Here is a 57,671-nt window from a genome sequence, read left to right as displayed (position 1 = left end):
TCGACTCGTACGGCATGGTCGCGACCGAGTCGTCCACCGGCGACAAGGCCAGGACCGGTGACGAGAAGTGCGTCACCACCAGCTACGCCCGTAACACCACGGCCCACATCCTCGACAAGGTCAGCCGCGTCGAGACCGTTGCCGTTCCTTGCGGCAGCACCGCCTCCCGGCCCGCCGACGTCATCGACGACGTCCGGACCTACTACGACGGCGGCGCGCTCGGCACCGTGCCCGGCCGGGGTCTGGTCACGAAGACCGACCGCATCAACGGCGCCGGCACCGGCTACGACCCGGTGTCCAGCACCCCGTCGCTCTGCGGCACCGGCGGCACGCAGCTCTGCTACGACGCGTACGGACGCACGCTGGCCGCCGCGGACTCCTACGGCCAGGTCACCAGGACGTCCTACACCCCCGCTGCGGGAGAAGTGCCGACGACCGTGGTCGTCACCAACCCCAAGGGCCACACGACGACCACGGTGACCAACCCGCTGCGTGCGCAGGCCGCCCAGGTCACCGACGCGAACGGGAAGGTCACCACCACCGCCTTCGACGCGCTCGGCCGGGTCACCAAGGTGTGGCAGCCCACTCGCTCGGCGGCCACGTATCCCGAGTCCCCGAGCTACGTCTTCGAGTACCTCGTGCGCCGCGACGGACCGATCGTCGTCACGACCAAGGCGCTGACCCACGACAACAGCTACGACGTCACCTACGCGTTCCAGGACGGTCTGCTGCGCGAGCGGCAGACGCAGGTGGAGTCGCCGGATCGGGCGGGGCGCCTCGTCACCGAGACGTTCTACGACACGCGCGGACTGGTCTGGCGCAACTCCGGCACCTTCTTCGCCACCGGGGCACCCGAGCCCGTCCTGGTCACGGGGAAGGAGCTGGAGTACCCGGCGTCCACCGACACCGAGTACGACGGGGCCGGACGTGTCACGGCCGTCATCGCCCGGCGCTTCGGCGACGAGACCAAGCGCACCACCACCACGTACACCGGCGACACCACGACGGTCGTCCCTCCGAAGGGCGGCACCGCGACCACCACGGTGAAGGACGCACTCGGCCGCACCACCGAGGTCAAGGAGTACACGGACGCCGCCCGGACCACCGGGCAGTCGACCACGTACGCCTTCGACAAGCGCGGCCGTGTGGAACGCATCACCGACCCGTCGGGCGCCGCGTGGACGTACGTCCATGACGTCCGAGGCCGCCGGACCGAGGCCGTCGACCCCGACAAGGGCACGACCAGGACGACCTACGACAAGGGCGACCGGGCGACCGACGTCACCGACGCTCGTCTGATCACGCTGCACACGGACTACGACGAGCTCGGCCGGAAGCTCTCTCTCAAGTCGGGCGCCACGACCCTCAGCACCTGGGTGTACGACACCGTCGCCAAGGGGCAGCTGTCCAAGGCCACCCGATACGTCGACGGCAACGCCTACGAGACCTCCGTCACCACCTACAACAGCCTCTACCAGCCGGTCGTCACCCAGCTGACCGTTCCGGCCGCCGAGGGCGCCCTGGCGGGCACGTACAAGTGGACGACCTCCTACAACCTCAACACCGGCCAGGTGATGTGGACCCAGCAGCCCGCCATCGGCGGACTGCCGGCGGAGAAGGTCGCCAACACCTACACGCCCGTGCACGGTCTGCTCAGCACCGTGGGCGCGGGCGCCGACCCGCTCGTGTCGGCGACCACGTACGACCACTACGGCCGCAACACCCGTCAGGAACTGGGCACGTTCGCCCAGCATGTCTGGATCAGCAACGAGTACGACGAGCACACGGGCGCTCCGCTGCGCCGCTACACGGACCGCGAGGTCGCCCCGCAGCGCGTCGACGACACCCGGTTCGGCTACGACGCCGCCGGCAACATGACGTCGGTCGCCACCGGCTACGGCCAGGACTCCGCCCGGACCACGGACACCCAGTGCTTCGCGCTGGACGCCGTGCGCCGGATCACCGAGGCCTGGACGAACACCGGTGAGCAGTGCGCGGCGGCGCCCTCGGACGCCGTGGTCGGCGGCCAGGATGCGTACTGGACCTCGTACACCTATGACGCGGTCGGCAACCGCAGGACCGAGACCAGGCACAAGACCGCCTCGGGCCCTGCCGCCGACACCGTCCGTACGTACGCCGCGCCGACGGCCGGGAAGCACGACCTGACCAAGGTGACCCAGACGGGCACCGACCCCCACGAGGAGCTCTTCGGCTACGACGACGCGGGCAACACCGAGACCCGCAAGATCGGCAGCGCCGCCCAGCAGACTCTGCGCTGGGACGACGAGGGCCACGTCGCGTCCGTGACGCAGGGGACGCAGGTCAGCTCGTACCTCTACACCACCGAGGGGCAGCGACTGCTCAGGAGGGACTCCACCGGAACGACGCTCACCCTGCCCGCGGGCAACGAGCTGAAGCTCGACAAGGCCGGCGTGGTCACGGGTACCCGCTACTACCTGGCCGACACGAAGATCGTCGCGGTGCGGACCGGCGGAAGGCTGACCTTCATGCTGTCCGACCACCACGGCACGGGCACGACGCAGATCACCGCGGACGCGGCCCAGGTCGTCACGCGCCGGAAGACCTCGCTCTTCGGCGAGGCCCGTGGCCCCCAGCCCACGGCCTGGGCCGGGGACAAGGGGTTCATCGGGGGCACGAGGGACTCCGACACGGGACTCACGCACATCGGCGCCCGTGAGTACGACCCGTCGATCGGCCGCTTCGTCTCGGTGGACCCGATCCTCGAGGCGGACAAGCCCCAGACCATGAACGGGTACGGCTACGCCGCGAACAACCCCATCACCTTCTCCGACCCGACGGGCGAGGCCCTGGAGGAGTGCGTCAACGGCATGTACCGCTGCAAGGGCGGTACGGAGGTCGTCAGCAAGGGCAGCCGCTACGACGAGATCGTGGCGCAGAACAAGGAGACCGAGCGCTACCAGCGGCAGGCCGTTGCCGAGGATCGTCGCCGACAGGAGCTGGGCCGGCGCGCCAATGCGGCGTACCGCTCCGGCGGCAACTGGAGCGGGGACACCATCCTCAATCCGGACGCCACCCAGATCGTCGCGATGTGGTTCGCCGGGATCACCCCGAGCGCCTACCACTTCGACGAGCGGGACAAGTTCACCGCCGGCGTGCAGCAGCACATCTGGATGGACCTGGTGCGCAAGAACCTGAAGATGCGCCAGGGCACCAAGGTCGGTGACACGATCACGGGTCTGGACTACAAGACCGCATACGGCGCCGGCATGAACGACATCCCGTTGAAGCTGCTCATGGCCGGCGAGCTCGCCGACTTCGCCACGTATCTCGGCGGGGACGAGAAGGCCCAGGAGGGCGCTACCCGGGCCATCCTCGGTTCGTTCAACCTCAAGGCGACCGTGAGCGAGTACCGCAGTCTGAACAAGACCGCGAAGGTCGACTTCGAGCTCACGCAGAAGATGACCGTGGAGTCGCTGACCCGCGGCGTGTCCCAGGAGGGCTACACGGAGGGCGCCAAGGAGGGGCCGGCCGTGATGCTGTCCAATGGAGCACGCATGGTGTTCCCGTCGGGCCAGCGCGAGCTGAAGTTCACCGTCACCTGGAGCGAGTCGATCAACATGCCGATCGACCAGTAGCACCATGCGGCAGGGCCTGGGGTGCCCGGGAACAGTCTCCCGGGCACCCCAGGCCCCCGTGGAAAGAGGTAGCTCTTCATGTCCATCCTGATCCGGCGGGGACTTGCGGCGGTGACGGCCGTCTCGGCCCTCGTCCTCGGGACGTCCTCCTGCGTCGACAACAGGACCGCACCACCGCCACCGCCCGCGAAGGTGGGGCTCGCGGATCTCCAGGGCACGTGGAGGGGCTGGGAGGGCAGCACGCTGACACTGGGCCCCGACGGCAAGGCGCGGGCGACCGCCCTCGACGGCCAGGAGTTCCGCTTCGACGACAACTGGCGCATGACCGGAGAAGGGACCTGGGAACTCTACGAACCGGGTCGCTACAAGGGCGGGAACACCGTGGGCCGGGGCTACGTCGTCCACGTGACGGTGAAATCGTCCGCGCCCGCGCCGTCGCCCTCCGCCGCTCCTCCGTCCGCGGCCCCACCGGACTCGGTGGCAGCCCGCACAGCGCCGCCTCCGGCCGAGGCCACCTGGTACATGGGCGTCACGAAGGACAAGGCCGGACGGCCTGCGTTGTTCTTCCTCACATCGGACCCCGACGCCCGGGACACCTACACGCTGTCCAAGGGCTGACCTACCCCTCGCCGCACGTCGGCGCCCTGGCTCGGCTCCATCCACGGCCCGGGCGCCGACCTCGTCCTCCCCGTTGCGGTGGCGCACGGCGGAAACGCAGAGATCCCGTCCGATCTTGCGATCGGACGGGATCTCGTGTGTCTGTGGACCTGTGGGGATTTGAACCCCAGACCCCCTCGATGCGAACGAGGTGCGCTACCAGACTGCGCCACAGGCCCTTGCGACGTGTGAAACATTAGCATCCCCACGGGCGATGTTGGAAATCCGCTCCCCCGCAGGTCAGCCGGGGGCCGTCGCGGGCCCCCGGCGAGGGGTCATTCGTTGGCCGCCCGGGGGCGGTCGTCGTCCGCGTACTGGTCGAAGAGCGGGGTGCGGCCGTGGTCGCGGCGCGGGCGGGGCTGGGGGGTGCGCCGGCGGGGAGCCGGGGCGGGAGCGGGGGCCGGGTCGGCCGCCGTGGAGGACCGCGCCGAGCTCCAGGTCTCCGGATCCGTGATGTCGACGCCGCTCGAGGCGCGCGGAGCGACCGGAGCGGTGACGTACGTGGGGAGCGGGACCGGGACCGGGTCCCAGCTGTCGCCGCGGGCCGGGCCGCGGTCGCGCTGCTGGTCGACCCATTCCGCGTGGTCCGTCTGCTCCACCAGCGCGCGGCGGTCCGCCTCCTGCGGTGAGACGGCCTGGGCGGGCGTCGGGGGCTGGGCGGGCTCCGGCTCGGGCGTCGGGGCCGGGCGGCGGCTTTCGCGCAGCCGGGCCGCGGCGGCCTCCGCGTTGCGGCGGTCCATCACGTAGACGAAGCGCCGCCGCTCCTGGACGCGCAGGTACACGATGTACGCGCTCAGGAGCACGGCCGGGACGGCCGGGGCCCACAGGAAGGCGAGGCCGCCGACGGCCGCGACGACCGCGCCGAGGGTGAAGGCCAGGAAGAGGATCACGGTGCTGCGCCTGCGCCGGGCCAGGACCTTGCCCCGGCGGGCCCGCTCGGCCGCCGCGCTGGGCGCGCGCCGGGCGGGTGCGGGGGCCGATGCCGGGGCCGGGGCCTTGGGTGCCGCTTCCGGCATCTCCAGGCGGGCTTCCGTCCTGGCCGCGGGCGCGCTGAAGGCCCGGACGTCGACCGAGCTCAGATGCTCCGTCTCCGCGTCCGGGTCCACGTCGGGCGCCGCGCCGTCCGCCGCTCGATCCCGTTCCTTCAGCTCCTTGGCGTAACGGCGCTCCATGCCCGCCCGTCCGGACAGCAGCCGGATGGCGGTGCTGAAGCGTTCCGTCGGACGGGCCTCGTTCAGCTCGTCCTGCCTGCGGAGCCACATCGGCACCAAGTAGGCGGCCCAGGCCCCGACGATGACTGCGTAGATGAGGCCGCTGCTGCTCACCCTTCACACGGTAGAGGGGTTCGGGTGAGGGCATCGGCCAATTGGCCCGGTGTGTCGCACGATCTGGCTGATATCACTGAACTTTTTTGTGATTGTTCAGATCGATTGCCGGTCAACTACCGATTAAATTCGAACACTTATTGGAATTATTGAGGTTGGCGACGTGCCTGGTGCCAGCGCCGCAGCAGCCCCTCCGGCACCTCCTCCGCGGTCAGCGCGAAGACCAGATGGTCACGCCAGGCACCGTCGATGTGGAGGTAACGGGGCCTCAGCCCCTCCTCCCGGAAACCCAATTTCTCCACGACCCGCCGCGAGGGGCCGTTCTCCGGACGAATGCAGACCTCCATCCGGTGCAGCCCGACCGTACGGAAACAGTGGTCCACGGCGAGCGCGACCGCCGTCGGCATCACACCCCGGCCGGCCACCCCGCTGTCCACCCAATAGCCCACATGGCCCGAGCACATCGAGCCCCAGGTGATACCCGCCACCGTCAACTGCCCGACCAGATGGCCCTGGTACTCGATCACGAACGGCAGCATCCGCCCCGCGTTCGCCTCCGCCCGCAGATGGCGCACCATCTGACGGTACGTGGGACGCTGCGCCACCGGGCCACCGGGCCCGGGCGGCGGGACGGTCGCCTCCCACGGCCGCAGCCAGTCACGGTTGCGCCGGTTCACCTCGCGCCAGGCCCGCTGGTCGCGCATCCTTATCGGGCGGAGCAGCACGTCGCCGTCCACCAGCACCACGGGCCAGGACGGGATCATGACTCCGGGCCCGCTTCCGACGCCGGTCTCGGGTGGTCGCCGCCCCGGATCTGGTCCACGGCATGGGTCAGCAGCGGCTCCAGGACCGCGAGCCCGTCCCGTACCCCGCCCGTCGAACCCGGCAGGTTCACGATCAGCGTGCCGCGCGCGACGCCCGCGAGCCCGCGCGAGAGGGCCGCGGTGGGCACCTTCTCGCGGCCGTACGCGCGGATCGCCTCCGGGATCCCCGGGATCTCTGTGTCGAGGACCCGCCGGGTGACCTCGGGGGTCTCGTCGGTGGGCGAGACGCCCGTACCGCCGGTGGTGAGGATGACGTCGTAGCCCGCTGCGACCCCGGCGCGCAGCGCCGCCTCGACCGGCGCGCCGTCCGGGACGACCTGCGGGCCGTCCACGGCGAAGCCCATGCCGCGCAGCCCCTCCGCGATCAGCGGGCCGCCCTTGTCCTCGTAGACGCCGGCCGACGCCCGGTTCGAGGCGGTCACGACGAGCGCGGAGTACGGGGCGGTGAGGGCGCCGCCGACCGCGGCGTCGAGCGCCACCGGCGCGTGCGCCTCGTGCTCGTGCGCCCCCGCGACCTTGCCCGCGCGCGTCATGACGCGCTCCGCGTCCAGTGGCCGGACTTGCCGCCGGTCTTCTCCTCGACCCGCACGTCGGAGATGACCGCGCCCTTGTCGACCGCCTTCACCATGTCGACCACGGTGAGCGCCGCCACGGACACCGCCGTCAGGGCCTCCATCTCGACGCCCGTGCGGTCCGTGGTCTTCACCGTCGCGAGGATCTCGACGGCGTCGTCCGCGACCGTCAGGTCCAGCGTCACGCCCGAGACGGCCAGCGGGTGGCACAGGGGGATCAGGTCCGGGGTCTTCTTGGCCCCCATGATCCCGGCGATCCGGGCCGTGGCCAGCGCGTCACCCTTCGGCACGCCCTCGCCGCGCAGCAGCTCGATCACGCGCGGCGAGACGAGGACGCGTCCACTCGCACGGGCGGTGCGGGCCGTGACCTCCTTCGCGGAGACGTCGACCATGCGGGCCGCCCCCGCCTCGTCGATGTGGGTGAGGCCTTGCTGCGTGCTCATCGCGGTGACACTCCCGGTCGCTGTGTGGGACGACACGGTACCCCCACCATGCCCCCCTCAGCCGAGGAGGACCACTTCCAGCTCCGTGCCCGGTTCCACCCCGGTGACCTCCTCCGGTACGACGAGCAGGGCGTCCGCGTGGGCGAGCGCCGCGATGAGATGGGAGCCGGAGCCGCCCACAGGAGTGACGGTGCCCGACTCGGCGTCGTAGCTGCCGCGCAGGAACTGGCGGCGGCCGGCCGGCGAGGACAGACCGCGGTCCGACTTCAGGGCGGCGCGGACCCTGGGCCGGTGGGCGTCGGGCCGCTCACCGAGACCCATGAGGGCACGGATCGCGGGACGGACGAACAGCTCGAAGGAGACGTACGAGGAGACCGGGTTGCCCGGCAGGGCGAGCAGCGGGGTGTGGTCGGGGCCGATCATGCCGAATCCCTGCGGCTTGCCCGGCTGCATCGCCAGCTTGCGGAAGTCGACCTCGCCGTCCGCCGTCAGCGCCTCCTTCACCACGTCGTACGCCCCGACGCTGACCCCGCCCGTGGTGACGATCAGGTCGGCCCGGATCAGCTGGTCCTCGATGGCGGCGCGCAGCGACTCGGCGTCGTCGGCGACCGCGCCGACCCGGTAGGCGAGGGCACCCGCCTCGCGCGCGGCGGCGGCGAGCGCGAAGCTGTTGGAGTCGTAGATCTGGCCTTCGCCCAAGGGCTCGCCGGGCTGGGTCAGTTCGCTGCCGGTGGAGATCACCACCACCCGCGGGCGGGGGTGCACGCGCACGGTGCCGCGGCCGATCGCCGCGAGCAGGCCGATCTGCGGGGCCCCGAGGACCGTGCCCGCCGCGAGGGCCAGCTCGCCCGCCCGGACGTCGCTGCCGCGCGCCCGGACGTGGGCGCGGGCCTCGGCGGGACGGTGGACGCGGACCTCTCCGGCGGCGCCCTCCGGGGCGGCGCTCGCCGGGCGCATGGTGCCGGCCGCGCCCTCGCCCGTGCCTCCGTCGGTCCATTCGACGGGGACGACGGCCTCGGCTCCGGGCGGCAGCGGGGCGCCGGTCATGATCCGGGCGGCCTGGCCCGGCCCGACCTCGGGCAGCCCGCCGGCGCCCGCGGCGACGTCGCCGATCACGGTCAGGACGGCGGGGAACTCCTCGCTCGCCCCGGCCACGTCGGCGACCCGCACCGCGTACCCGTCCATGGAGCTGTTGTCGAAGGGCGGCAGGGCGACCGGCACCGTGACGTCCTCGACGAGGACGCAGCCCTGGGCGTCCGGCAGCTGCAGCTCGATGGGTTCGAGCGGGGCGACCGCCGCCAGGATGTCGCCGAGGTGCTCGTCGACGGACCACAGGCCACGGGCCGGGCCCCCGCGGGGATCGGCGGAGGAGCCGCCCGCGGGCTCGTGGTCCGACGGTGCCGTGCTGCTGCTCAAGGTGCTACATCTCCTCGCTGACGTAACTGCGGAGCCAGGTCCGGAAGTCCGGTCCCAGATCTTCACGTTCGCACGCCAGTCTGACAATGGCACGCAGGTAGTCGCCTCGGTCGCCGGTGTCGTAGCGGCGCCCCTTGAAGACGACGCCGTGGACGGGGCCGCCGACCCGCTCGTCCTGCGCGAGCTTCTGCAGGGCGTCGGTCAGCTGGATCTCGCCGCCGCGGCCCGGCGCGGTCTCCCGCAGTATGGCGAAGACGGCCGGGTCCAGGACGTAGCGGCCGATGATCGCGAGGTTGCTGGGGGCCTCCGCCGGCTCCGGCTTCTCCACGAGGCCGGTCACCTTCACCACGTCCGCGTCGCCGGTCGGGCCGACGGCCGCGCAGCCGTAGAGGTGGATCTGGGAGGGCTCGACCTCCATCAGCGCGACCACGCTGCCGCCGAACCGCTCGCGCACCTCGACCATGCGGGCGAGCAGGGGGTCGCGCGGGTCGATCAGGTCGTCGCCGAGCAGCACCGCGAAGGGCTGATCGCCCACGTGCGGGGCGGCGCACAGCACGGCGTGGCCGAGGCCGCGGGGGGCGCCCTGCCGGACGTAGTGCATCGTGGCCAGGTCGCTGGACTCCTGGACCTTGGCGAGCCGTTCCTCGTCGCCCTTGCGGGTCAGCGCCTCTTCCAGCTCGTAGTTCCGGTCGAAGTGGTCCTCGAGCGGGCGCTTGTTGCGGCCGGTGATCATGAGGACGTCGGAGAGCCCGGCCGCGACGGCCTCCTCCACGACGTACTGGATCGCCGGTTTGTCCACGACCGGCAGCATCTCCTTCGGCGTCGCCTTGGTGGCCGGCAGGAACCGGGTGCCGAGGCCCGCGGCCGGGATGACAGCCTTTGTGATGGACGGCGTCTGAGTCATGCGGAGCACCCTAGCCGTTCGGTATGGGAAGAAAATGAGAAAAGCAGTGAGAAGCCTGCAATCGCCTGAGCCTTCTCGATGCTCGTACCGCTACCGCCCGATACAAGAGGAATACGAGCCGCATTGAGCACCGAACCGCGTGAGGAACCGACCGAGAAGGCCCTCTTGCGCCGGGCCCTGCTGACCGCCCGCGCCGCACTGGTCCCGGAGGATGTCACGCGCACCTCGGAACTCCTGGCGGAGCACGCCCTGGAGCTGTCCGAGCTGGCGGGCGCCGGCACCGTCGCCGCGTACGTCTCGGTGGGGCGCGAACCCGGCACCCGCGCGCTGCTGGACGCGCTGCGCGAGCGGGGCGTACGGGTCCTGCTGCCGGTCCTGCTGCCCGACAACGACCTGGACTGGGCCGCGTACGAAGGCGCGGAGCGGCTCGCGAAGGCGGGCCGGGGGCTGCTCGAACCGGTCGGCGAGCGCCTCGGCCCGGAGGCGGTGTGCGCGGCGGACGCGGTCCTCCTCCCGGGCCTCGCGGTGGACGCGCGCGGTATGCGCCTCGGGCGGGGCGGCGGCTCGTACGACCGCGTCCTGGCCCGGCTCGTACGGGCGGGGGCGGATCCGGCCCTGGTGGTGCTCCTCTACGCGAACGAGGTGGTCGCGCGGGTCCCGGAGGAACCGCACGACCACCCCGTGCACGCGGTGGTGACCCCGGAGGGGGTCCGGCGCTTCGAGCGCTGAGGAAGCCTCTGGGGCTCCGCCGCGCTGCGAGCGCCCGGAGCCTCAGGGCTCCAGCTTGAGCGTGTCCGTCGTGCCGGCCTCGACCGCGGCCTGCCCGTAGGACCAGTCGAGCAGCTCGCCCTTCGCCCACTTGTCCGTCTGGTCGGTGTAGTGGCTGCTGAAGGCGTGGCCGGAGGCACCGGTGAGGTTGATCCAGCGGGACTTGTCCCAGTCGCCGACGTTGACGACCATCCGCATCGACGGCACCCAGATCACCTCGTAGCCACCGGCCGCGTTCCAGCCGGTCGCGTCGACCGCGGCCTCGCCGCCGCCCAGGTTCCACGGGCCGCGGTTGAGCAGCGACTGCACGAAGCCGGGGCCGGCGGTGCCGAGGGTCTGGTTCTCCAGGGTCAGCTGGTGCAGCCGGCCCCAGCTCCAGGTGGAGACGTCCTTGCCGAGCTTGGCGGTCAGCTCCCAGCGGGCGTCCTTCATGGCCTGCGCGAGCAGCTGGTCACGGGTCTCGGTGGGGGCGTCGAGCCGGTCCCCCGGCGTCTTCCACCAGTCGTTCTTCTCCTGCTTGAGCAGCGGGCGGACCACCTCGTACCAGCGGTCGCCGCCGTCCGGCTGCGCGGTGTCGGCGTCGCGCTCACCGCACTCGCGGACCAGCTTGTTCTGCTCGTCGACGGGGCCGGTGGCGTCGGCGACGCGGACGTTGATGCACTCGCCCTCGACGCGCAGTTCCTTGGGCAGCTTGTCGCCGAAGGCGAGCTTGAGGACGTTGCGCCAGACGGCGTTGAAGTACGCGGCGGCGGCCGAGTCCGGCTCCTGGGTGTAGTCCCAGCCCTCGAGCAGCTTCTGCGCCTCGCGGACCTGCGGGTCAGCGATGTCGATCTTCAGCAGCAGCGGGTTGAGCAGGGTGGCGATCTCGCTGCGGTTGTCCATCTGCATCGTCTGCATGTCGTCCGGCGAGATCTTGCCGCCGTCCTTGGTCTTCGACTCGATCAGGTCGTTGATCCGCTGGCTGCGCGAGCCGTAGCCCCAGTCCCGGGTGAGGAGGTGGGGGTACTTCTTCTCGTCGATGACGGCCTGGTTCGCGGTGACGATGTAGCCGCGGTCCGGGTTGTACTCGTAGGGCAGCTCGTCGAAGGGGATGTAGCCCTTCCAGTCGTACGAGGAGTCCCAGCCGGGCACGGGCACCGTGCCGTCGTAGCTCTTGCCCTTGCTGCGGACCGGGATCTTGCCCGGGGCCTGGTAGCCGATGTTGCCCTGGGTGTCGGCGTAGATCAGGTTCTGGGACGGGACCTCGAAGTCCTTGGCGGCGGCCCGGAAGCTCGTGAAGTCCTTGGCGCGGTTGAGCTCGAAGACGGCGTCCATCGACTTGCCGGGCTGCAGGGCGGTCCAGCGCAGGGCGACGCCGTAGCCGGTGCCGCGGTCGGGGGCGGCGTTGCCGACCGGGGCGGTCTTGCCGACCTTCTCCAGCTCGGTGGAGCGGTCGGAGACCAGCGGGCCGTGCTCGGTGGAGCGGATGGTGATGGTGCGGTCTCCGCCGCCGGCGACCTTGATGATCTCGTCGCGGACGAGGAAGGGCTTGGTCCTGCCGTCCACGACGTAGCCGTCGGTGCCGATCTTCTCCAGGTAGAGGTCGGTGACGTCGGCGCCGAGGTTGGTGAAGCCCCAGGCGATGGAGTTGTTGTGGCCGATGATCACGCCGGGGGTGCCGGAGAAGGTGTAGCCGGCGACGTCGTAGCGGCAGGTCGCCGAGACGGAGCGGCAGTGCAGGCCCATCTGGTACCAGAGGGACGGCAGCATCGGCGCGAGGTGCGGGTCGTTGGCGAGCAGCGGCTTGCCGGAGGTCGTGTAGTCGCCCGAGACGACCCAGGAGTTCGAGCCGATGCCGTTGCCGTTGGGGCCGAGCAGGGCCGGGATCTCGTCGAGGGTGTCGGAGAGCGCGGCGAGCTGGGACTGGATCCCCTGGGAGCCGCTGCCGCCACCGGTCGTGCCGTCGGTGCCCTTGGCCTCGCCCTCGGGGTCGAACTTGCCGGTGATCTTGTCGACGGCACCCTTGTCGACGATCGGCTGGTGCAGCTCGTACGGGTACCCCGGGTAGAGGTCCTTGATCTGCTGCGGCTTGAGCCGGCTGGTCATCAGCGAGCGGTCGATCTCGTCCTGCATGTTGCCGCGCAGGTCCCAGGCCATGGCCTTGAGCCAGGCCACCGAGTCGACCGGGGTCCACGGCTCGATGGTGTAGTCGTTGGTGAAGGCGAGGGCCGCGTACTCGACGGACACGTCGGACGGGTCCCGGTCCTTGAGATAGGCGTTGACGCCGGCGGCGTAGGCCTGGAGGTTCTTCTTGGTCTCCGCCGACAGGACCTTGTCGTACTCCTGCTGTGCGACCTGCCGCCAGCCCAGCGTGCGCAGGAAGGCGTCGGTGTCGACCTGGCTCTTGCCGAACATCTCGGAGAGGCGACCGGCCGTCATGTGGCGACGGACGTCCATCTCGTAGAAGCGGTCCTGCGCCTGGACGTAGCCCTGGGCGCGGAAGAGGTCGGCCTCGTTGTCGGCGTAGATCTGCGGAACGCCGTAGGCGTCGCGCTTGACCTCGACCGGGCCGGAGAGCCCGTCGATCCGGATCGTGCCCGTGGTCTGCGGGAACGAGCCCCGGACGGTGCTGACGCCCCAGTACGCGCCGTACCCGATGCCCGCGACCAGAGCGAGGACCAGGACGAGAACGATCAGGCGGGCACGCCGCCCCTTCTTCTTGGCGGGGGGCGCGGTCGTGTTGGAGGGCATCGCTGTCCTTCGAGGGGCAGGGTGGTCCTGGAGTACGGGAGCAACCTTAGGCGCAGCGTCCGGAGGCCCCGGACGCGGTGTCAGGAAGAGCACCGTACCTATACGTACTGATGTACGAGGAGATACCAAAGGGACGTCAAGAAAGCGTTAAAGATTAGGTAAGGTAACGAAGTACCGGCGGCGGAGGAACGATCCCGCCCGCACGTGAGGGGAAGGAACGGCCACTGACTGTCCACCAGCTCAACGAACTCCTGCTCATCTGCTCGCTCGTGCTGCTCATCGCTGTCGCGGCGGTGCGGATCTCGTCCCGGAGCGGGCTTCCCAGCCTGCTGCTCTACCTGGGGATCGGGGTCGCCATCGGGCAGGACGGCATCGGCAACGTCGCCTTCGACAACGCCGAACTGACCCAGGTGATCGGTTATGCCGCACTTGTGGTGATCCTGGCCGAGGGCGGTCTGGGCACCAAGTGGAAGGAGATCAAACCCGCGTTGCCCGCAGCGGTCGTGCTCTCGACCCTCGGCGTCGCGGTGAGCGTGGGCATCACGGCCGCGGCCGCGCACTACCTCGTCGACCTGGAATGGCGACAGGCCCTCATCATCGGCGCCGTCGTCTCCTCCACCGACGCCGCCGCCGTGTTCTCCGTGCTGCGCAAGGTGCCGCTGCCCTCCCGGGTCACCGGCGTCCTGGAGGCCGAGTCCGGATTCAACGACGCGCCCGTCGTCATCCTCGTCGTGGCCTTCTCCACCGTCGGCCACGCCGACGCCTGGTACCTCCTCGTCGGCGAGATCGCCCTGGAGCTCGCCATCGGCGCCGCCGTCGGTCTCGCCGTCGGCTTCGTCGGCGCCTACGGACTGCGTCACGTCGCCCTGCCGGCCTCCGGTCTCTACCCGATCGCCGTCATGGCCATCGCCGTCGTCGCCTACGCGGCCGGGGCCATGGCCCACGGCTCGGGCTTCCTCGCCGTCTACCTGGCCTCGATGGTGCTCGGCAACGCCAAGCTGCCGCACGCCCCCGCCAACAGGGGCTTCGCCGAGGGCCTCGGCTGGATCGCCCAGATCGGCATGTTCGTCCTGCTCGGCCTGCTCGTCACCCCGCACGAGCTGGTCCGCGACTTCTGGCCGGCGATCGTGATCGGCCTGGTGCTCACCGTGGTCGCGCGCCCCATGGAGGTCTTCGCCAGCCTCCTTCCCTTCCGCATCCCCTGGCGGGAGCAGGCTCTGATGTCCTGGGCCGGCCTGCGCGGAGCCGTCCCGATCATCCTCGCCACGATCCCCATGGTGTCGGGGATCGAGGGCAGCGAGCGGATCTTCAACATCGTCTTCGTGCTGGTCGTCGTCTACACGCTGATCCAGGGTCCGACCCTGCCCTGGCTGGCCCGGGCCCTGGAGCTCAGGGACCCGACCGAGGCCGCCGACCTGGGCATCGAGTCGGCCCCGCTGGAGCGGCTGCGCGGCCACCTGCTGTCCGTGGCGATCCCGCAGGGGTCCAAGATGCACGGCGTCGAGGTCGCCGAGCTCCGGCTGCCCGCCGGGGCCGCCGTCACCCTGGTGGTCCGGGAGGACAAGAGCTTCGTCCCCAGCCCCGCGACCGTGCTCCGGCGCGGTGACGAACTGCTCGTCGTCGCCACCGACCCGGTACGGGACAGCGCCGAGCGCCGCCTCCGGGCCGTCGGCCAGGGCGGAAAGCTGGCCGGCTGGCTGGGCACGGGCGGAGCCACCGCCGCCGGCGCCCCGGAAGCCCACGAGGGATCCTTCCGGAACCCGTTCCGGCGAACGTCCGGTTAATCCCAGGCATTAATTCAGGTCTCCGGGCGCTTTCCCAGGCGGGAAGACGCCCTTCCCTGTACGATGAAGGCACACTTGATCGAACCAACTCTGCCTGACGCAGAGCTGGCGCGACCGTATGGCGGCCGAGGCGCCCTCCGCAGTGGGGCCCGGTATCTACCGCAGTTCCGCGCAAGAGGACAGCTCTCGGCGAAACCCGCACCACCGTGCTCGGGCGCGCTACCAGGCGGCAGAAAGGCATGGACCGTGGCGTCCACGGTCGTCACCGAGAAGCGGCCCGGTTACGGACAGCTGCTCCGCACCCCTGGTGCCCTCTCCTTCCTGCTCCCGGGCTTCGCCGCCCGGCAGCCGTTCGCGATGCTCACCATCGGCATCGTCCTGCTCGTCCAGCACACCACCGGCTCCTACGGCAACGCCGGTGCCGTCGCCGCCGTCACCGGCGTCTCCATGGCGCTGTTCGCCCCGCAGAGCGGCAGGCTCGCCGACCGCTTCGGCCAGCGGGCCGTCCTGGTCCCCGGCGTGCTCATCCACGCCGCCTCCGTCTCCCTTCTCGTCGCGCTGGCCCTGGCCGGCGCCCCGCTGTGGGCGCTGTTCCTCGCGGCCGTCCCCTCCGGCGCCTCCGTGCCGCAGGTCGGTCCGATGGTCCGGGCCCGCTGGGCCGCCAAGCTGGACGGCACGCCCCTGATGCCGACCGCCGCCGCCTTCGAATCGGTGACGGACGAGTTCACCTTCGTCGTCGGCCCGGTCCTCGCCACCGCCCTGTGCACCGGCGTCCACCCGGCCGCCGGCCTGATCGCCGAAGCCGCACTCACCCTGTTCGGCGGCCTGTTCTTCGCCGCCCAGCGCCGCACCCAGCCCGCCCACGGCCTCTCCGCCGCGGCCGCCCAGGCGGACGGCGAACCGCACCGCTCGGCCCTGTCCATCCCCGGCGTCCGCGTCCTCGCCATCGCCTTCCTCGGCATCGGCTCGGTCTTCGGCGGCATGCAGGTCTCCCTCACCGCCTTCTCCGAGGAGATCGGCAACCCCGGCGCCAACGGCCTGCTCTACGGCATCTTCGCCGCCGGCAACATGCTCGCCGGCATCGCCATGGGCGCCATCGCCTGGAAGACCGGCCCGCGCCGCCGCCTCTTCGTCGGCTACGCCGGTCTGGCCGTCGCCGCCTCCCTCCTGTGGTCCGCCCACTCGGTCCTGCTGCTCGGCGCCCTCGGCCTCGTCGTGGGTCTGTGCATCGCCCCGGCCCTGATCACCGGCTACACGATCGTCGAGACCCTGGTCCCGGCGTCCTCCCGCACCGAGGCCTTCACCTGGCTGACCGGCGCCGTGGCGCTGGGCCAGGCCGCGGCCGTCACGGTCGCCGGCCGGCTGGCCGACGCCCACGGCTCCAGCACCGGATTCCTGGTGCCGATGGCGGGCACGGTGCTCGCTCTCGCCACCCTGGTCGCCCTGCGCTCGCGACTCCACCCCCGCGCGGCGAGCCGGGTCGCGGCACGTGGTATAGGTCACCGAGTTCCCGTGCCGGTGGACTGAACCCGCGGAATACGTCACTATGGATCGTCGTTAGCACTCGATGAGTGTGAGTGCCAGGAGGAAGACAAGTGCCGACCTACCAGTACCAGTGCACCGAGTGCGGCGAGGGCCTCGAGGCGGTGCAGAAGTTCACGGATGACGCTCTGACCGAGTGCCCCAACTGCAAGGGACGCCTGAAGAAGGTGTTCTCGGCGGTCGGCATCGTGTTCAAGGGCTCCGGCTTCTACCGGAACGACAGCCGTGGTGCGTCGTCCAGCAGCTCGCCGGCCTCGTCGAAGCCCTCCTCGTCTTCGACGTCGTCCTCTTCGTCGTCGTCCTCCTCCTCGGCGTCTTCCGCGACGTCGTCGAGCACGGCCTCGACGTCGTCCAGCTCCACCTCGGCGGCCTGACCCGGGCCCCGCTCCACGTACCTGACGAATGCCCTGCCGATCCCTTCGGCGGGGCATTCGGCGTTCGTCGGGGGCGGTTAGGGTGACGGGCATGGCGACCCAGACGACTGACCTGTTCGCAGACATCGGGGTGATCGGCGGCTCCGGGTTCTACTCCTTCCTGGACGATGTGACCGAGGTGTCGGTCGACACCCCGTACGGCAGCCCCAGCGACTCCCTCTTCCTCGGCGACCTCGCCGGCCGTCGAGTCGCCTTCCTCCCCCGGCACGGCCGCGGCCACCACGTGCCGCCGCACCGGATCAACTACCGCGCCAACCTGTGGGCCCTGCGCTCCGTGGGCGTGCGCCAGGTCCTCGGGCCCTGCGCGGTCGGCGGACTGCGCGAGGAGTACGGCCCCGGCACCCTCGTCGTGCCCGACCAGCTGGTCGACCGGACGAAGGCCCGCGCGCAGACCTTCTTCGACGGTGAACCGCTGCCGGAGGCCTGGGGCGGGGCCGTGCCGAACGTGGTCCACGTGACTTTCGCCGACCCCTACTGCCCGGACGGGCGTCGGGTGGCCCTGAAGGCCGCCCGGGGGCAGGGCTGGGAGCCGGTCGACGGCGGCACGATGGTCGTCATCGAAGGGCCCCGCTTCTCCACGCGCGCCGAGTCGCGCTGGCATGCGGCCGCGGGTTGGTCGGTGGTCGGCATGACCGGCCACCCCGAGGCCGTTCTCGCCCGGGAACTGGGACTCTGCTACACCTCCCTCGCACTCGTGACGGATCTGGACGCGGGCGCGGAGACGGGGGACGGCGTCTCGCACACCGAGGTCCTGCGGGTGTTCGGACAGAACGTCGGCCGGCTGCGCGACGTGCTCTTCGACGCGGTGAGCGCGCTCCCCGCGACGGTCGACCGGGACTGCCTGTGCACCCAGGCCCACGACGGGTGGGACCTGGGGATCGAACTGCCCTGAGCGACGCGGCCGGGGGCGAACCGCGCCGCGAGGACCGAACTGCCTCAAGCGTCCTCGCCCCGCCTCGCGGCGGCAATCGCTCGCGGGGGTGAGGAAGTTGTCCACAACCGCCGGTTTGTCCACAGGCCCGAGCAGGATCGCGGCTCGTGCGGGACGGTGAGTGCGGTTCGCCGGACGGTCCGGCGAACGGCCCGACTCACGACAGGCGGTTGCGCGATGAACACGGACTCCTGCCTCCCCCACACCCGCACCTCGGTGCCCCCGCCGTGCGGGGTGCCGCAGTTCGACCCGCTGCGCGTGCGCGGCGGAAGGCTACGCCTGCGCAGGGCCCTGCGCCGCAGGCGACGGGCACCCGCCGCGGTTCTCGCGATGACGGCCGCCGCGCTCGCCGCGACCGGGGCCGCCGGGGCGGACGACCCGGTCCCGCAGCCGCCACCGCCGTCGGCCCGTGCGCCGCACCGGCCGGCCGACGTGCCGCTCGTGTCCGCTCCCGTGCGGATCGCCGACGCCGCGACGGTCCGGCTGCTGCGCCCGGGCGACCGGGTGGACGTGATCGCCGCACCCGACTCCGCCGTGGGCGCGGGCGGTGACGCCCGCGTGGTCGCCTCGGGCGCCCGAGTGGCCGAAGTACCGCGTGCGGGTGAGACTCGTTCGGACGGTGGGGCCTTGATCGTCCTGTCCGTTCCACGGTCGACGGCGACAGCGCTGGCCGGTGCGGGCATCACGTCCCAACTGGCGGTGACGCTGTGCTGATTCGCACTGACGGCCTGTCAAGTAACCGTCACGTGTGTACGGATTGGACGCTCCTGCGCCGCTCGCGGCGTAATGGCTCCGGACACAGCAGCACACGCGACGAAAGGCACCTTGGTGGCCGAGAAGAAGGAAAGCTTGCTGGGAGGCTTCAAGGCCTTCCTGATGCGTGGCAACGTGATCGACCTTGCGGTGGCCGTCGTCATCGGTGCGGCGTTCACCAACATCGTGAACTCGGTGGTCAAGGGCATCATCAACCCGCTCGTGGGTGCCTTCGGCACGAAGGACCTGGAGGGCTACTCGTCCTGTCTGAAGGCCCCCTGCCGGGTGATCGACGGGGAGATGCAGGGCATCCAGATCCAGTGGGGCCTGGTGCTCAGCGCCATCCTCAGCTTCGTGATCACGGCGGCCGTCGTCTACTTCCTCATGGTCCTGCCGATGGCGAAGATCCTCGCGAAGCGCGCCGCGCACGAGAAGGCGAAGGAAGGCGTCCAGGAGACCCTGGAGGTCAGCGAGCTGGAGGTGCTCAAGGAGATCCGCGACCACCTGGTCTCGCAGCGCGGTCCCGTGAACAACACGGGCGTGACCTCCCAGACCGGTGGCGGCACCGGGGCGCACTCCACCTCCTGACCGACGGCTCGCGTCGGCGTCAGAGGTGGTGCGGCGGCTTCTCGTCGAGGAAGCGCGCGAGGTCGGCGGCGCTGTCGCCGCCGGCGGGAGGCCGCTCGCCCCATCCACGGTCCGTATCGTCCGCGGACTGCCGGTCCAGCGGATCGTCGAAGATCAGTGCCGGCCTGGGTTCGGGGTTGGGGACTGTGTCGGACTGCTTCGCTGCGCGCGGTCCGTGGGCGGGGGCGGTGCTCATGCATCCAGGTTACGCCGGGTGCACCGCCCCGGACCCCGCTGATCTGCGAGATACCGCTCAGCGGTCCTTCGGGTCGAGCGCCCACAGGCCGAGGACGACGAGGAACGACAGGACCAGGAAGCCCGCTCCCCACCACGCTGTCCCGGTGTCCCCTGCCATCCACTCGTCGACGACGATGGTCAGCCCCCACAACTGGCCGATGACCACGGTGAGGGCGAGGGTCAGGCGGGCGGAGAGCTTGGAGGAGCGTTCGGGCTCCTGCTCGGTGCCGGCGCCCGGGCCCGGCCCGGTGTGGCGGACCCGCGGGTCGCCGTAGCCGCTGGTGGGGCGGATCTGGGGGTAGCGCTCGTGGACCGGGCGGTTGAGGCGCGGCTGCGCGCTGCCGGGGGTGTAGACGGGCCGGGGCGGCAGGTCCTGCGGGGTTCCGGCCTGGTGTCCGGGGGCGGCCGGGTCCTTGGGGAACGGGGTGTCGGTCATGTCCTGCGACTCCTCTCCACCGCACCGCGGGCGGCGGCGCCCGGACAACCGAGGCGGTCGGCGAGATCGGGGCGCTCCTCGCCGAGCTGGCGGCACAGGCCCTCCTGGACGCTCTCCCCGGAGCGGGTGGTGCCCACGGCCCAGACGCTGCCGTCGGCGTCCTCGACCAGGAGGACCTTCGGCAGCGCGCGGGGCGGCGGGCCCGCGGTGACCTCGCCGGTGCGGGCGTCGAAGACTCCCTCGTGACAGGGGCAGTACAGCTCGCCCTCGCTCCCCCGGTCCTTGCGCCAGAGCACGGCGCAGGCGAGGTGGGTACAGACGGCGGAGTAGCCGGCGAGGGTGCCGTCCTCCAGGCGGACGGCGACCGCGCGGTCCTCCTCGTCGGGGTAGCGGAAGGCGACGGAGTCGCCGGGGAGGATCTGGTCGGCGATCCTCTTGGGCTCGAGGGGCCCGTCGCCGTCGCCGTGCCGGTGCAGGATTCCGGAGGCCACGCCGACACCGCCGATGGCCAGGCCGCCGGAGACGGTGGCGACGATCCGCAGGTAGTCGCGGCGGGTGGTGAGGGAGTCGGCGGAGATCCGGTCGCGGAGCGCCGCCTGGGCGGCGTCGGGCGCTCCCGCGCGATCGGCGTCGTTGGGGTCGTCGGCGCCGGAGCCGTGGCCTGGGGGCTGTTCGGTGAGGCTCATCGGACATCCACTCCGTTGACTTCGACGATGGGCAGACCGCCGGGGACGGGCCACTGGACCTTGTCGGCGGGGACGACCATCGCCACACCGGTGGAGACGGTGGTGGAGCCGAAGGTGAACGAGTCGGCGACCTGGACGCCAGGGCGTTCCGCGCGGAGCTCGTCGAGGGTCCCGTAGAAGAGGGCGCCGGTGGGGCAGACGGTGGCGCACATGGGGGCGAGGCCGTAGGCGGTGCGGTCGTAGCAGAGGTTGCACTTCATCTGCAGCTTCGCCTGGAGGTCGATCTTCGGGACGCCGAAGGGGCAGGCGTTGACGCAGTTGGCGCAGCCGATGCAGCGGGTGGTGTCGGCCTGCTGCACCACGCCGTCGGCGGTCACCAGGATCGCGTCGGCGGGGCAGACCTCGGCGCACGGGGCGACGGGGTCCTCGCAGTGCATGCAGACAGTGGGAAGGGAGGCGACGGACTGCCCCTCGTCGGGGTAGTCGAGGTGGATCATCGACTTGCCGCGGTGCGAGTCGCATTCGCGGCACGCGGAGACGCAGGCCTGGCAGCCGATGCAGCGACCCGGGTCGATGAAGATCGTGCGGCCCATCATGTGCGGCGTCAGCTCCTCTCCGAGGTGCCACGGCCCTGTGGGGACGTGGGGGGCAGGGGGTCGTCGCGGGAGATCTGGGTCGCCGGGTAGGCGACCTGGCCGGGGGCGGTGGGCGGCGCCGGCACCTCGTCGATCCGTTCGGCGGCCTCGATGCGGGCGGCACAGACCTTGTATTCGGGGATCTTCGAGCGGGGGTCGAGCGCGTCGATGGTCAGCGCGTTCGCGGCGGTGGGCACGGGCCAGTGGTACGGGACGAAGACGGTGTCGGGGCGGATGGCCTCGGTGACCAGGGCGGGGAAGACCTCGCTGCCGCGGCGGGTGACGACGCGGACCGGGTCGCCGTTGCGGAAGCCGTGGGAGGGGTGGACCTCGACCCAGGGGCGCGGGGTCTGCTCGACGAGGGCGCCCAGGCGGCGGGTCTGGTTGCCGGAGAGGAAGTGGGCGACGGTGCGCCCGGTGGTGAGCGAGAGGGGGTACTCCTCGCTGTACGGGTCCATGGGCGGGTGCCATTCGACGACCTGCAGATGGATCTTGCCGTCGGCGTGGTAGGTCCGGCCGTCCTCGAAGAGGCGGGGGGTGCCGGGGTGCTCGGTGGTGGGGCAGGGCCAGGCGATGCCGCCGGTCTCCTCCAGCCGTTCGTAGGTGATGCCGTAGTAGTCGTTGACCGTGCCGGCCGAAGCGATGCGGAGCTCCTCGAAGACGGATCGGGAGTCGGGGAAGGCGAACTTGTCGCCGACGCCGAGCCGCCTGGCGAGTTCGCAGATGACCCAGGTGTCGGTGCGGACTCCGGCGGGAGGCTCCTGGGCCTTGTTGTGCTTGACGACCCGGGCCTCGGCGTTGGCCATGACGCCTTCGTCCTCGGCCCAGACGGTGACGGGGAAGACGACGTGCGCGTTGGCGGCGGTCTCGGAGAGGAAGAAGTCGAATTGGGCGTGGAACTCGGTGGTGTCGTATCCGTCCTTCACCGTGGCGTAGTGGGGAAGGGAGACGAAGGGGTTGTTGCAGATGCCGATGAGGCCGCGGATCTCGCGGCGCTGCATCTGCCAGACCATTTCCATCATGGAGGTGCCGGCGGGCGGGAGTTCGGACTCGTCGATGCCCCAGATCTCGCAGATCTGGCGGCGGTGTTCGGGGTTGGAAATGGAGCGTCCGCCGGGCAGCAGGTCGGACTTCTGGCCGTGCTCGCGGCCGCCCTGGCCGTTGCCCTGGCCGGTGATGGTGCCGTAGCCGGCGCCGGGACGCCCGATGTTCCCGGTGGCGACGCAGAGATTGATGATCGTCAGGCAGTTCTCGACGCCCTGGGAGTGGTGTTCGACGCCGCGGGCGTGCCAGGCCATGGCCTTGTCGGCGCCGGCGAACATGCGGGCGACCTGGACGATCTGCTCCTCGGGGACGCCGCAGATCTCGGCGGAGCGGGCGGGCGGGTAGTCGGCGACGTTCTTCTTCACCTCCTCCCAGCCGGTGGTGTGGGCGGCGAGATAGGCCTCGTCGGTGAGGCCCTCGGCGACGACGACGTGGAGGACGGCGTTGAAGAAGGCGGCGTCGGTGCCGGGTTTGAGGGCGACGTGGACGTCGGCGGTGCGGGCGACGGCCGTCTCGCGCGGGTCGACGACGATGAGGCTGGCGCCGCGGTCCCGGGCTCCCCACAGGTACTGGGTCATGACGGGGAAGCATTCGCCGACGTTGGAGCCGGCGATGAGGAGGCAGTCGGTGAGGAGGATGTCGGAGAAGGGGTTGCCGGCCCGGTCGATGCCGAAGGCGAGCTTGTTGGCCCCGGCGGCGGACACCATGCACAGGCGCCCGTTGTAGTCGACGTGCCGGGTCTTGAGGGCGACGCGGGCGAACTTGCCGACGAGGTAGGTCTTCTCGGAGTACAGGCTGGCGCCGCCGAGCAGGCCGAAGGCGTCGTTGCCGTACTCGGCCTGGATGCGACGGATCTCGGAGACGGTGAAGTCGAGGGCCTCCTCCCAGCTCGCCTCGCGGAAGGGCTCGTCGCGGTTGCGGCGGAGCAGCGGGCTGGTGAGCCGGTCGGGGTGGTTGACCTGCTGGTAGGCGTTGATTCCCTTGGGGCAGAGCCGCATCCGGTTGATGTCGTGATTGCGGGGCTCGACGCCGAAGACCTTGCCGCCGCGGTCGACGCGCAGATACATGCCGCACTGCACGCCGCAGAAGCAGCAGTGGGTGGGGACGAGGGTCTCGCCGTTCTGGTCGGCGTGCCAGCGGTCGGCGGGGATGCCGCCGGCGTCGCGGAAGTTGCGGGTGCCGGGTGGGGCGACGGAGGGGTCAAGGGGCAGTGGAGCGGGCAGCGGCGAGGTCACTTGAAGCCCTTCTTGACGTGGCTGAGGTAGGCGGTGCCCCGCAGGACGCGCTTGCAGCGCGGGCAGTACTCGGCCCACTGGTCGAAGTCGAGCTTCAGGTCGCGCATGGTGCCCTGGAGGTTCTCGACGTAGGGGGCGGTGTCGATGGGCTGACCGCAGCGGCGGCAGGCGAGGAGGCCGGTGTCGGCGCCTTCGCCGGCCGGCTGCCCGTCGCGGCGGCGGGCGGTGTACTTGAACAGCTGCATGCCGACGGCGGCGGGCCGCTGGACGATGTGGAAGAACTTCCCGAACGGGATGTAGATGAGGGTGAAGACCACCGACACCATGTGGAGGATCGCCAGGAACTCGTAGCCGCCGCCGTGCAGGAAGATCGAGGAGAAGGTGAGCAGCAGGCCGGTGACGGAGATGACGATGAGGGCGATCAGCGGGACCAGGTCGTAGGCGAAGCGCTGTCCGGTGATGGCACCGCGGTCCTTCATACGGCGCCACAGGAAGTAGGAGGCGCCGGGGATGACGAGGACGGCAGCGATGTCGAGGCCGTGGAACATCAGCCAGCCGACGACGTTCAGCGCGTCGAAGCCGAGGACCTTGAATCCCCAGATCCGCATCTCGTAGCCGGGCCCCGAGCCGGTCGACGAGGTGAAGGTGAACCAGCCCCAGGTCAGCGGGAAGGTGATGAGGGCGGCGAGGACGCAGCCCCAGAAGATCAGCTGGTGGGCGGCCCAGCGGGCATGCGAGCGGGCGCCGAGGAACTTCTGGAAGCCGAGGTAGGTGGCGATCATCCGGGGCAGGGCGGTGGGCGCCCTGCGGAAGTTCTCCGCGGAGAAGAAGGCGCGCCACCCCTGCTTGAACAGGCGCCGGGCGCCGGGGGCGGAGACCCACACGGTGTAGCGGTAGGCGACGCCGAAGGCGAGGAAGACGGTTGCCACCGCGTACGGGAGGAGGGCCGAGTCGAAGTCGCGCAGCAGTCGGCTGCCGAGGACGATCGCGAGGATCAGCAGCACGGAGACGGTGACCCCGGCGAGGGTCGCACGGCGCCGCACCTGGGCGGGACTCTGCGGGGGTCGCTCGGCGACGGCGGGTGGGGACTCGGCGGGGGTTCGCTCGGGCTCGGCGGGTGCCTGTGGTGGCTCGATCACGCGGCCACCTTAGGTAGATTTTTACCCTATTCGCCCGTTCTGCGGCACGGATGGGTGAGTCCCGACCTGCCGGAGCTGCCGAGGCTTCGCCCCCGCGGCTCAGACGGCGTGGAGGCCGTGGGCCTGGAAGATCCCCCGGGTCGCGGCGACCTGCTCCTGCGTGGGCGGCGGTGTGTCGTGGAGAGTGAACGGCTTGGCGAGTACCTGCCACTTCGCTTCGCCGAGTACGTGGAGGGCGTCGCCGCCTTCGCCGGGGGCCCGGCAAGTCTCCCGGGTGGACGTCCTTCCTTCCACAAGGGTCGTCCGGTCGGCCCCGGGACGAGCACGAAACGGACGTGGACCTCCTGGCCGAGGTCGGCGAGCCGACGGGCGAAGTCCAGCGTCGGCCGGAACGGCCAGCCGGTCACCTTCTCTTACGTGTCCGGATCCCAGGACTTGATGTCGAGCAGGACGAGGTCGGTGTCGCGAGCAGGGCATGGGTGGCGCGGGCTCCGAGGAAGCCCGAGGTGTCGAGCGCGGTGATTGCGCTCCGTCTGACCGATCAAAGGGGGCGGCGGTGGTCATCTTCCAACGGGCGAAGGTCCCCTTCCGGGCATGGAAGAAGGCCCGCGGTGACAGGGCCTTCTTCTGCAGGGCCGTGCTCCGCGGGGCCGTGCTCCGCGGGGCCGTGCTCCGCGGGGCCGTGCTCCGCGGGGCCGTGCTCCGCGAAGCGCCTTCCCAGGCCCGTCAGCTCGGGGCCTCCGCGCCCTTGCGGGCGTAGAACCACCAGGTCACGGCCATGCAGCTGACGTAGAAGCCGACGAATCCCCACATCGCGCTGGTCACGGCCACGGATCCGAAGAGGGCCGGGATGAAGAAGAAGCCGTAGGCCGCTACGCCCGACGTGAAGCCGGTGACGGCACCGGACTCCATTTCCGCCTGCTTCAGGGCCCGGGCGTACTCCGGGGTGCCCTCCGTCAGCCCCTTCAGGTGGGTGCCGCGGAAGATGACCGGGATCTGCCGGAAGGTCGAGCCGTTGCCGATCCCGGAGAAGAAGAACGCGGCGAGGAAGCAGAAGAAGAAGCCGTAGAACGAGCTGTTGTCAGCGCCCGAGGGCAGGAAGGTGATCACGCCGATGATGGAGGCCGCCATGCCCACGAAGGACAGGAGCGTGACCCGCGCTCCGCCCCACTTGTCGGCGATCCAGCCGCCCGCCCACCGGGCGAGGGCGCCGACGGCCGGGCCCATCCAGGCGTAGGTGGCGACCGGGTACTCCGGGAAAGTGGTCTTGATCAGCATCGGCAGGGCCGCGGCGAAACCGATGAAGGAGCCGAAGGTGCCGACGTAGAGCCAGGTCATCAGCCAGTTGTGCTTGCGCTTGAAGATGATCTTCTGTCGGCGGAACGGGGTGGACGCGACCTTCAGGTCGTTCTGGCCGAACCAGGCGACGGCGGCCAGGACCAGCAGCACGGGGACCCAGAGGAATGCCGCGTTCTGCAGGTGGACGGGGGTGCCGTCGGCCTTGTGCTGGGCGGAGCCGATCGCGATCGTCGACCAGGTGATGACGATCGGGGTCAGCAGCTGGACCGCCGAGACGCCCAGGTTGCCCAGCCCGCCGTTGATGCCGGTCGCGCTGCCCTTCCTGGCCTTCGGGAAGAAGAAGCCGATGTTGGCGAGGGAGGAGGCGAAGTTCGCTCCGCCGATGCCGCAAAGGGCGGCTATCGCGACCATGACGCCGTAGGGGGTCGACGGGTCCTGGATGGCGATGCCGAGCCAGATCAGCGGCACGATCAGCACGGCCGTCGACAGGGCGGTGAAGCGGCGCTGGCCGATCATCGGGCCGAGGAAGGTGTAGAAGATCCGGGCGGTGCCGCCGGTCAGACCGGGTATGGCCGTCAGCCAGAACAGCTGGGAGGTGGAGTAGGCGAAGCCGACGTCCTTCAGGTTGGTCGCGGTGACCGACCACACCTGCCACACCACGAACGCCACGAGCAGCGCCGGCACCGCGATCCACAGATTGCGGTTCGCGACCTTGTGCCCGACGGACTTCCAGAAGAGCTCGTTCTCCGGCTCCCAGTCCGTGATCGGCTTCCCGGGGCTGTACTGCTCCGGGTCGTACGAGGCCGGCGCCGGCCCGCCCGTCGTTCTGCTGTCCTGGACTACGGAACTCATGGCGCTTCCCTGACGTTTCGAGGGCTTCTTGCTCCTCCAGGCTGCGCTCGCGCACAGGGGGTGCGTGAGAGTCCATGGTCGTCAGCGCAGGCGGGCCTAGGTCCCGTCAGGGCCGGGACATTGGGACGTGGGGGACGTCGGGGACGTCGGGATGTCGGGGCGTGGGAGGCGTCGGGGCGTGGGAGGCGTCGGGGCGTGGGAGGCGTCGAGGGGCTGGGGACGCCGGGGACGTCCGAGGCGTCGTAGGTCGTCGCGGGGCGTCGGGCCGGATCGTCGAGGACGCCCGGTCCGGTACGGCTCCGAAAAGGACCCGGGCGGTAGGGACTTGCGGCCCCTGCGGTACGGGACTTGCGGCCGGTCCACGGGGCGCGGCGCGGACGTAGCGTGAGGGACGAGGGGGCCGTGGCGGCGAACGACACCGGCGCCGCGGCCCCGGACGGGGCCGGACGGGGCCGGACGGGGCCGGACGGGAACGCGAGCGGGGAGGGGGCTCAGGGACGGGACAATGAGGCGCTTCACGGCGCCGCCGCGCCCGCCACGCCGAAAGCCACCGCACCGCCGGAGCCGCCCACCGACTCCCCGTGCCGTCGGAAACCAACGAGCCGCCGAGCCACCGACTCCCTGCCCTCGGAAGCCGCCCGAGCCACCGACTCCCCCTGCCGTCGGAAACCACCGAGCCGCAGCCGCCGAGCCGCCCGCACCGCTGACAGCGCCGTAACCCCCGGAAGCCCGGAGCCGGGCGGCCTGTGGTGTCGTGGCTGTCGCCGCACGCCCTCGTCTGGTGTTCTGTGGGGCATGACGCAACCGTTCCTCCCCCTCACCGCCCGTTCCCGTGAAGAGGCGCACCGGGCCGCCACGCCGCTCGAGCTGTTCTTCGACCTCTGTTTCGTCGTCGCGGTCGCGCAGGCCGGGGCCGAGCTCGTACACGCCGTGGCGGAGGGGCATGCCGGGTCCGGGATCCTGAACTACGCGATGGTCTTCTGGGCCATCTGGTGGGCCTGGATGAACTTCACGTGGTTCGCCTCGGCGTACGACAACGACGACGTGCTCTACCGCGTCGTCACGCTCGTCCAGATCGCCGGCGTGCTGATCCTCGCCGCCGGCGTATCCCGCGCCTTCGAGGACCACGACTTCCTCGTCGTCTACATCGGCTACGTCGTCATGCGGCTCGCCCTCTCCTCCCAGTGGCTGCGGGCCGCGCACCACGCCACCGAAGCCGCCGAGCGGACGATGTGCCGGCGGTACGCGGGCGGGGTGATCGCCTGCCAGATCGGGTGGGTGACGCTGCTGTTGGTCCCGGAGGACGCCCGGCCGTGGGTGTTCCTCGTGATGGCGCTGGCCGAGATGGCCGTGCCCGTGTACGCCGAGAAGGACGTCACCACGCAGTGGCACCCGCATCACATCGCCGAGCGCTACGGCCTGTTCACCATCATCGTGCTCGGCGAGACGATCGCCGCGGCGACGGTCGCCGTGAAGTCGGGCGTCAGCGAGAACGACGCCCTCGGCGAGGTGCTGCCGATCGCCGCCGGCGGACTGCTCATCGTCTTCGCCGCCTGGTGGATCTACTTCGTCGTGCCCGCCCACGACCGGCTCGTCTCCAACCGTCAGGGCTTCCTGTGGGGCTACGGCCACTACCTGATCTTCGCCTCGGCCGCCGCGATCGGCGCCGGCATCGAGATCGCCGTCGAGCAGGCGGTCGGCAAGGCGCACCTGTCCACGCTCGCCGCCTCGTCCGCCGTGACCATCCCGACCGCCCTGTTCCTGCTGTGCGTGTGGCTGCTGCACGCCCGGTACTTCAAGGTCGGCATCGCCCAGCAGGCCGTGCTGCCGGTGTCGTCCCTGGCGATCCTCATGTGCACCTTCGCCGGGCACTGGGCGGTCCTCGCGGCCGGGCTCGTGGCCGCCGCGACCGTGGCGGTGGGAGTGACGCTCACGGCCACCAACCCGGCCACGCGCCGGACCGCGTGAGCCGACCGCGTGAGCCACGCGCCGGACGTCCGCCGCGTGAGCCACGCGCCGGACGTCCGGGCCCCCGGACCGCCGCCGTCCGGTGAGATCCACCGACGCGTCCGGACCCACGTGCCCTGCACGCCCCGCGATCCCACGTGCCCCGCGCCCGTGATCAGGGCCCGGAAAGCAGGCACGGCCGCCCCTGTCCGTGCTACGCAGGAGGGGTGGCCGAACACGAGAACGACGCAGCCGAGCACCGCACCTCCTTCCCCGACGGGCAGCCGCAGGACGCGCCGCCCGTGCGCGACGCCCTCACCGACGTGGCCGGCCTCCGGGTCGGCCACGCGCGGGTGCCGGGTCCCGGGGCGCTGTCCGGCACGACGGTCGTGCTCGCCCCGGAGGGCGGGGCTGTGGCGGCCGTCGACGTACGGGGCGGCGGCCCCGGCACCCGGGAGACGGACGCCCTCGATCCGCGCAATCTGGTCCAGCGGATCGACGCCGTGGTCCTGACCGGCGGCAGCGCGTACGGCCTCGACGCGGCGGCCGGGGTGATGGCCTGGCTGGAGGAGCAGCGGCGTGGGGTCCGGGTCGGCCCCGACCCGGCGCACGTGGTGCCGGTGGTCCCCGCCGCCTGCGTCTTCGACCTGGGCAGGGGCGGCGACTTCGCGGCCCGTCCCGGCGCCTCGACGGGCCGGGCTGCGGTGGAGGCGGCTGCGGCGAGCGGCCCGCACGCGCGCGTGGAGACGGGCGCGGTGGGCGCGGGGACGGGCGCCGTGGTCGGCGGCCTGAAGGGCGGGGTGGGGACGGCGAGCACCGTTCTGGATTCGGGGATCACGGTCGCCGCGCTGGTCGTCGTGAACGCGGTCGGCTCGGCGATCGATCCGGAGACGGGCGTCCCGTACGGCGCCTTCTTCACGCCCGGCACGCGCCCGTCCCACCCCGACCCCGCGGTGCACGAGGCGGCGCAGCGGCGGCTCGCGGATGCCCGGGCGAAGCTGGCGGCACCGCCTTTGAACACCACTCTCGCGGTGGTCGCGACGGACGCCGCGCTGACTCGCGCGCAGGCGCACAAGCTCGCGGGGACGGCGCACGACGGCATCGCCCGCGCCGTCCGTCCGGTGCATCTCCTCAACGACGGCGACACCGTCTTCGCCCTCGCGACGGGGGCGCGCGAACTGCCCTCCGCGCCGGGCCCGCTCGCCCTCAACGAGATCCTCGCGGCGGGCGCGGACACCGTCACGCGGGCCATCGTCCAGGCCGTTCTCGCACCGTCCGCCGGGGTCTCGGGGCCCGGCGGGGACTTCCCCGCGTACCGGGAGCTGTACGGCGCCGCGTCCGACGGCTAGCCCTTGTCGCCGACTCCCGGTATACCAAAGGAAGTTGACGGATTCGCGCAGGAGGCGCGGGAACTCCGTGCGCGGCCCCGTTCGTTTTCCCGAACGCCGGACACGATGTCAGAGCCAGGGACTACGTTTAGCAAGCAGCAAGTGACATGCGGCGACGGCCTGGAGACCCCCTTGAACGATCCGCTGGATCCTTCTCACGATCCGTACGAGACGACCGAGACCCAACTTGAGCGACTCCTCGGCCGGGCGCTCAACTCCTTCGACCTGCCCGACTCCACGATCGAGCGCCTGGAGACGGCGCTGGCCCACTCCAGTGCGCTGTACTCCTCGCACCACAGCGCGTCGCTGCACCGCACCACCTACCGCCACACGTATCTGCTGCCCGACGGCACGGCGCTCAGCCTCTGGGAGCTCGTGCACAACTCCGGCCGGGACGGCGCCGAGCAGCACGAGCTGTACGTGGAGGAGTCCGAGGTCCGGCTCGCCGCGTCCCGGCTGCCGGCCGGTCCCTCGCTCGGCTGGACGGTGGAGCGCGCCGACGGCTCCCCGGCCGACGAGGACGGCGACCTCGAGCTGTTGAGCGCGCTGCTCGCCCGCCCGATACCCACGCAACCGCGGATGTACGTCCCGGACAACTCCGCCGACCACGCCCGCCGGGTGCTGCGCCGCGCGGAGAACGCGGACCGGCCGGGCGAGGCCACCGCCCGCCGGCTGCGGCTCGCGTTCGCGCACCACATCACCCAGGCCTTCGGGCGCCACTGCCCCGTGGAGGGCGGCCGGGACGCCGGCTTCACCCTCTACGAGCACCAGTTCCTGCTCCTCGACGGCAGCGAGCTCAGCCTCTGGGAGGTCGAGCACACGGCGACCCCGGACGGCCGGCACATGTGCGAGGTGTACGAGGAGGAGCGCGCCGCCCGCGAGGCGATGGAGTCCCGCTCCCGGGTCCGCTGACAGGCCCTACGCGACCGGCGCCGGGGCCGGCACCTTGGCGGCGGCTCCGAGTCGCCGGACGGCGAACTCCCTGTTGGTCACGGTCTGCTCGCGGTGCGGCAGGGGCAGGTCCGACAGGCCGAGCAGCCGGTCGCAGGCGGCGAGCGAGGCCGCCGGGTCGCCGGCCCAGTAGGCGGTGATCGAGTACTCGAAGAGCAGTCCCCAGCGGTACACCCAGGGCTGCAGGAAGAGCAGGTCGTCGGCGGGCGCCGGGCGGTCGAGGCCGGCCGAGACGATGGCGTGCGCCGCGTGGTGCCGGTTCATCCGGCGTAGCCGAGAGCCCAGTTCATAGCAGGCCTCCAGGCGCTCGGGGCGCGCCTCCCAGGCCCGTACGAGGGTGTCCTGCGCGGTCGGCCAGTCACCCGCGTCGGCGGCGATCACCCCCGCCTGGAGCAGGGAGTAGTAGACCTCCTCGCCCCAGCCGCCCATGGCCGCGCGCCGCTCGTAGAGAGCGATCGCCTCCTTCGCGCGGCCCATGTCGCGCATGGTCTGGGCGAGGTAGAAGACCGTGCGGGGGTTCCCCGGGTCGCGGTCGAGCTCCGCGGTCAGCAGGCGGGCGTCGCGTTCGTACTTGTCGTGGCGCGAGCCGCCGTCCGCGCGGTCCTCGATCACGAGGGCGTCCAGGTTGCGCTGGGTGTGCTCCCGGTCGGCGGTCAGGTACTCGTGCGTGACACCCTCGTACCGCCACGGCAGATCACCCCTGACCAGGCGCTTGATCCGGTATTCGAGGGCGCCCGCGTGCCGCAGCAGGTAGGCGTCGGCCATCAGCGCGGGCAGCGGCCCGTCCTGCCGCAGCACGTGGTCGGCGTCGAGGAGCAGCAGGAAGTCGGCCCGGCCGCGGGCGTGGGCGATGTTCCGGCTCCGGTTGTGGCCGAAGTCCACCCACGGCTCCTCCCGCAGCTCCCCGGGGATGCCGCGCAGGGCGGTGCGGATCAGCTCCTGGGTCCCGTCGGTCGAGCCGGTGTCGGTGATGACCCAGGTGTCGATCAGCTCACGGGCGGAGGCGAGGCAGCGCTCGATGACGCGGGACTCGTTCTTGACGATCATGCAGAGGCAGATCGACGGCTTCACGGCAACACCACTCCCGGCGGATCGGTCCGGGGGACCTCATGACCCGGTGACCGTACGAACCGGCCCCCGGCGCCCCGGAACGCCGCGCCGGGAGACCACCGGAGGTTCGCTCCCGCGTACGCACCCATTCGATGGTGGGCGTAGGCCGTGGAGTTGATTGCTCTTCGCGTTCCTCAAGGCGTTGCAATCGCGATCCGATGAACCGGAGTGAAGCCGAACACGCTTCCACACGATCCACCGATCCGGTTATTGAAGGAGCAGATGAATGCGTCCTGAGCTCAGGACCAGGTCCCCCCTGGGTCCGCTCGCCCGGCGACGAGCCTGGATCTCCGGCGGCGCCGTCGCCTCGCTCGCCCTCGTCCTCACGGGCATGGCGGTCCCGGCCGCCGTGGCGAAGACCCCGGGCGCTCTTCCCGCCCTCAGCACGGCCGCCCCGGTCACCGACGACTGCCCCGACGGCCCGCCGCCGCACCACGAGGACGGGCCGCCGCACCACGAGGACGGGCCGCCGCCGTGGGAGGACCACGGCCCGCACGGCCAGGTCAACGAGGTCGACAAGATCCGCGACTACGTCGACGGCAAGGTGAACCACGCGGTGGAGGGCGGGCAGCGCGCCCGCTCCGTCATGGGCGGGGGCGACGAGTGCAAGCCCGACCACGGCGGGCAGCCTGGGCCGACGGGCCCGACCGGACCGCCCGGACCGCCCGGGCCGGAAGGCCCGAAGGGCGACACGGGCTCTGCGGGTCCTGCCGGCCCCGCGGGGCCGGCAGGACCGCAGGGTCCGCAGGGCCCGGCCGGCACGGGTGGCACGGGCAGCACCGGCCCGGCCGGACCGGCGGGACCTGCGGGACCGGCGGGCCCGGCCGGCCCTGCGGGGCCGCAGGGTCCCCAGGGACCGCAGGGGCCTGGCGGCGGTGACACCGGCCCGGCGGGCCCGGCAGGACCGGCTGGTCCGGCAGGCCCGGCCGGACCGCAAGGTCCCCAGGGACCGGCGGGCCAGGACGGCGCGTCCGGCCCCGCGGGACCGGCGGGCCCGGCAGGACCGCAGGGACCGGCAGGACCGCAGGGACCGGCAGGACCGCCCTCGTGTTACGACATCGACGCGCACCGGCTCGAAGCCAGCCGCGAGGTCAAGGCCGTGATCTCGAACGGTGACGTGTTCGCCGGTATCCGCGACCTGCAGTCCGACGTCACGGACTTCATCTGGTACCCGCTCGACGGCGCCCCGGACGGCGCGTGTGCCGTCTCCATCGCCGAACAGGCCAACCAGATCTCCGTCGAGACGCTCACCACCAGCGGGCAGGTGTGGGAGTTCCGGTGCGTCACGGTTGCGGGCTCGGGCAACACCCTCAACTGCGACACCGTCACCGACGACCCCGAGAGCCCCGACTACCCGCGGGGCCGCTGGATCATGCTGAACGGGCCGTCCGCCAAGAAGGCGGTCGCCAACAACACCAACCGGTTCCTGGCCGGCCAGAAGAGCCACGCCAAGGTGGGCAAGGTGAACTACGCCGCGAAGGCGTCGAAGTGACCTGACCGGACCACCTGACCGAGGGGCGGTGCGTGACCGGTGCGCACCGCCCCTCTCACCTCGGCGGAACGGCGAAGGGCCCGGGCCGCGGGACGTGCGTCCCGGGCCCGGGCCCTTCGTCGAGCGCGCGCGGTCGCGCGGTCGCTCAGGAGGCGGCCAGCGCCGGCTCCTTCTCGACGGCGGTCGGCTCCTCGTCCGCGCCGCCCTCCAGGTGCTGCTTCGGCTTCGCCGGCAGCGCGAACATCACGAGGAAGATGCCGGCGAGCACCACGGCCGCCCAGACGAGGGAGTTCTGGAAGGCGTCCGTGAAGGCCGCGGTGTTCGCCGAAGGCGAGGTGATCGGCTGCCGGTCGTCGACGATGCCGAAGAACACGACCGAGACCAGGCCGAGGCCGAGCGCGTTGCCCATCTGACCGGTCGTGTTGATCAGGCCCGAGGCCGAGCCGGCGTGCTCGCGCGGCACGTCCGACAGCACCGCGTCCGTGAGCGGGGCCACGATCAGGCCCATGCCCAGGCCCATCACGACGAGGGGCAGGGCCATCTGCCAGGGGGCGATGTCCGCGCCGTAGCGGCCCGCCACCAGGAAGTAGATGAGGATGCCCGCCGCCATCGTCAAGGCGCCCGCCTGGAGGACCTTCCGGCCGAAGCGCGGCACCAGCTGCTGCACCGAGAGGCCGGCGGCCGTGGAGACCGCGATCGAGAACGGCACGCCGGTCAGACCGGCCTTCAGCGGGCTCCAGCCGAGCCCGATCTGCATGTAGAGCGTCCACACCAGGAAGAAGATGCCCATCACGACGCCGAAGGTCAGCTGCACCGCGATGCCGGCCGCGAAGGACTTGACCTTGAACAGCGACAGCTCGATGAGGGGCGAGCCGTCCTTCTTCGTCTTGTACTTCTCGTACGCGACGAGGGCGGCGAAGACGACGAGGCTGCCGGCCATCATCACGTGGCCCCACACCGGCCAGCCCAGCTCGCGGCCGCGGGTCAGCGGGTAGATCAGCATGAGCAGGCCGACGGTCACCAGGGCCACGCCGACCAGGTCGAGGCGGAGCGCCTGGGGCGCCTTGGACTCGGTGATGAAGCGACGGCCGAGGAACAGTGCGGCGACGCCGACCGGCAGGTTGATCAGGAAGATCGGGCGCCACTCCAGACCCGCGATGTTCCACTGGGTGAGCAGCGCGCCGAGGAGCGGCCCGGAGACCGCGCCCAGGCCGATGATCGCGCCGAACATGCCGAAGACCTTGCCGCGCTCGTGCGCCGGGAAGGTGACGTGCACGATCGAGAGGACCTGCGGCACCATCATCGCCGCGGCCGCGCCCTGGAGGAGGCGGGAACCGACGAGCATCTCCTGGTTGGCAGCGACGCCGCAGAGGGCGGAGGCGAGGGTGAAGCCCGCGGTACCGGCGAGGAAGAGGCGCTTGCGGCCGTAGATGTCACCGAGCCGGCCGCCGGTGATCAGGCCCGCGGCGAAGGCGAGCGCGTAGCCGGCGGTGATCCACTGGATCGCCCCGAACGAGGCGCCGAGGTCCCGCTCGATGCTGGGGATCGCGATGTTGACGATCGTGGCGTCGACCAGGTCCATGAAGGCGGCGGTCATGACGATGGCGAGGGCGATCCAGCGCCGCTTGTCGGTGGGAGCCGCATCCATGACGGCGTCGTGTGAACTCATACGAAGAAAGTAGGGGCCATATAGGTCAGCTCATGTCCTAGATGACCGCCATCCTGGAAAACATGACGGACACACCGGCACGACTCCTGAATCTGCTGTCCCTCCTCCAGACCCCGCGCGAGTGGCCCGGCAGCGAACTGGCTGAACGCCTCTCGGTCTCGCCGCGCACGATCCGGCGGGACATCGACCGACTGCGGGAGCTCGGCTACCCGGTCGAGGCGACGAAGGGCGCGGTGGGCGGCTACCGGCTGGTGGCCGGGACGGCGATGCCGCCGCTGCTCCTCGACGACGAGGAGGCGGTGGCCATCGCGGTCGGCCTACGGGCGGGGGCGGGGCACGCCATCGAGGGCGTCGAGGAGGCGTCCGTACGGGCCCTGGCCAAGCTGGAGCAGGTGTTGCCGTCCCGGCTGCGGCACCGGGTCTCCACGCTCCAGAACGCCACGATCCCGCTGACCCGCGGGGACGGAGCGACCGTCGCCCCCTCCACGCTCACGGCGCTCGCGGGCGCGGTGACCGGGCAGGAACGGCTGCGGTTCGGCTACCGGGCCGGCGACGGCACCGAGACGAAGCGGCTCGTGGAGCCGTACCGGCTGGTGTCGACCGGGCGGCGCTGGTACCTCGTCGCGTACGACATGGGGCGGGAGGACTGGCGGACCTTCCGGGTGGACCGGGTGAGCGAGCCCTTCCCGACCGCGGCGCGCTTCACTCCGCGGGAGCTGCCGACGGGGGACGCGGCGGCGTATCTGACCCGGTCGATGGCCCGGACCCAGCCCGAGGTCGAGCTCGACGTCAGCTTCGAGGCGCCGGCGGACTTCGTCGCAGGGCGCCTGCCGGCGCACCTGGCGCCGGTCCCGGTCACCGACACGAGCTGCCGGCTGCGGACCCGCACGGCCGACTCCACCGAATGGCTGGCCATCCGCCTGGCCCTGGTCGACGCGCCCTTCACGATCCACGGGCCGGCGACGCTCGTGGAGTACGCGCGGGACCTGTCAGCGCGCCTGGCCGCGGCGACCCCCCACCCCTGACGACTCCGTCCCCACCCGTGCGGGCTTCCCGCCCGCTCCGTGCGGGCCTCCGCCCGTGCGAGCTTCGCCCTCTCCGTGTGCGCCTCCGCCACACTCCGTCCGGGCAATCGTCCCGCGGGGGCGGGACGCGTGGGCGGGACGCGTGGGCGGGACGCGTGGGCGGGACGCGTGGGCGGGACGCGTGGGCGGGACGCGTGGGCGGGACGCGTGGGCATACGGGACCGCGCCTGGCGGCGCGTCCGCCCGCTGCACCTGCCCGCGCCACGACGGCGCCGCGCCCTCGAGGCCGGCGTCAAGGCGGTGGGGGCCTGGGCGCGGCAAGGCGCGCGTTCCGTCGTGCCCACCCGTTCCGCCCCAGCGGAACGACTGCCCACAACGGGTGCGGGCGGCGCGAGCGCCCGCAGCGGGGCGCGGACGTAGCCCCGACCGAGGGCCGGCGCAGCCCGCGGTCGGGGCCGGCACAGCCCGTCGCAGCAGGGGCCGGCGCCGCCCGCGGTCGGCGCCGCCCGCGGTCGGGGCCGGTGCAGCCCGCGGTGGGGGCGGGCACAGCCCGTCGCGGTAGGGGCCGGTGCAGCCCGCGGTGGGGGCGAGGCCCTGGTCGCCGGCCGCGTCAGGCCACCGCGTCGAAGCCCGTGTCGCGGGCCATCTTCTTCAGTTCCAGGAGCGCGTGCTTCTCGATCTGGCGGATGCGCTCGCGGGTCAGGCCGTGTTCCTTGCCGACCTCCGTGAGGGTGCGCTCGCGGCCGTCCTCGATGCCGTAGCGCATGCGGATGATGGACGCCGTCCGGTTGTCGAGCTTGTCGATGAGGTCGTCGAGCTCCTCGCTGCGCAGCAGGGTGAGGACGGACTGCTCCGGCGAGATCGCCGAGGTGTCCTCCAGGAGGTCGCCGAACTGCGTCTCGCCCTCGTCGTCCACCGACATGTTGAGCGAGACCGGGTCGCGCGCCCAGTCGAGGACGTCGGTGACCCGCTCGGCCGTGGAGCCCAGCTCGGCGGCGACCTCGGCGGGCTCCGGCTCACGGCCGTGCTCGCGGTTGAACTCGCGCTGCACCCGGCGGATGCGGCCCAGCTCCTCCACCAGGTGGACGGGGAGCCGGATCGTGCGGGACTGGTCGGCTATGGAGCGGGTGATGGCCTGGCGGATCCACCACGTCGCGTACGTGGAGAACTTGAAGCCCTTCGCGTAGTCGAACTTCTCGACCGCGCGCACCAGGCCCGCGTTCCCCTCCTGGATCAGGTCGAGCAGCGGGAGCCCGCTGCGGGGATAGCGGCGGGCCACGGCGACGACCAGCCGCAGATTGGACTTGATGAACAGGTCCTTGGCCCGCTCGCCCTCGGCGACCAGCGCTTCGAGCTCCTCGCGGGTCGCACCGCCCGCCTCGCTCTCCACCTCGCGGTCGAGGATCTGCTGGGCGTAGACGCCCGCCTCGATGGTCTGGGAGAGCTCGACCTCCCTGGCGGCGTCGAGCAGGGGCGTGCGCGCGATCTCGTCGAGGTACATGCCGACCAGGTCGCGGTCGGCGATCTCCCCGCCCACGGCGCGAACGCTGCTTGCCCGGCTGCCTCCGCTCGCGGCGGACGACTGACGACGGGCGACGGCACGGGTTGCCATGCGTGCTCCCTTGCTGAGTAGGTCGCGACACCCTCACGGGTGCCCTGCATCCGACGGAAACAACGACTGGAATCAGGACAGAATTCCCACCCGGCACAGGGATTTTCGCGATCATGCAGTATCCTGCGCCGCCGACACCCCGCCGACAGCTCGGAGGAACGGACCATGGGACCCACGGACGTGCAGGTCAGGGCAGGGGTGGAGGGCGATCTCGGTGCGCTCACCGAGCTCTACAACCACTACGTCCGTGAGACCGCGATCACCTTCGACACGGAGCCCTTCACCCCGGAGCAGCGGCTTCCTTGGCTCCGCTCCCACCCTGAAGACGGCCCCCACCGTCTGCTGGTTGCCCAGGACGCGCGATCCGGCGCGATCCTCGGCTACGCGACCAGCAGCGCGTTCCGGCCGAAGGCCGCCTACGCCACCTCCGTGGAGGTGAGCGTCTACCTCTCCCCCACGGCCGGCGGGCGCGGCATCGGCACGCTCCTGTACGAGGAGCTGTTCAAGGTCCTGGCCGCGGAGGACGTCCACCGCGCGTACGCCGGGATCGCGCAGCCCAACGACGCCTCGCTGCGCCTCCACGCCCGCTTCGGCTTCCGTCCCATCGGCACCTACCGGGAGGTGGGCCGCAAGTTCGGCCGGTACTGGGACGTGGCGTGGTTCGAGAAGGAGCTCTGAGCGGACCCCGACGCCGAGGAGCTCCAGCGGGCCCGCCCGACGAGAGGCTCCAGCGCGCCCGCCCGACGAGAGGCTCCAGCGCGCCCGTCCGGAGGGAGGGCCCGGCGCCCGCCCGGCGAGAGGCCCCGGCGGCCCGCCCGCCGAAAGGGCTCCGACGGCCGGGCCCGTCAGCCGAACTGGACCGAGCGCTTCGCCAGGCCCATCCAGAAGCCGTCGATCACGCTCCGCTCCTGGTCCAGGTCGCCCGCCGCGTCCGCCGCGCCCATCGTGACGAAGAGGGGGGCGAAGTGCTCCGTACGCGGGTGGGCGAGCCGGCCGGCCGGTGACGCGTGCGCGAAGTCGAGCAGGGCGTCGACGTCGTGCGCGGCCAGCGCCTCGTGACCCCAGGCGTCGAACTCGGCGGACCAGCCGGGCACGCCGCCACCGGTGTGCCGGAGGGCTGCCAGGTTGTGGGTGAAGAAGCCACTGCCGACGATCAGGACGCCCTCGTCGCGCAGCGGGGCGAGCTTGCGCCCGATGTCCATGAGGCGGCGCGGATCGAGGGTGGGCATGGAGATCTGCAGGACGGGGATGTCGGCGCCGGGGAACATCTCGACGAGCGGCACGTACGCACCGTGGTCGAGGCCGCGGTCGGGGATGTCCTGGACGGGCGTGCCGGGGGCGCGCAGGAGCTTGCGCACGGACTCGGCGAGTCCGGGCGCGCCGGGGGCGTCGTAGCGGACGCGGTAGTAGTGCTCGGGGAAGCCCCAGAAGTCGTGGACGAGTGGCACGGTCTCGGTGGCGCCGAGGGCGAGCGGGGCCTCCTCCCAGTGGGCCGAGACCATGAGGATCGCCTTGGGGCGGGGCAGTCCGGCGGACCAGGCGGCGAGTTCGCCGGGCCAGACGGGGTCGTCGGCGAGCGGCGGGGCGCCGTGCGAGAGGTAGAGGGCCGGCATCCGGGCGGGGGCGGGGTTCCGTTCGAGCGTGGCGTCCATGGCGTCCGCCTCCTTCACTGCACGTCCGAGGTTTCTTGAAGTTTCAAGCTCGATGCTCGTGCACAGTTTAGACCCGATCTAGTTCAACTTTCAAGAATTGCCCGTACCATGGATCCATGACCGAACCCCGCTGGCTCAGCGACGAGGAACAGCGCGTGTGGCGCGCCTACCTCCACGCCACCACCCTCCTCGAGGACCATCTCGACCGCCAGCTGCAGCGCGACGCCGGGATGCCCCACATCTACTACGGGCTGCTCGTGCAGCTCTCCCAGGCCCCGCGGCGCCGGATGCGCATGACGGAGCTGGCCAAGGACGTGAAGATCACCCGCTCCCGGCTCTCCCACGCGATCGCGCGCCTGGAGAAGAACGGCTGGGTGGCGCGCGAGGAGTGCCCCTCCGACAAGCGCGGCCAGTTCGCCAAGCTGACCGACGAGGGCTACGCGGTGCTGAGTCGCACCGCACCCGGTCACGTCGAGGCCGTACGGCAGGCGCTCTTCGACCGGCTGACCGCGGAGCAGGTCGAGCAGCTCGGCGCGATCATGCGGACCGTGTCCGAGGGCCTGCAGCCCACGGGCCCGAACGCGGACCTGCCCTGGCTCCGCTGAGCCGAGGACTCGGCGGGGCCAGGGCAGGAAGCGCCGTGGAGGTGGACCGCACCGGGCGGCCGGGACCAGGAGTCAGTGGGCGATGACGGGGACCTTCACCTCGTCCTGGGCGCCCTCGCCCGAGCCGGCCACCACGGTCGCGCCCGGCCTGCCGGTGTTGATCAGGGTCAGCGCCAGCGTCGCGGAGACCACCAGGATGCCGACCGCCCACCAGATGGCGGCCGAGTAGCCCTCGACCATTCCCTGGAGCTGGAGCAGCTTCTGCGCCGCCGGGGTGGTGGCGCCGGCCGCGTGGTCCGTGAGGTAGGCGGTGGTCGCCGAGGCGGCGATCGTGTTCAGCAGGGCCGTACCGATGGCGCCGCCGACCTGCTGCGAGGTGTTGACCATCGCGGAGGCGACACCGGCGTCACGCGGGTCGACCCCGTGCGTGGCCAGGGACATGGCCGGCATGAAGGCCGTACCCATGCCGAGACCGAGCAGCAGTTGCGCCGGCAGGATCAGGCCGGCGTACGAGGAGCCGATCTCCAGCTGGGTCAGCAGCAGCATGCCGACGCCGGCGGTCAGGAAGCCGGGGCCCATGAGGAAGCGCGGCGGGACCCGGGTCATCAGGCGGGTGCCGATCTGGGTCGAGCCGGTGATCATGCCCGCGATCATGGGCAGGAACGCGAAGCCCGTCTTGACCGGCGAGTACCCCTTCACGACCTGCAGGTAGTAGGTCAGGAACAGGAACAGGCCGAACATCGCGATGACGGCGAGACCGAGCGAGAGGTAGACACCGCCGCGGTTGCGGTCGGTGACGACGCGCAGCGGCAGCAGCGGGGACTTCACCCGGGACTCGGTGAGGGCGAAGGCGGCGAGCAGCACCGCCGAGGCGATGAACAGGCCGATGGTCGTCGGGTCGCTCCAGCCGTCGGACTCGGCGCGCGTGAAGCCGTAGACGAGCGAGACCAGGCCGAGGGTGGACAGGACCACGCCGGGGATGTCGAGCGGCGAGCGGTTGCGGCCGCCGGCCGGCTCACGGATGACGAAGTAGGCACCGGCCGCGGCGACGATCGCGAACGGGATGTTGACGAAGAAGGTCCAGCGCCAGTTCAGGTACTCGGTGAGGAAGCCGCCGAGGATCAGGCCCACGGCGCCACCGCCACCGGCGATCGCTCCGTAGATGCCGAAGGCCTTGGCGCGCTCCTTGGCGTCGGTGAACATGACCGCGAGCAGCGAGAGGGCGGCCGGGGCGAGCAGCGCGCCGAACGCGCCCTGCAGCGCGCGGGCGCCGAGCATCATCGCCTCGCCGGTGGCGGCGCCGCCGAGCGCGGAGGCCGCGGCGAAGCCGATCAGGCCGACCACGAAGGTGCGCTTGCGACCCCACAGGTCGGCGATCCGGCCGCCGAACAGGAGCAGGCCGCCGAAGGCGAGGGCGTAGGCGGTGATGACCCACTGCCGGTTGCCGTCCGAGATCCCCAGGTCCTGCTGGGCGGAGGGCAGCGCGATGTTCACGATCGTCGCGTCGAGCACGACCATCAGCTGGGCGAGGGCGATGAAGACCAGCGCTTTCCAGCGGCTGGGGTCGGCCTGGGCCGAGGGAGGGGTCGCGGTGATTTTTGACATGGGGGTAGCCACCTCTTGGCGCGGAACGGTGAAAAAGGTATGGATCGAGTGGGCGGTGACGGCGCTACGGAGCCGTGGGCGGGGTCACGAACCGGAGCAGGACTGGCTCCTCAGGTCTTCCAGGGTCGCGGCGGAACCGGGTAGATCGGAGCGCGCGGGCGCCTCCAGACCGTCCAGGAACACCTGCAGATGACGGTGGACGAACCGGTCCATGTCCAGACAGCCCGTCCCGGGCAGCGGCCGGGTCAGCTGGGAGACCGCGACCATCAGGTCCCCGACGCCGACGTCGGCGCGCAGCCGGCCGGCCGCGCGTGCCCGGCCGACGAGGCCCTCGACGGCCTCCTCCAGGCGGGTGCGCTCGGCGTCCAGGTCGGGGTGGTCCTTGTCGAAGTCGCCGTCGAGCATCGGGCACAGGGCACCGACCCGCTCGTCGGCGGCGGCGTGGACGAAGCGGCGGAGGGCGGCGAAGGTGTCGCTCTCCTGCTCGGCGGCCTCCTGGGCCCGCTCGGCGACGCGGGCCATCAGGGAGACGACGACCTCGCGGACGAGGTCGGCCCGCTCGGGGAAGTTCCGGTAGAGCGTGGCGTTGCCGACTCCGGCGCGGCGCGCGATCTCGTCGAGCGGCACCTGCGCACCGGACTCGACGAACATCTCGCGGGCCGCCGTCACGATCCGCTCCCGGTTGCGCAGCGCGTCCGCGCGGGGGCGCGGCACGCGGCGGGCGGGCGCGGTGTCGGCGGTGCTGGTGCTCACGGTTCCTCTCCCTGTCTGTAGAGGTTCGGCCTCGGAAAGTCATCCGGGGAAGGACTCCCCACTTCGCCGAACACAGGGGTAAACGGGGACTCGGTCCCCGGTTATTTCCCGGCCTCCCTGTGACCTGGCCCACACGCCGCGTCCGCCCCGGTCGGAGTACCCCGGTCGGGCCACCCGGCGCGCGCGGCCGGATCCCCCGGACCAGGCTGATCGCAACGATGACGCTGATCGGAGAGGCGACCGGATGCAGGACTCCCGCCGACGGATACGCAGACCCATCGCCCTGGCCTCGGCGACCGCCCTCGCGCTCGCCGCCCTGGCAACGGCCAGCACGACCCTGCCCGGCCCGGCCCCCGCCTCCGCGGGACCGGTGGCCGCGGGCCCCGGGGACGCGCCGCTGGGTCCGTGCCGGATCGCCACGACGATGGGTGTGCAGATGTCGGAGGGCATGCCCACCTCCCCCGGTTACGTCCGCTCCACGGGGCGGATCCGGGCCCTCAACCTGATGGTCGACTTCCCGGACGCCGCCGGGCAGGGCACCGCGATGGGCCGCTTCGACGAGTTCTTCCCGAAGACGTCCGAGTGGTTCCGCGTCAGCTCCTACGGGCGGCTGGAGTACCAGCCCGAGGCCCCGATACCCGACTGGCTGCGGATGCCGCGCCCCTTCTCCTCGTACGGGCTCGAGCGCGGATCGCCCTACGAACCGGGCTACCGCAAGCTCGTCGAGGACATCGTGAAGGTCGCCGACGACCGCGTGGACTTCAGCGCGTACGACCTGGTCAACATCCTGGTCACCCCGAACGCCGGCCCCTCGGCCCTGGACACCGTGCTGTCGGTGACCTTCTCCGGGAACGACGACGCCCCCTACGCGGACGGCGTCCCGCTCGCCAACACGTCCTTCGTCTACAGCCGGCAGGACGACGGCTCGGGGACGTACGACGAGACCGGCTACCGCGTGCTGCCGCACGAGAACGGCCACGTCTTCGGACTGCCCGACCTCTACACCGTCGACGGCGGCGGCACCGTCGGGCACTGGGACATCATGTCCGAGGACTGGGGGGCCAACAACGACCTGCTCGGCTGGCACAAGTGGAAGCTCGGCTGGCTCGACAACGACCAGGTCGGCTGTGCCGCCAAGACCGGCGACGTCGAGTACACCCTCACCCCGCTCGCCACCACCGGCGGCTCGAAACTCGCCTTCGTCCCGCTCTCCGGCACGTCCGGCTACGCCGTCGAGGTGCGCACCCGCGAGGGCAACGACGAGGCGGTCTGCAAGCCCGGTGTCCTCGTCTACCGGGTCGACACCGACGTGGACACCGGACACGGGCCGGTCACCGTCACCGACAGCGACCACGGCAGCGGCGGTTGCACCCGGCGGCCCAACGTGCACGCGGAGCTGTCGGACGCCCCCTACGGGCCGGGCGAGAGCTTCCACGACCGGGCCAACGGCATCCGCGTCACCGTCGTCGACGAGGACTCCGCGACGGGCGGCTACCGGGTCCGCATATCGAGGAGCTGACGCCCCGCGGAGTCGAACGCGTCGCCGGGCGCGTGCCTCACGGCGCCGTCCCGCCCGTGACCCGGGTGCGCAGTTCGCGTTTGAGGACCTTCCCCGTCGCGTTCCTCGGCAGCTCCCCGTCCCGTACGTGGACGTGCGCGGGCACCTTGAACGCGGCGAGCCGCGCTCCGACGTGCGCCCGCAGCTCCTCGGGCCCGGCCGCCGCACCCGGCCGGAGACGGACCACGGCGGCCACCTCCTCGCCGAGCTCGGGGTGCGGGACGCCGAGGACCGCGGCCTCGACGACGTCGGGGTGGTCGTGGAGCACGCCCTCGACCTCGACGCAGTAGACGTTCTCGCCGCCCCTGATCACCAGGTCCTTGATCCGGTCGACGACGGTGACCCGCCCGTCCCGCAGGTGGGCGAGGTCGCCGGTGCGGAACCAGCCGTCCGGGGTGAAGGCGGCCCGGGTGGCCGCTTCGTCGCCCCAGTAGCCGCGGATCAGGGACTGGCCGCGCAGCCACAGCTCGCCGACGCCCTCGGCGTCCGGCCGGTCGATCCGCACCTCGGTGGCCGGGGTGGGCCTGCCGACACTGCCGGGGTGGGCGCGGTACTCGGCGCCGAAGTTGGCGAGTACGCCGCCGCAGGTCTCGGTGAGGCCGTAGCCGTTGCGGGGCTCGATCCGCTCCCCGTACGCGGCGGTGAGGCGCGCGGTGATCTCGGGCGGCGCGGCCGCTCCGCCGGTGCTGAGCTGGACGAGCGAGTCCAGCGGGTCGCCGGTGCGCTCGGCCAGGTCGAGCAGCTGGAGGGCGGTGGTGGGGACGCCGGAGTAGTGCGTGACGCCGTGCGCGCGGATCAGCTCCAGGGCCCGGGCCGCGTCCCACTTGCGCATGAGGACGAGCGTGCCGCCGGCGGCCATGACCGAGTAGAAGGACGTGAAGGCGGCGACGTGGAAGAAGGGGAAGGTGCTCAGCAGGACCGGCGCCGGACCGGCGCCCGGCCGCTCGCCGCGCCGGAGCGCGGAGGCGGCGGCGAAGTAGCGGGGGTTCATCGCCGCACCGGCCTGGGCGAGGTGGGTCGCGACGGCGCCCTTCGGGCGGCCCGTGGTGCCGGAGGTGTAGATGATCGTGGCGTCCTGCTCGGGCGACACGTCGAAGAGGGGCCCGGCCGGCGGCCCGAGGAACGGGTCGGTGTCGGGGACGTACGCCTCGAAGCCCTCGGTGGCCTCGCCGTGGAAGACGACGCCGGGCACGGCGTGGGCGCGGGCCCAGGCGGCGACGCGTGGGACCCGCTCGCCGTCCACGAGCAGCACGCGGGGCGCGCAGTCGTCGAGGGCGTACGCGAACTCGTCCTCGGTCCACCAGGCGTTGAGCGGCACGGCCACGAGACCGGCGAGCTGGGCGGCCCAGAAGGCGGTGTGCCACTCCGGGTGGTTGCGCATCGCGACGACGGCCCGGTCGCCGGGCCGCAGTCCGTGCACGTCGACGAGCCGGCGGGCGAGGCCGCAGGCGGCGTCGAAGAACGCGCGGTAGCTCGTCTTCCCGTCCTCGCAGACGAGGAAGGGCCGGTCACCGAAGCCCCAGGTGGCCTCGACGAACTCGCGCAGGGTCCGCGGGCCGCCGGTGTACACGCCACCGTCGACGGCGAAGGGCGCGCCGGGTCCGGCGAGCGTCCCGGCGACCGTGTCGCTGTGCGGCTCGACCACGGTGCGGCCTCTTTCCCTTCGCCCTGCTTCGCCTCTAAGCGCTTGCTCAGACAGCGCTCCGGCAGCGACGCTATGCGGGCCCGGCGGGCCGGTCAAGAGCGGGCCTCGGCCTCGACGGCCACCCCTTCGCCCTCCCCGGTGGCGGCGCTCCCGTACGGCTCCGCCTCCGGCGCGCCCGAGGCGATGAACAGGCCCACGCGGGCGGCGCCGACGACGCGGGGCAGCAGGAAAGCCCAGAAGCGGGTCAGCGGTGCCCGCTCCAGCCAGCGCGGGTCCTGCTGCCCCAGGGCCGCGTGCCCGGCGGCCACCGCCACCACGGCGGCGGACACGTCCGAGGCCGTCACGTCCGGAGCGAGCAGCCCCGCCCGCTCGCTGCGTGCCACGACGGCCTCGACCCACTCGCGCCACTGCCGCCGCAGGTCCTGCGACACCCGTGCGCGCTCCGCCCCGCCGGCGCCGAGCACGAAGCCCGCGCGCAGCACCGGGTCGGCGCGTAGCCCCTGGACGAGCTCGTGGCTGGCGTCGATCAGGGTCTGCAGCGGCAGCGCCTCACGCTCCCGGGTGATCCGCACGAGCCGGTCGCCGGCCGCCGCGACGACCGCGTCGGCCAGCGCCGCCTTGCTGGGGAAGTGGAAGTGCAGGGCCCCGCTGCTGACTCCGGCCCGGGCGCTGATGGTCGCCAGCGAGGCGACCTCGAAGCCCTCCCGGTCGAAGAGCGCGGCCGCCGACTCGACGAGGGCGTTGCGCGTCCGAATCGCCCGCTCCTGCTTGGCCAAGGGGTCTCCGTCGTTGCGCCGTGGGTGTCAACACGTGTCACTCCACAGTAACAAACCGGATGAGCGGTTTTCCGGGTTCCCCGAGGAAGCCTTCAGCCGCGTGCGGGTATCCGTATCGGCAGCGCCCCGTAGCCGTTCAGCAGGAAGGTGGGGAGCGGCACCAACTCGTCTGCGGGGCAGGCGAGTTCCAGGTCCGGGAAGCGCTCGAAGAGCGCCGCGAGGGCGACCGTCGCCTCCAGGGTCGCGAGCGGGGCGCCGAGGCAGCGGTGGGCGCCGTGGCCGAAGCCGAGCGTGTCGCGGTCGGTGCGCAGGACGTCGAAGCGGGCGGCGTCCGCGCCGTAGCGGGCCGGATCCAGGCCGCCGGCTGCGAAGTTGACGAGGATCGGGTCGCCCTGGGCGATCTTCAGACCGTCGAGCTCGATGTCCTCGACGGCGAAGCGCAGCGGCGAGTAGGCGGCCGGGCTGTGGGTGCGCAGGCTCTCGGCGACCACGTCGTCCCAGCTCGCGCGGCCGGCCCGGACATGGGCCAGCTGCTCGGGGTGGGTGAGCAGCGCGGCCGTGGCGTTGACGACGAGGGCGGCGGTGGTGTCCTGGCCGGCGGCGATCAACAGGAAGAGCGAGCCGAGGAGTTCGCTCTCGGTGAGGGCGTCGGCTCCGTCACGGGCGGCGATCAGCGAGGAGGTCAGGTCGTCACCCGGCTCCTGGCGGCGGGCGGCGACGAGCTCGGCGAGCAGCCGGAAGGCGGTGCCGCGCGCGGCCTCCATGGTCGCGGCGGAGACGCTGGAGCTGAACACGGTGCGCAGGGCCGCGGTGAGCTCCTCGCGGGCGGCCCCCTCCGCGACCCCCATGAGCTCGCAGATGACCTGGAGGGGCAGCGACTCGGCGTATCCGGTGCGCAGTTCGACCGGCTCCCCGGCGGCGAGCCGGTCGGCGAGGCCGTCGAGCAGTCCGGCGGCGATCTCCTCGACGCGGGGCCGCAGGGCGGCGGTACGGCGGGCGGTGAACGCGGCGGCGACCAGGCGGCGCAGCCGGGCGTGCTCGTCCCCGTACGCGAAGAGCATGTTCTCGTTGGCGACCCAGGGGTAGAGCGGCCACTCGGGGGTGATCCGGCCCTCGACGAAGGCCGGCCAGTGGCGTCGGGCGTCCTTGGAGACGCGGGGGTCGACGAGCAGCGCCTCGACGTGCTCCGGGCGGACGACGGCCCAGACCCGTACGCCGCCGGGGAGTTCGACCTGCGCGGCGGGGCCCTGGTCCCGCAGCGCGGCGGCCTCTCCGGCGAGGTCGCGTCCGGTCACGTCCAGGGCATAGGGGCAGGAAGCGGCTTCCATGGGGTCCATGCGTGTGTTCTCCGTTTCGGTTCGGCCGTACGTTCCGTGCGTGCCCCCACCGCACACGCAACCGAGGAGAGCGTGGCTTCCCCTCCCCCTCGACCCCCTCGCCGAGGCGTCGTCAGTTGGCCGTCGACGCGACGGCCGTGCTGCCGTTCCGCGCCCGCAGCGCCTCCTCGTAGGCCCGCTCCGCGCGAGCGGACTCGAAGTCGAGGCGGACGAGGACGCCCGGCACGGCGATGGCGCTCAGCAGGGTCCGCATGAGGTCGGCGACCCGGTCCACCATGTCCGCGTGCTGGGTCATGATCTTGGACAGCATCTGGACCCCGGTGAAACTGCCGGTGAAGAGCGTCGCGGCGGACGTGATGTCCACGTGCGGCAGCAGCTCGCCGGCCGCCTTGGCGCTCGTCAGGACGTCGATGTTGTGGTCGATCCAGCCGCGCATCGGCACCTGGCGGTCGAGGCCGTCCTGCAGGGAGCCCTGCTCCACGGTGAGGCGGATGCTGCCGCGCACCATGGGATCGCCGACGCGCAGGAGGTGCGCGAGGACGAGTGCCTCGTCGGTGAGCTGCTGGAGGTGGAGTTCACGCTGCGGCACCGGCGGCAGGGCACCGACCTGTCCGGCCAGCACCTCCTGGGCGAGCTCTTCCTTGGAGCCGAAGTGGAAGTACAGGGCGCCCTTGGTCACCCCGCAGCGCTTGAGGACCTCGGAGATCGTCGCCGCCTCGTAGCCGACCTCGTCGAAGAGTTCGGCCGCTGCGAGCACGATCTTCTGACGTGTACGGATGGCCCGTTCTTGTTGCGCCACTACATCCTCCGTACCTCACGGAACCGAAAAAAACCGCGAGGCTGGTATTCCAACGGCTCACATGGAGTGATGCGTCGGCGACCCCGGTCTCTCCGTGCGGACTCCCGACGCGCGTAGGGTGGGCCCCGGCGATCCCGGTTTCTTCACACATCCACATTTCGAGAATAAAACCATCCAACCGGTTTGACAAGGTTTGACACCCTATTGAAACAAAACCGGATGGTACGTATCTTACTCTTGACAGGCCAGACCACCCTCACCGGTCAACTCACTTCGGGGGACGAGCCGAGATGCTCCAGCACGCGGAGGCACCGCTCAGACAGGCCGGAGACGGCATCGCCCCAGGCGGCGGCGCGGACGAGCTCACCCGCCTCCTCTTCGACGGCGACGACCGCGAGCGCGTCCACGGCGAATGGCGGCGGCTGGTCTCCGAGGACGCCTTCGCCCACCGACCCGGGCTGACCCCCGCCGAACGCGTGGCCCTCTCGTACGAACGCCTGCGGCGCGTCAACGACACCGTGGCCGGCCCCGCCGCCGAGGCGCTCAGCTACGACGCCCACCGGCTCGCCGCGCTGCACGAGTGGACCGGCTTCCTCGACGGCGGCCTGTGCACCCTCGCGAGCATCCACTACAACCTCTTCCTCGGCAGCCTCCTCGACCACGACGGCTACCGGCGCGACCTGTCCCCCTACACCTCCATGGAACGCACGGGCACCTTCCTGTGCACCGAGCTCGCCCACGGCAACGACGTCACCTCCCTGGAGACCGTCGCCCGCCACGACCGCGAGACCGGTGGCTTCGTCCTGCACACCCCGAACCCCGGGGCGCGCAAGTTCATGCCCAACACCAGCCTCGCCGGCGGCCCCAAGACCGCCGTCGTCGCCGCGCGCCTCCTCGTCGACGACGAGGACCAGGGCGTCTTCCTCTTCCTCACCCCGCTCAGTGACGCCGAGGGGCACCTTCCCGGCATACGGGTGCAGCGCCTGCCGGACCGCACCGGCACCCCCGTCGACCACTGCCTCACCTCGTTCGACCACGTACGACTGCCCCGCGAGGCCATGCTGGAGGCGGCACACGGCCGGCTCGACAAGGACGGCAGGCTCAGCAGCAGCCTCGGCAACCGGCGCAAGCGGTTCCTGCGCTCCGTCGGCCGGGTCACCATGGGCAAGCTATGCATGAGCGGCGGCACCCTGGGCATGGCCCGCGCCGCCCTCGCCATCGCCGTCCGCTACTCCCACCACCGCGAGATAGGCGCCCCCAAGGCCGGCGAGCGGATGCCGCTCACCGCCCACCGCAGCCACCACGGGCGGCTCCTCCGCTCCGTCGCCACCGCCTACGCGATGACCTTCCTGCACCGCTCCGTGGTCGACCGCTGGGCCGGCCACGACCCGGGCGACGCGGCGGAGCGCGAGGAGGTCGAGCGGCTGATCGCCGTCGCCAAGGGCTGGATCACCTGGCAGGCCCGCGACATCACCGTAGAGGCCCGCGAACGCTGCGGCGCCCAGGGCCTGTTCCCCGCGAACGGGCTCGCCGACCTCCCGCTCAACGTCGAGGGGGGCATCACCGCCGAGGGCGACAACCTGGTCATCTGGGTCAAGGCCGCCTCCGAGCTCGTCTTCGCCCACGAGGCCGGCCCCGCGCACCCGCCGCGCGGCGAGCTCACCGACCTCGGCTTCCTGCGCGACCTGCACGCCTGCGTCGAGCGGGTCTGGCAGAACCGCGCCCGCACCGCCCTGCGCGGCGGCCCCTCCGGCGACCCGGTCGGCCGCTGGAACGAGACCTCCGGCGCCGCCCTGGAGATGGTCGCCGCCCACGCCCGCGTCCGCGCCGCCGACGCGCTGCTCGCCGCGACCGCCCGCGCGACCGCCCCGCGCACCCGCTTCCTCCTGGAGGGCGTCGCCCGGCTCTTCCTCCTCCACGAACTGCGGCCGCACACCGGCGACCTGCTCGCCTCGGGCCATCTCACCCCGGCCCACGTGGAGGCCCTCCACGGCACCACCGAACACGCCGTCGCGGACCTCGCACCCCATCTGATGCGCCTGGTGGACGCCTTCGACCTGCCGGCGGAGTACCTGGCCGCGACCCCGATCGCGAACGCGGACTACCTGGACCGTTTCGGGGCCTGAGCACCCACGCCGGAGCAGCCCCACCCGACGGCAGCCGAAACATACAGACCTGTATGCCGGTTGGCGGCCCTCAAGGGAGCTCGTTGACGCGCGCACGGCATTCCCTAGCAAGAACCGGCCGTCTTGCGTGGAATTTGAGATACGTGCCCATCAGCGGCTGTCCATCGAAACAGGCATAGCTGTATGGTTCTTGCTGGGGGAGGCGCCTCAGGTGTCTCCTCACACTTCGGGCTGTCGAAGTGAGAGCCGTCGTACCGGGCAAGGGACATGCGCGATGCAAAAACGGTCGCATACGACCCGTCAGGCACTCGTGCGCGCCACCGTGGAACTCATCGCGAACGGGCGGCTCGCCGACGCGGGGCTGGTCAACATCTGCAGAAGCGCCGGGGTCAGCCGCGGCGCGCTCTACCACCACTTCCCGTCCATAGCGGAGCTGGTGGCGGAGGTCCACGCGCAGGCCCAGGGCCGCGTCCTCGCGCTCGCCGACGACAGTTTCGCGGACGGGGGCGCCGACGCGCCGGCGCGGTTCAGCGTCGCCCTCGGCAAGGCGTTGACGGACGATCAGCTGGTGCGCGCCGGGCTGCGGTTGGCGCCCGACGGCTCCGACACTCCGCCCCGGCTGCGGGAGGCGATGCTGGACCGGGTGCGTGCCGAGGTCCTGACGGAGGCCCCCGAGCGCCCGGACCAGAAGGTCCTGGCGGACCTGGCCGTCGTGGTCACCGCGGGCCTGGAGTCCCTCGGGTACACCGACACGGCGTGGTGGAGCCGGGAGAGCACCGAGCGCATCTGGGACATGCTGCTGCCGCTCTTCAAGGAGGCCGGCTGAGGCCCGGCGGCCGGGAGAGCAGCTGAGGTCCGGCGGCCGGGAGAGCCGTTCCTGCCCGCCCGCAGGGAAAGCGGTTCCTGCCCGCCGGCAAGGGGGCCGGCCGGGGCCCTGCGGCAGAGGCCCTGCCGGGCCTTCGGCAGGTACCGGCCGAGGCACGGCGGCCCGGCCGATCGCCAGACCGCACCGCACTGTCCGGCAGCCGGGCGGTGCGCGGAAGCCGGCAGCCGGGCGGTCCGCGGAAGCCGAGAGCGGTAGTGGGCGGTAGTCGGCCGAGCGCCGGTAGTGGGCGGTAGTCGGCCGAGCGCCGGCGGTGGGCTGTAGTCGGCGGCGGCCGGGCCGGGGCGGGGCCCTGGCGGTTCTACGGAGCGGGAACGGCGGCCTCGGCCGCGGCCAGCCCGGCCAGCTCCTCGGCCCGCGCCACGTCGGCGGCGACCAGGTCCTCGGACGGCGGAGTGACCCGCAGGTTGCCGATCAGCCCGGGGGCGACCATGCCCGGCAGCAGGAAGCGCCACATCGCGCTGACGCGCTCGGGCAGGTCGTCGCGGTTCGTGTAGACCTGCGACATCACCTGCAGGCCGGTGAACGCGCCGATGATGACGGTGGTGGCGTCGCCCACGTCCAGGCCCGGCAGGATCTCGCCGTGCTGCTGCGCCTCGGCGAGGAGCTCACCGATGGCCACGGTCGACTGCTCGTACGGCGTGTCGACGGGGCGGGGGAACGAGGTCTTCTCCACCGCCAGCCGGACGCTGGCCCGCAGCACCGGATCACGCTGGAGCTGCACGGCGAACGCGAAGGTCAGATCGATGATCGACTGGAGCTTGGTGGTCCGCTCGGGCGCGAAGAGGGCGCCGCCGTGCGCGTCGAGCAGCGCCATGGCGATCGACTCTTTGGAGGGGAAGTGGTGGTACAGGGCTCCACGGGTGAGCCCGCTGCGTGCCAGGATCTCGTTGGTGCTCGCGGCGTCGTACCCGCGGAGGTCGAACACCTCGGCGGCAGCCTCCAGGATCGCTTGCCGTGATCGCGTTCCGCGTTCCTGCTTTGCCATACCCCGGGTCCTCGCCACTCGCCAACGAACGAAACAGACAAGTCTGCATTCTACTTACCCGTGCGGAACTGGCCAGGGGCGCGCAAGCGGAAACGGACAGACTGCGCACTTCCGCCGCGCGCCGGGGTGCCGACGGCCCCGACCTCCGACACCGGACGTCCCCGACGCGCCCTCACGGGTTGCCCAGACGGAAACCGACACCCCTGACCGTCACGATCCAATGGCTGGATCCGAGCTTGCCGCGCAGGCTGCTCACGTGCGTGTCGATGGTGCGGCCCTTGTGGGACCACGCGTCGTCCCAGACCTGGGTCATCAGCTGCCGCCGGGAGACGACGGCGCCCGGCTGGATCGCGAGCATGTGCAGCAGGTCGAACTCCTTGCGGGTGAGGTCCACGGGGCGCCCGTGCAGCGTGACCCTGCGGGTGTCGGCGTCGATCCGGAGCGGGCCGTGCTCGATGGTCCGGGCCGTCGGCGAGGGCCGCACGCGGCGCATCACCGCCCCTATGCGGGCGAGGAGTTCATGGAACCCGTAGGGCTTGACCATGTAGTCGTCCGAGCCGGCCTGCAGCCCGAGGACGCGGTCGAGCTCGCTGCCCCGCTCGGTCACCGCGATGATCGGGGTGTCGCTCATCGCGCGGATGCTGCGGCAGACCTCCAGACCGTCCAGATCGGTCAGGTCGAGGTCGAGCAGGATGAGGTCGGCCTGGCGGTGCACCTGGAGCGCCTGGCTCCCGGTGGTCACGCTGTCGGCGCGGTACCCCCGCCGTATCAGGTCCTGGACCAGCGCCTTGGCCGAACGCTCCTCGTTCTCGACGACCAGGATGCGCAGGGCAGGGTGCTCGACCGGGACGTGCAGTCGCGGCGCGGCGGGGTGGGCGTGCTGGGGCACGGGGTGGAGCCGCGCGGTGTGGGCGTCGGGTAGGTCTGCTACCTGCTGGTTCATCTGGTCCTCCTGGGAGCGCCGGCTCAACCGACTGCCAAATGCTCGTTGCGAAGTTCAGGTGCTTGGCGAAGATACCAAACAGACTTGTCTGATTGTCAATGCGAGGCGGGACGGTCGTGTCGGACCGGTGAAAGCATTGCTGACCTGCGACGACCGGCAAGACATCCCGATACGTACCCAGCCTTCCGCGCCTCTTTGCCCCGCTCGACCCCGGTTGCGCGCTGGCCAAGAACCGGCAAAACTGCCGGTTCCTTGATCTCGTTGCGTGATGCCGTTGCTTCGCTGCGCTCAAGGTCCGGCGGAGCCCGTGCCTCCGCTCTCGACACGCCCGGCCCTAACTTTTTACTTGATTTACCCAACAGACCTGTCTGTATTTTGTTGGGTGTGTGGACCGAACGGGGGCTGTTGCCACACTCAGCAGCTCCGCCCTGCCCGAAAACAGACAGGAGCGCCAGCCATGACCGCAATGCTCGATTCCGCACCCACGGCCTTCACCAGCACCGTTCCGCGCCAATACGTGCACCGCGCCGCCGTCTCGGAGGTCCTGCTCACCGGCTGGCAGTGGGCGGACCGGCCCAACTCCTTCGTGGTGGGGGCCCAGTGGCCGCGCGGGCACGCGCTGTTCGCCCAGTCCGGTGGCTACCAGGACCCGATGCTGCTGGTCGAATCGGTGCGCCAGACAGGGGCGTTGCTCGCGCACGCGGAGTTCGGGGTCGGTTTCGGGCACCAGTTCCTCATGCACTCCATCTCGTTCGCCTCCACGATGGACCTCTTCGTCGCCACGCCCACCCCGACCGAGGTCGAACTGCACACCGTGTGCCGCGACATCGTCCGGCGGGGCAAGGACCTCGGCGGCATGCGCTACGACGTGACCGTGAAGGTCGACGGCCAGCCCCTGGCCACCGCCGGAGCGGCCTTGAGCTGCACCCGGCCGAGCGTCTACAAGCGCCTGCGCGGCGAGCGTCCCACCTGCACCGACCGCCTCCCCGGGCTGCCGATAGACCCGGCCCGGGTGGGCCGCACCGATCCGCAGCACGTCGTGCTCTCCCAGGATCCGGGCGGCAGAGCCAACCGGTGGGAGCTCCGCGTCGACTGCACCCACCCGATCTTCTTCGACCACCCCGTGGACCACGTTCCCGGCATGGTGCTCCTGGAGGCCGCCCGGCAGGCCGCGCACGCCGTGACCGGGATGACCGACACCCTGGTCCTCGACATGTCCAGCTCCTTCCAGCGGTACGCCGAGTTCGACGCCCCGTGCGTCATCGAGGCCGAGCCGACCGCGGTCGACCCCGCCGGCGACGTGCACGTGCGGGTGCGCGGAACCCAGAACGGCGAACACGTCTTCGTCAGCCACCTCACCCTGCGCACGCGCAGCCGTTGACCCACGACACGTCACGCGACCGGAGCGCCCACGTGCAGAACATCCTGATCACCGGAGCGGGCGGATTCATCGGCGCCCACGTCACCCGCGAAGCCGCCCGCCTCGGCGTCCGGCTGACCCTGACCTCGCACCGCAGGCCGCCGCGGCCGCCCGCCACGGGCCGGGCCCGGATCGTACGGGCGGACCTGGCGGCCCCGGAGTCGCTGCGCGGACTGTGCGAGGGCGCCGACGTCGTCCTGCACTGCGCCTCGCAGATCGGCGGGACGCCCGAGGCCAACGAGGCCGTCAACGCCCGGGGGACCGCCGCGCTCGTCGCCGACGCGCAGCGCGCCGGAGTCTCCCGGATCGTCCACCTCAGCACCGCCTCCGTCTACGGCCGCGGCATCTTCCGGTGCGCCCGCCCCGAACAGCTCCCGCGCCGGCCGCAGTCACCGACGTCACGGACCCGGGCCGAGGCCGAGGACGCCGTCCTGGCCGCCGGCGGGATCGTGGTGCGGCCACACCTGGTCTACGGACCCGGTGACGCCTGGGTCGTGCCCGGTCTGCGCCGGCTGCTCGGGACGCTGCCCGGCACGCCCACCGGCTGGGACGCCCGGCTCTCCGTCATCGCCGTCGGCGAACTCGCCGCGCTGCTCGTGGCGGTCGGCCTCGCCCCGCGCGCGCGCCTGTCGTCGGACGTCTACCACGCGGCCTATCCCGAGCCGGTCACGGCGTCCGCACTGCTGCAGGCGGTCGCCGACCGCATGAGCCCGCCGCCGCCCCGGCGGAACATCGGCCTCGCGCACGCCCGTGCCCTGCCGACCGAGAACGGGGCCGCCACGCGCGCCCTGGACATGCTGGCCACCGACCACTGGTTCGACAGCGCCCCGCTCTGGGCCGACCTGGGCCGGGCCCCGGGCCAGGGATGGGAGGCGGACCTCGCGCGCATGGCGGAGTGGTACCCGGACCGGGCCGCCGCGGCCTGACCCCGCTCCCCTCCGCAGGGGGCCCGCCCCGGCCCCGTACGACACACCCCTCAGCCCCGATCGCCCCGGCACCGGCGCGCGGTCGGAGATCCAGCACTACTGAAGGACTGGCACACGTGGAATACACCAACCTCGGCCGCAGCGGACTGTCCGTGTCCCGGCTCGTGCTCGGCACGATGAACTTCGGGACGCAGACGTCCGAGGCCGACAGCCACACGATCATGGACCGCGCGCACGACCGCGGCATCAACTTCTTCGACACCGCCAACGTCTACGGCACGCGCCCGGGCGAGCAGCCCACCGAGCCGATCATCGGCCGCTGGTTCGCCGGCGGGAACGGGCGGCGCGAGAAGACCGTCCTGGCCACCAAGGTCTATCTCCCGACGGGCAACTGGCCCAACGAGTCGCACCTGTCGGCGCTGAACATCCGGCGCGCCTGCGAGGCCTCGCTCCAGCGCCTGGGCACCGACTACATCGACGTCTACCAGATGCACCACGTCGACCGGAGCACGCCGTGGGAGGAGATCTGGGAGGCGTTCAGCGTCCTCCGCCAGCAGGGCAAGGTGCTCTACTTCGGCTCGTCCAACTTCGCCGGCTGGCACATCGCCCAGGCCCAGGAGGCCGCGAAGTCACGGCACTTCCTCGGCCTCGTCAGCGAGCAGTCCCGGTACAACCTGATGACCCGCTGGGTCGAGTTGGAGGTGCTGCCCGCCGCGCGGCACTACGGCCTCGGCCTGATCCCCTGGGGGCCGCTGAACGGCGGAGTCCTCGGCGGCGTCCTGCGCAAGCTGAAGGAGGGCGGCGCCGCCCGCGGCACCTCGGGGCACTCCGCCGGGCTGCTCGCCCAGCACCGCGACACCGTCGAGGCGTACGAGAAGCTGTGCGCCGAGATCGGCGAGGACCCGGCGCACGTCGGACTGGCCTGGCTGCTCGCGCAGGAGGGCGTGACCGGCCCCATCATCGGGCCGCGCACCGCCGAGCAGCTCGACGGCTCGCTGCGCGCCCTGACGATCCGGCTCGACGCCGGCGTGCTCGCGAAGCTGGACCAGCTGTTTCCGCCGCCCGGCCCGAACGGGGCCAAGCCGGCACCCGAGGCCTACGCCTGGTGAGCACGCTCGCGTGCTGAACGCCGCCCCGGAGGCACGTGCCCGTGTCGTGGTACGTGTTCCCGGGGCGGCACCCGTCCGCAGGACCGGCCGGGAGCCTCGCCAGGAACGCGGGGCCGGCCGGACGTATCCGTCCTCTCAACAGAGACTTTCAGCAGAAGTGAGGCATCGTGCGCAAGGTGCTCATCGCCAACCGTGGTGAGATCGCTGTCCGGGTGGCCCGTGCTTGCCGGGATGCCGGGATCGCCAGCGTGGCCGTCTACGCCGACCCGGACCGGGACGCTCCGCACGTCCGGGCCGCGGACGAGGCGTTCGCGCTGGGCGGCGACACCCCGGCCACCAGCTATCTGGACTTCGACAAGGTCTTGTCGGCGGCCAAGGATTCGGGTGCGGACGCGGTCCACCCGGGTTACGGCTTCCTCTCGGAGAACGCGGAGTTCGCGCAGGCCGTGCTCGACGCCGGTC

50 protein-coding genes and 1 tRNA gene (1 of these 51 running past the window's edge) are annotated in these 57,671 nt (G+C 71.8%); 24 read left to right on the top strand and 27 right to left on the bottom strand.

Annotation, left to right across the window (positions count from 1 at the left end; all coding sequences use genetic code 11):
- On the top strand, positions 1–3,617 hold the 3' portion of the coding sequence (locus AB0M16_RS21700) for an RHS repeat-associated core domain-containing protein (RefSeq protein WP_365345252.1). Its footprint begins 2,653 nt before the window's first position; the window shows 3,617 of its 6,270 coding nt (coding positions 2,654–6,270); its start codon lies beyond the left edge, outside the window; it ends in the stop codon at positions 3,615–3,617.
- Positions 3,618–3,695: 78 nt separating this feature from the next.
- A complete protein-coding gene (locus tag AB0M16_RS21695; protein ID WP_365345250.1) occupies positions 3,696–4,235 on the top strand; it encodes a hypothetical protein in 540 nt (179 codons plus the stop codon).
- Between the two features lie 144 nt (positions 4,236–4,379).
- On the opposite strand, the gene AB0M16_RS21690 is transcribed toward AB0M16_RS21695, so the two are convergent.
- From AB0M16_RS21690 to galU, 7 genes are all read right to left on the bottom strand, one after another.
- Positions 4,380–4,453: transfer RNA gene (locus AB0M16_RS21690), tRNA-Ala, on the bottom strand.
- 96 nt (positions 4,454–4,549) lie between these two features.
- Positions 4,550–5,599 carry a gephyrin-like molybdotransferase receptor GlpR gene (gene glpR, locus AB0M16_RS21685; RefSeq protein WP_365345248.1) on the bottom strand — a complete coding sequence of 350 codons (1,050 nt, stop codon included), beginning with the start codon at positions 5,597–5,599 and terminating at the stop codon, positions 4,550–4,552.
- A gap of 146 nt (positions 5,600–5,745) precedes the next feature.
- Entirely contained in the window at positions 5,746–6,363 is a 618-nt protein-coding gene (locus AB0M16_RS21680) for a GNAT family protein (protein ID WP_365345246.1), read from the bottom strand.
- A complete protein-coding gene (locus AB0M16_RS21675; protein ID WP_365345492.1) occupies positions 6,360–6,902 on the bottom strand; it encodes a MogA/MoaB family molybdenum cofactor biosynthesis protein in 543 nt (180 codons plus the stop codon). Before AB0M16_RS21675 ends, AB0M16_RS21680 begins: the two co-directional genes overlap by 4 nt.
- Before the next feature lie 50 nt (positions 6,903–6,952).
- Positions 6,953–7,438: a cyclic pyranopterin monophosphate synthase MoaC gene (gene moaC, locus AB0M16_RS21670; protein ID WP_365345244.1), complete on the bottom strand. Its 486-nt coding sequence runs from the start codon at positions 7,436–7,438 to the stop codon at positions 6,953–6,955.
- A 57-nt stretch (positions 7,439–7,495) separates the two neighbouring features.
- Positions 7,496–8,773: a gephyrin-like molybdotransferase Glp gene (gene glp, locus AB0M16_RS21665; protein WP_365345490.1), complete on the bottom strand. Its 1,278-nt coding sequence runs from the start codon at positions 8,771–8,773 to the stop codon at positions 7,496–7,498.
- Positions 8,774–8,858: 85 nt separating this feature from the next.
- Positions 8,859–9,758: a UTP--glucose-1-phosphate uridylyltransferase GalU gene (gene galU, locus AB0M16_RS21660; RefSeq protein WP_365345242.1), complete on the bottom strand. Its 900-nt coding sequence runs from the start codon at positions 9,756–9,758 to the stop codon at positions 8,859–8,861.
- A 123-nt stretch (positions 9,759–9,881) separates the two neighbouring features.
- Here galU and AB0M16_RS21655 point away from each other — a divergent pair, with 123 nt between their 5' ends.
- Positions 9,882–10,487 carry a 5-formyltetrahydrofolate cyclo-ligase gene (locus AB0M16_RS21655; RefSeq protein ID WP_365345240.1) on the top strand — a complete coding sequence of 202 codons (606 nt, stop codon included), beginning with the start codon at positions 9,882–9,884 and terminating at the stop codon, positions 10,485–10,487.
- Between the two features lie 42 nt (positions 10,488–10,529).
- Here the strand turns inward: AB0M16_RS21655 and AB0M16_RS21650 are convergent, their stop codons facing one another.
- Positions 10,530–13,256 (bottom strand): penicillin acylase family protein, encoded by a 2,727-nt coding sequence (locus AB0M16_RS21650; RefSeq protein WP_365345238.1) that lies wholly within the window; start codon positions 13,254–13,256, stop codon positions 10,530–10,532.
- 224 nt (positions 13,257–13,480) lie between these two features.
- On the opposite strand from AB0M16_RS21650, the gene AB0M16_RS21645 reads away from it, so the two are divergent.
- The 6 genes from AB0M16_RS21645 (at position 13,481) to mscL (ending at position 19,288) form a co-directional block, all read left to right on the top strand.
- On the top strand, positions 13,481–15,040 hold the full coding sequence (locus AB0M16_RS21645; protein ID WP_365345488.1) for a potassium/proton antiporter: 1,560 nt from the start codon (positions 13,481–13,483) through the stop codon (positions 15,038–15,040).
- Between the two features lie 246 nt (positions 15,041–15,286).
- Positions 15,287–16,567, top strand: a complete 1,281-nt coding sequence (locus tag AB0M16_RS21640) for an MFS transporter (protein WP_365345236.1) — start codon at positions 15,287–15,289, stop codon at positions 16,565–16,567.
- Between the two features lie 68 nt (positions 16,568–16,635).
- A complete protein-coding gene (locus tag AB0M16_RS21635) occupies positions 16,636–16,956 on the top strand; it encodes an FmdB family zinc ribbon protein (protein ID WP_365345234.1) in 321 nt (106 codons plus the stop codon).
- 91 nt (positions 16,957–17,047) lie between these two features.
- Positions 17,048–17,908, top strand: coding sequence for an S-methyl-5'-thioadenosine phosphorylase (locus AB0M16_RS21630; protein ID WP_365345232.1), 861 nt, complete (start codon positions 17,048–17,050; stop codon positions 17,906–17,908).
- A gap of 216 nt (positions 17,909–18,124) precedes the next feature.
- Positions 18,125–18,661 (top strand): hypothetical protein, encoded by a 537-nt coding sequence (locus AB0M16_RS21625; RefSeq protein ID WP_365345230.1) that lies wholly within the window; start codon positions 18,125–18,127, stop codon positions 18,659–18,661.
- 114 nt (positions 18,662–18,775) lie between these two features.
- Positions 18,776–19,288, top strand: a complete 513-nt coding sequence (mscL, locus tag AB0M16_RS21620) for a large conductance mechanosensitive channel protein MscL (protein WP_365345228.1) — start codon at positions 18,776–18,778, stop codon at positions 19,286–19,288.
- Positions 19,289–19,307: 19 nt separating this feature from the next.
- On the opposite strand, the gene AB0M16_RS21615 is transcribed toward mscL, so the two are convergent.
- Genes AB0M16_RS21615 through AB0M16_RS21590 form a run of 6 tightly spaced genes read right to left on the bottom strand, consistent with a single transcriptional unit; the run spans position 19,308 to position 24,643 of the window.
- Complete coding sequence (locus tag AB0M16_RS21615; protein ID WP_365345226.1) at positions 19,308–19,523, bottom strand: hypothetical protein; 216 nt, start codon at positions 19,521–19,523, stop codon at positions 19,308–19,310.
- 57 nt (positions 19,524–19,580) lie between these two features.
- On the bottom strand, positions 19,581–20,000 hold the full coding sequence (locus tag AB0M16_RS21610) for a DUF6755 family protein (RefSeq protein ID WP_365345224.1): 420 nt from the start codon (positions 19,998–20,000) through the stop codon (positions 19,581–19,583).
- Positions 19,997–20,686 carry a Rieske (2Fe-2S) protein gene (locus tag AB0M16_RS21605; protein ID WP_365345222.1) on the bottom strand — a complete coding sequence of 230 codons (690 nt, stop codon included), beginning with the start codon at positions 20,684–20,686 and terminating at the stop codon, positions 19,997–19,999. The genes AB0M16_RS21610 and AB0M16_RS21605 overlap by 4 nt, the downstream gene beginning before the upstream one ends.
- The gene (locus AB0M16_RS21600; protein WP_365345220.1) at positions 20,683–21,282 is read right to left on the bottom strand and encodes a 4Fe-4S dicluster domain-containing protein; all 600 of its coding nucleotides are present in this window, start codon (positions 21,280–21,282) and stop codon (positions 20,683–20,685) included. Before AB0M16_RS21600 ends, AB0M16_RS21605 begins: the two co-directional genes overlap by 4 nt.
- 8 nt (positions 21,283–21,290) lie before the next feature.
- Complete coding sequence (locus tag AB0M16_RS21595) at positions 21,291–23,600, bottom strand: molybdopterin oxidoreductase family protein (protein ID WP_365345218.1); 2,310 nt, start codon at positions 23,598–23,600, stop codon at positions 21,291–21,293.
- Entirely contained in the window at positions 23,597–24,643 is a 1,047-nt protein-coding gene (locus AB0M16_RS21590; protein WP_365345486.1) for an MFS transporter, read from the bottom strand. Before AB0M16_RS21590 ends, AB0M16_RS21595 begins: the two co-directional genes overlap by 4 nt.
- 571 nt (positions 24,644–25,214) lie before the next feature.
- Here AB0M16_RS21590 and AB0M16_RS21585 point away from each other — a divergent pair.
- A complete protein-coding gene (locus AB0M16_RS21585; protein WP_365345216.1) occupies positions 25,215–25,499 on the top strand; it encodes a pentapeptide repeat-containing protein in 285 nt (94 codons plus the stop codon).
- On the opposite strand, the gene AB0M16_RS21580 is transcribed toward AB0M16_RS21585, so the two are convergent.
- Positions 25,466–26,890, bottom strand: a complete 1,425-nt coding sequence (locus AB0M16_RS21580; RefSeq protein ID WP_365345214.1) for an MFS transporter — start codon at positions 26,888–26,890, stop codon at positions 25,466–25,468. The genes AB0M16_RS21585 and AB0M16_RS21580 overlap by 34 nt on opposite strands.
- Positions 26,891–27,685: 795 nt before the next feature.
- Between AB0M16_RS21580 and AB0M16_RS21575 the strand changes: the two genes are divergently transcribed.
- The 3 genes from AB0M16_RS21575 to AB0M16_RS21565 all read left to right on the top strand — a co-directional run bounded on the left by AB0M16_RS21575 (position 27,686) and on the right by AB0M16_RS21565 (position 31,137).
- The gene (locus AB0M16_RS21575; RefSeq protein WP_365345213.1) at positions 27,686–28,858 is read left to right on the top strand and encodes a low temperature requirement protein A; all 1,173 of its coding nucleotides are present in this window, start codon (positions 27,686–27,688) and stop codon (positions 28,856–28,858) included.
- Positions 28,859–29,139: 281 nt separating this feature from the next.
- Positions 29,140–30,186 carry a P1 family peptidase gene (locus AB0M16_RS21570; protein ID WP_365345484.1) on the top strand — a complete coding sequence of 349 codons (1,047 nt, stop codon included), beginning with the start codon at positions 29,140–29,142 and terminating at the stop codon, positions 30,184–30,186.
- Between the two features lie 171 nt (positions 30,187–30,357).
- Positions 30,358–31,137 (top strand): DUF6227 family protein, encoded by a 780-nt coding sequence (locus AB0M16_RS21565; RefSeq protein WP_365345211.1) that lies wholly within the window; start codon positions 30,358–30,360, stop codon positions 31,135–31,137.
- Between the two features lie 6 nt (positions 31,138–31,143).
- On the opposite strand, the gene AB0M16_RS21560 is transcribed toward AB0M16_RS21565, so the two are convergent.
- A complete protein-coding gene (locus AB0M16_RS21560) occupies positions 31,144–32,247 on the bottom strand; it encodes a glycosyltransferase (protein WP_365345209.1) in 1,104 nt (367 codons plus the stop codon).
- Between the two features lie 265 nt (positions 32,248–32,512).
- Between AB0M16_RS21560 and AB0M16_RS21555 the strand changes: the two genes are divergently transcribed.
- Positions 32,513–33,778, top strand: a complete 1,266-nt coding sequence (locus tag AB0M16_RS21555; protein WP_365345207.1) for a hypothetical protein — start codon at positions 32,513–32,515, stop codon at positions 33,776–33,778.
- A gap of 145 nt (positions 33,779–33,923) precedes the next feature.
- Here the strand turns inward: AB0M16_RS21555 and AB0M16_RS21550 are convergent, their stop codons facing one another.
- On the bottom strand, positions 33,924–35,447 hold the full coding sequence (locus tag AB0M16_RS21550; protein WP_365345204.1) for an MFS transporter: 1,524 nt from the start codon (positions 35,445–35,447) through the stop codon (positions 33,924–33,926).
- A 62-nt stretch (positions 35,448–35,509) separates the two neighbouring features.
- On the opposite strand from AB0M16_RS21550, the gene AB0M16_RS21545 reads away from it, so the two are divergent.
- Entirely contained in the window at positions 35,510–36,472 is a 963-nt protein-coding gene (locus AB0M16_RS21545) for a YafY family protein (RefSeq protein ID WP_365345201.1), read from the top strand.
- Positions 36,473–37,082: 610 nt separating this feature from the next.
- Here AB0M16_RS21545 and AB0M16_RS21540 read toward each other — a convergent pair.
- On the bottom strand, positions 37,083–38,084 hold the full coding sequence (locus AB0M16_RS21540; protein WP_365345199.1) for a sigma-70 family RNA polymerase sigma factor: 1,002 nt from the start codon (positions 38,082–38,084) through the stop codon (positions 37,083–37,085).
- Positions 38,085–38,249: 165 nt separating this feature from the next.
- Here AB0M16_RS21540 and AB0M16_RS21535 point away from each other — a divergent pair, with 165 nt between their 5' ends.
- Positions 38,250–38,762, top strand: a complete 513-nt coding sequence (locus AB0M16_RS21535; RefSeq protein WP_365345197.1) for an N-acetyltransferase family protein — start codon at positions 38,250–38,252, stop codon at positions 38,760–38,762.
- Positions 38,763–38,929: 167 nt separating this feature from the next.
- Here AB0M16_RS21535 and AB0M16_RS21530 read toward each other — a convergent pair whose 3' ends face one another.
- Complete coding sequence (locus AB0M16_RS21530; protein WP_365345195.1) at positions 38,930–39,736, bottom strand: class III extradiol ring-cleavage dioxygenase; 807 nt, start codon at positions 39,734–39,736, stop codon at positions 38,930–38,932.
- A gap of 116 nt (positions 39,737–39,852) precedes the next feature.
- Between AB0M16_RS21530 and AB0M16_RS21525 the strand changes: the two genes are divergently transcribed.
- Positions 39,853–40,341 (top strand): MarR family transcriptional regulator, encoded by a 489-nt coding sequence (locus tag AB0M16_RS21525; protein WP_365345193.1) that lies wholly within the window; start codon positions 39,853–39,855, stop codon positions 40,339–40,341.
- A gap of 72 nt (positions 40,342–40,413) precedes the next feature.
- On the opposite strand, the gene AB0M16_RS21520 is transcribed toward AB0M16_RS21525, so the two are convergent.
- Together AB0M16_RS21520 and AB0M16_RS21515 are read right to left on the bottom strand one after the other, a co-directional pair.
- The gene (locus AB0M16_RS21520; protein WP_365345191.1) at positions 40,414–41,946 is read right to left on the bottom strand and encodes an MFS transporter; all 1,533 of its coding nucleotides are present in this window, start codon (positions 41,944–41,946) and stop codon (positions 40,414–40,416) included.
- 84 nt (positions 41,947–42,030) lie between these two features.
- Positions 42,031–42,699: a TetR/AcrR family transcriptional regulator gene (locus AB0M16_RS21515; RefSeq protein WP_365345189.1), complete on the bottom strand. Its 669-nt coding sequence runs from the start codon at positions 42,697–42,699 to the stop codon at positions 42,031–42,033.
- Positions 42,700–42,943: 244 nt separating this feature from the next.
- Here AB0M16_RS21515 and AB0M16_RS21510 point away from each other — a divergent pair, with 244 nt between their 5' ends.
- Positions 42,944–44,218 (top strand): M6 family metalloprotease domain-containing protein, encoded by a 1,275-nt coding sequence (locus tag AB0M16_RS21510; protein WP_365345187.1) that lies wholly within the window; start codon positions 42,944–42,946, stop codon positions 44,216–44,218.
- A gap of 37 nt (positions 44,219–44,255) precedes the next feature.
- On the opposite strand, the gene AB0M16_RS21505 is transcribed toward AB0M16_RS21510, so the two are convergent.
- The 4 genes from AB0M16_RS21505 to AB0M16_RS21490 form a co-directional block, all read right to left on the bottom strand.
- On the bottom strand, positions 44,256–45,827 hold the full coding sequence (locus tag AB0M16_RS21505) for a class I adenylate-forming enzyme family protein (protein ID WP_365345482.1): 1,572 nt from the start codon (positions 45,825–45,827) through the stop codon (positions 44,256–44,258).
- Between the two features lie 167 nt (positions 45,828–45,994).
- Positions 45,995–46,678 carry a ScbR family autoregulator-binding transcription factor gene (locus AB0M16_RS21500; RefSeq protein WP_365345185.1) on the bottom strand — a complete coding sequence of 228 codons (684 nt, stop codon included), beginning with the start codon at positions 46,676–46,678 and terminating at the stop codon, positions 45,995–45,997.
- A gap of 92 nt (positions 46,679–46,770) precedes the next feature.
- Positions 46,771–48,006: a cytochrome P450 gene (locus AB0M16_RS21495; RefSeq protein WP_365345480.1), complete on the bottom strand. Its 1,236-nt coding sequence runs from the start codon at positions 48,004–48,006 to the stop codon at positions 46,771–46,773.
- Positions 48,007–48,127: 121 nt separating this feature from the next.
- Positions 48,128–48,814, bottom strand: coding sequence for a ScbR family autoregulator-binding transcription factor (locus tag AB0M16_RS21490; protein WP_365345183.1), 687 nt, complete (start codon positions 48,812–48,814; stop codon positions 48,128–48,130).
- Between the two features lie 290 nt (positions 48,815–49,104).
- Between AB0M16_RS21490 and AB0M16_RS21485 the strand changes: the two genes are divergently transcribed.
- Together AB0M16_RS21485 and AB0M16_RS21480 are read left to right on the top strand one after the other, a co-directional pair.
- Positions 49,105–50,940 carry an acyl-CoA dehydrogenase gene (locus AB0M16_RS21485; protein ID WP_365345181.1) on the top strand — a complete coding sequence of 612 codons (1,836 nt, stop codon included), beginning with the start codon at positions 49,105–49,107 and terminating at the stop codon, positions 50,938–50,940.
- Positions 50,941–51,250: 310 nt separating this feature from the next.
- Positions 51,251–51,766 carry a helix-turn-helix domain-containing protein gene (locus tag AB0M16_RS21480; protein ID WP_365345179.1) on the top strand — a complete coding sequence of 172 codons (516 nt, stop codon included), beginning with the start codon at positions 51,251–51,253 and terminating at the stop codon, positions 51,764–51,766.
- Positions 51,767–52,124: 358 nt separating this feature from the next.
- Here the strand turns inward: AB0M16_RS21480 and AB0M16_RS21475 are convergent, their stop codons facing one another.
- Together AB0M16_RS21475 and AB0M16_RS21470 are read right to left on the bottom strand one after the other, a co-directional pair.
- Positions 52,125–52,811 carry a ScbR family autoregulator-binding transcription factor gene (locus tag AB0M16_RS21475; RefSeq protein WP_365345177.1) on the bottom strand — a complete coding sequence of 229 codons (687 nt, stop codon included), beginning with the start codon at positions 52,809–52,811 and terminating at the stop codon, positions 52,125–52,127.
- Between the two features lie 172 nt (positions 52,812–52,983).
- Positions 52,984–53,754, bottom strand: coding sequence for a response regulator transcription factor (locus tag AB0M16_RS21470; RefSeq protein WP_365345174.1), 771 nt, complete (start codon positions 53,752–53,754; stop codon positions 52,984–52,986).
- 457 nt (positions 53,755–54,211) lie between these two features.
- On the opposite strand from AB0M16_RS21470, the gene AB0M16_RS21465 reads away from it, so the two are divergent.
- From AB0M16_RS21465 to AB0M16_RS21450, 4 genes are all read left to right on the top strand, one after another.
- A complete protein-coding gene (locus AB0M16_RS21465; protein ID WP_365345172.1) occupies positions 54,212–55,135 on the top strand; it encodes a ScbA/BarX family gamma-butyrolactone biosynthesis protein in 924 nt (307 codons plus the stop codon).
- A 32-nt stretch (positions 55,136–55,167) separates the two neighbouring features.
- Complete coding sequence (locus AB0M16_RS21460; RefSeq protein ID WP_365345170.1) at positions 55,168–56,100, top strand: NAD-dependent epimerase/dehydratase family protein; 933 nt, start codon at positions 55,168–55,170, stop codon at positions 56,098–56,100.
- A gap of 116 nt (positions 56,101–56,216) precedes the next feature.
- A complete protein-coding gene (locus AB0M16_RS21455) occupies positions 56,217–57,209 on the top strand; it encodes an aldo/keto reductase (RefSeq protein ID WP_365345168.1) in 993 nt (330 codons plus the stop codon).
- A gap of 167 nt (positions 57,210–57,376) precedes the next feature.
- A partial coding sequence (locus tag AB0M16_RS21450; RefSeq protein ID WP_365345166.1) for a biotin carboxylase N-terminal domain-containing protein occupies positions 57,377–57,671 on the top strand: 295 nt, incomplete at its 3' end.

The organism is Streptomyces sp. NPDC051921 (assembly GCF_040680975.1).
GTDB lineage: Bacteria > Actinomycetota > Actinomycetes > Streptomycetales > Streptomycetaceae > Streptomyces.
This window is presented reverse-complemented; position numbering and strand designations above follow the sequence as displayed.

Coding starts and splice junctions, on each gene's coding strand:
- AB0M16_RS21695 (WP_365345250.1), top strand. CDS start 3,696: ATGTCCATCCTGATCCGGCGGGGACTTGCGGCGGTGACGGCCGTCTCG.
- AB0M16_RS21680 (WP_365345246.1), bottom strand. CDS start 6,363: ATGATCCCGTCCTGGCCCGTGGTGCTGGTGGACGGCGACGTGCTGCTC.
- moaC (WP_365345244.1), bottom strand. CDS start 7,438: ATGAGCACGCAGCAAGGCCTCACCCACATCGACGAGGCGGGGGCGGCC.
- galU (WP_365345242.1), bottom strand. CDS start 9,758: ATGACTCAGACGCCGTCCATCACAAAGGCTGTCATCCCGGCCGCGGGC.
- AB0M16_RS21650 (WP_365345238.1), bottom strand. CDS start 13,256: ATGCCCTCCAACACGACCGCGCCCCCCGCCAAGAAGAAGGGGCGGCGT.
- AB0M16_RS21630 (WP_365345232.1), top strand. CDS start 17,048: ATGGCGACCCAGACGACTGACCTGTTCGCAGACATCGGGGTGATCGGC.
- AB0M16_RS21625 (WP_365345230.1), top strand. CDS start 18,125: ATGAACACGGACTCCTGCCTCCCCCACACCCGCACCTCGGTGCCCCCG.
- AB0M16_RS21615 (WP_365345226.1), bottom strand. CDS start 19,523: ATGAGCACCGCCCCCGCCCACGGACCGCGCGCAGCGAAGCAGTCCGAC.
- AB0M16_RS21610 (WP_365345224.1), bottom strand. CDS start 20,000: ATGACCGACACCCCGTTCCCCAAGGACCCGGCCGCCCCCGGACACCAG.
- AB0M16_RS21605 (WP_365345222.1), bottom strand. CDS start 20,686: ATGAGCCTCACCGAACAGCCCCCAGGCCACGGCTCCGGCGCCGACGAC.
- AB0M16_RS21600 (WP_365345220.1), bottom strand. CDS start 21,282: ATGATGGGCCGCACGATCTTCATCGACCCGGGTCGCTGCATCGGCTGC.
- AB0M16_RS21585 (WP_365345216.1), top strand. CDS start 25,215: ATGGGTGGCGCGGGCTCCGAGGAAGCCCGAGGTGTCGAGCGCGGTGAT.
- AB0M16_RS21580 (WP_365345214.1), bottom strand. CDS start 26,890: ATGAGTTCCGTAGTCCAGGACAGCAGAACGACGGGCGGGCCGGCGCCG.
- AB0M16_RS21575 (WP_365345213.1), top strand. CDS start 27,686: ATGACGCAACCGTTCCTCCCCCTCACCGCCCGTTCCCGTGAAGAGGCG.
- AB0M16_RS21555 (WP_365345207.1), top strand. CDS start 32,513: ATGCGTCCTGAGCTCAGGACCAGGTCCCCCCTGGGTCCGCTCGCCCGG.
- AB0M16_RS21550 (WP_365345204.1), bottom strand. CDS start 35,447: ATGAGTTCACACGACGCCGTCATGGATGCGGCTCCCACCGACAAGCGG.
- AB0M16_RS21545 (WP_365345201.1), top strand. CDS start 35,510: ATGACGGACACACCGGCACGACTCCTGAATCTGCTGTCCCTCCTCCAG.
- AB0M16_RS21540 (WP_365345199.1), bottom strand. CDS start 38,084: ATGGCAACCCGTGCCGTCGCCCGTCGTCAGTCGTCCGCCGCGAGCGGA.
- AB0M16_RS21535 (WP_365345197.1), top strand. CDS start 38,250: ATGGGACCCACGGACGTGCAGGTCAGGGCAGGGGTGGAGGGCGATCTC.
- AB0M16_RS21530 (WP_365345195.1), bottom strand. CDS start 39,736: ATGGACGCCACGCTCGAACGGAACCCCGCCCCCGCCCGGATGCCGGCC.
- AB0M16_RS21525 (WP_365345193.1), top strand. CDS start 39,853: ATGACCGAACCCCGCTGGCTCAGCGACGAGGAACAGCGCGTGTGGCGC.
- AB0M16_RS21520 (WP_365345191.1), bottom strand. CDS start 41,946: ATGTCAAAAATCACCGCGACCCCTCCCTCGGCCCAGGCCGACCCCAGC.
- AB0M16_RS21510 (WP_365345187.1), top strand. CDS start 42,944: ATGCAGGACTCCCGCCGACGGATACGCAGACCCATCGCCCTGGCCTCG.
- AB0M16_RS21495 (WP_365345480.1), bottom strand. CDS start 48,006: ATGGAAGCCGCTTCCTGCCCCTATGCCCTGGACGTGACCGGACGCGAC.
- AB0M16_RS21485 (WP_365345181.1), top strand. CDS start 49,105: ATGCTCCAGCACGCGGAGGCACCGCTCAGACAGGCCGGAGACGGCATC.
- AB0M16_RS21475 (WP_365345177.1), bottom strand. CDS start 52,811: ATGGCAAAGCAGGAACGCGGAACGCGATCACGGCAAGCGATCCTGGAG.
- AB0M16_RS21470 (WP_365345174.1), bottom strand. CDS start 53,754: ATGAACCAGCAGGTAGCAGACCTACCCGACGCCCACACCGCGCGGCTC.
- AB0M16_RS21465 (WP_365345172.1), top strand. CDS start 54,212: ATGACCGCAATGCTCGATTCCGCACCCACGGCCTTCACCAGCACCGTT.